The following is a 57,671-nucleotide window of genomic DNA, read 5'->3' on the forward strand; positions in this document are numbered from 1 at the left end:
CGGCCTTGGCCGCGTCGATGACCCGCTCGATGTCGCGGGCGGTCACTTCGCCGCCCTTGACGGCGATCACGCCATGGCTGTTGAAGCCCTTGATGTGGCTGCCCGCGATCCCTGCGTAAACGGCCCTGATCTCGCAACCGGCCATGAGCTCGGCTTCTTCGAGGGCTTTCTTGATGGACTGCACGGTCTGTTCGATGTTGACGACCACGCCCTTGCGCAAGCCGGTGGAAGGGCTGGTCCCGATGCCGATGATATCCACCAGCGAATCCGTACCCACCTCGCCCACGACGGTACATATCTTGGTCGTTCCGATGTCCAGACCGACGATCAATTCAGACTTGGCCATACTTCCCCTCATCTCCCGGCTCTGGCCGGCATGCGTTCCCTAGAGTGTTTGATCGGCATGTAGCCTGATCCATGCCCGACCGGGCATGACAAACATAAATTCGGTGCGATCCAGTTCGCCCCGGCGCCCCAAATCAGCCCAGACCTTGGTCAGGCTTGCCAGCGCGGAATTGAGATCCGCGCCATCCAACTGCACGAGCACCCGCGGCTTTTCCAAAAATATGCTGAACTGATCCGCGCTGTCCTGCCGCAGCCAGGCTATCTGGCTCATGCCGAAAGGCAGAGAGTTCCTTGCGACCTCGTCCAGCAGCGTCCTGATCCCGCTTCCGACCTGCACGCCCTCTTCCGTCTCCAGAATCGGGAGCGATATGAACTTGTCCACGCTCACGGGCGCTATGGTCTGCCCGTTGATGTCCGCGTAGTAGAGCTGCTCGTCACGGCGCGTCAGGAAGGCGGGTTCTCGTTCCTTCACCTCGATGATCAGGCCGTCGGGCAGAACCCTGGTCACGGCCACGCTTTCCACCCATTCGCTGGCGGCGATGCGGCGCTGCACCTCCGCGATGTTGATGCTCAAGACATTCGATCCCGTGCTAACCCCGCCCATCTCCGCGATCTCCTCTCGCCCGAGCCGCTGAGAGCCTTCGATCCGCAGACTGGTAAGGGCAAAAAACTCATGGGCCGTGACCCACCTGTAAGCGAACAGAATCCCGAAACTGACCACGACAACCGCGGCAACGCCCAGGGTCCAGCGTGTCAGAACGAAAACCGTGCGTCCCAGGCCAAGAAGGAGTCCGCCGAGCACCGCGCCCTTGTCCACGGACTGCTTTCGTTCCTTGCGCCGGGGTACGTTCCGGCGAATCTTCTTGCCCAGAACCGCCGTGCTCACGGATTCCCCGCCCCATCGTCCAGATATCCCTGCCCGACGGTCCAGATGCTGCCAGCGCCCAGCGTCAAAAACAGATCCCCTTCGTGCAGAATCTCGCCAAGAGCGGCCTGCATGGACCCGAAATCCTCGAAAAATCGCACCGGTGTGCTGGTCACCTGCCGGATGGCCTGAGCCAGACTCTGCCCGCTGACGCCGGGGATGGGGGATTCGCTGGCCGGATAGATCTCCGTCAGCAGCAACTGATCAACCCCCGCGAACACCTTTGAAAACTCGCCGAACAGGGCCTGCGTCCTGCTGAACCTGTGTGGCTGGAAGGCCACCACCAGGCGTTTGTGCGGATAGCACAGCCGTGCGGTTTCGAGGGTGGCGGCGATCTCCGTCGGATGGTGGCCATAATCGTCGACCACGAGCACTCCGTTCCGCTCGCCCTTGTGTTCAAAGCGGCGCCCGACTCCGGCAAAGGCTCCAAGACCGTGGATGATGTCCGCCCTCGGAACCTCGGCCTCCATGGCCACGCCGATGGCGGCCAAGGCATTCAGGACATTGTGCCGACCGGGATGGGTCAGCGACACCTCGCCCCAGAATTCCCCGTGGCGATAGACGTTGAATCGCGATCCCGCCTCGCAGCTTATGATCTCGGCGCGCAGATCGTTTCCTTCACCGAATCCGTAGGTCATGACCGGACGACGGACCCTGGGCAGAATGGACTGCACGCCCTTGTCGTCACCGCAGACCACGTTCAGTCCGTAAAACGGCACGCTGTTCATGAATTCGACAAAGCTGTCCCGGATTTCGTCCAGGTCCTTGTAGTAATCCAGATGATCCGCATCGACGTTGGTGACGATGGATATTCTCGGCAAAAGGCACAAAAACGACCCGTCAGACTCGTCGGCTTCGGCGATGAGATAGCGTCCCTGGCCAAGCATGGCGTTGGAACCGTAGGCGTTCAGGCGGCCACCGATGATGACCGTGGGATCAAGATGGGCTTCCATGAAGATCGTGGCCAGGAGCGACGTGGTCGTGGTTTTCCCGTGGGTCCCGGCCACCGCCACGCCGACCTTGAGACGCATCAGCTCGGCCAGCATTTCAGCGCGCGGGATGATGGGCACGCCATGGGCGCGAGCTTCCTCAAGCTCGGGATTGTCGTCGCGCACGGCAGTGGAGCGGACCACGACCTGGGCATCGCGGACGTTCTTCCTTTCGTGACCGGCATGAATCGTGGCCCCGAGAGACTCAAGGCGCAACGCCACCGGCCCCTTGACCAAGTCCGAACCCGACACTTCGTAGCCAAGGGTCAGCAGCACCTCGGCAATGCCGCTCATGCCTGCGCCGCCGATGCCTACCATGTGTATTTTTCTTATTTTCGACTTCATGTTCACCGTCTTACGCGCCGTGTTTTGCTCGACGCCAAATCCTGTAATTGCGCCACGACCCTGTCTCCGGCGTCGGGGATGCCCGCATCGCGGACCGCCCGTGCCATTCTGGCCAGATTCTCCGGCATTTGAAAAAGATCGCCCACCACAGAAGACAAATTCAACTCATCCAGCTGACGTTGCTGAATGACCAGCGCCGCTCCGACCTTTTCCAGCGAACGCGCGTTCCGTAGCTGGTGGTCGTGGGTTGCGTAGGGAAAGGGCACCAGAATGCTCGGCTTCCCTGCCACAGTAAGTTCCGCGATGGTCGTGGCCCCGGCCCGACAGATCACCAAATCGGCAAAACGGTAGGCCTCGTGCATATCGCTGATGAAAGGCTCCACGCGCGCGGCGGGATATTTTTGGGCGTAAACCTCGCGGATGGCCTCGAATTCGTCTTTTCCCGTCTGATGCCAGATGCCGAGCCCCAGGGCTTTGAGCCGGTCGAGTTCCCGCACCACGAAGCCGTTCAGGGCGGAGGCGCCCTGGCTGCCGCCCACAATCAAAATGTTGCGCCCCGGCATGCGCCGCTCCTCACGCAAGGCGCGGATTTCGGCGCGGACGGGATTGCCGGTGACGACCGCTTTTGGGCCGCCGAAGACCGGACCTTCCATGTCCGCGAAGCTGACCAGCACGCGGTCCACGCGCCGCGCCAGAACGCGGTTGGTCACCCCGGGCACGCTGTTCTGCTCGTGAATGGCCGAGGGGATGCCCATCAGGCTTGCCGCCAGGGGACAGGAAAATCCCGCGTAGCCGCCAAGGCCCAGCACCACGTCGGGCTTGAACTCACGCAGAAGCCGCCAGGACTTGAGCAGGCTGCGGCCCAGCCACAAGGCCGTGGCCGCGCTCTTGATGCCTCGTCCCAGAACGCCCTGGGCCGGCAGGGCCACAAAAGGCAATCCGGACTTGCGTGCCCATTCCCCTTCGGGGCCACGTTCCGAGCCCACGAACAGGATCTCGCAGTCAGGCACAGAGGCGCGCACGGACTCCGCCACGGCCAGTGCCGGGAAAATGTGGCCTCCGGTGCCGCCTGTGGTCAGAATCAAACGTTTCATGCCTTGACCTTGCGTGACAGGTTGAGCAGCACTCCGGTGCAGAAAAATCCGGACAGCAGATGGCTGCCGCCATAGCTCAAAAAGGGCATGGGCACGCCCTTTGGGGGAATTGCACCCAGAACCACGCCCATGTTCAGAATGCCGCCGACGATCACGATCGCTCCCATGCCGAAGGCGGTGATGCGGTCATGCATGGTTGCCTGGCGGATGCTGATCGCAAGGGTCCGCCACAAGACCACACCGAGCAGGATGATGATCAGCGACACCCCGACAAAACCCAGTTCTTCACCGAGCACGGACATGATGAAGTCGTTGTGCGCTTCGGGCAGAAAGAAAAGCTTCTGCTTTCCCTCGCCCAGTCCCTGGCCGAACCATCCGCCCGAACCCAGACCGTAAAGAGACTGCACCAGCTGGTATCCCGTGTTCTGGGCATCCTGGAACGGATCCAGGAACGAGAAGACCCGGCGAAAACGATATGGGGAATTGACCACCAGCAGCGCCGCCGAGACCAGGGCCAGAACAATGGCCGATCCCAGGAAAATGATCCGCGTTCCACCGACCAGGCACATCAGGAAAAGCAGGCCCGCCAGAAATACCGCGCCACCGAAATCAGGTTGCAGGAGCAGCAGGAAACACAGACTCCCTGTCACCATGATCGGTGGGAGAAAGCCCACGCTGAAGGTTTTGACCAGGTCCTGTTTGTTGGCGAAAAAGTAGGACAGGTAGAAAACCAACGCGATCTTGGCAGCCTCCAGCGGCTGGATGGAGAACGGCCCGATCCGCAACCAGCGACTTGCCCCGCCGGCAGTGGTGGCGAGCGGCGAAAAAACGGTCAGCAGCAGAAGTCCGGCCGCCAGCAAAATCCAGAGATAGGTGTGACGATAGAAAAATTCGATGTTCGAGCGGGCCGCCACCGTCAGCACGACGCCTCCGGCGACCATGAACAGCACCTGCTTCCAGAACAGGGCGTATTTGTCGCCATAAACCTTCTCGGCCATGATGCCGCTTGCGCTCAGAACCATGATAAGCCCGAGGGAAGCCAGACAGATGACCGCGCCCAGCAAGATGACGTCAAAGCTCATGAGCTGGCGGGCCGCTTCGCGCTGGGTGATCTTCATGATGCGCCCTCCACCCATTCCCTGACAGCGCGCTGGAAAGCCTTGCCCCGCTCCTTGTAGTTGGCGAAGAGGTCAAAACTGGCCGTGGCCGGCGACAGAAGCACGCATTCTCCGCTTCGGGCGTCGGCGGCGGCCCTGAACAAGGCCTCTTCCAGCGTTGCGTCCCAACTGATTTCCTTGCCGCAACCGCTCCAGGCCGCTTCGAAAATTTCCCGCGACTGCCCGAACAGATACACGCCGCGAACCTTCTCGCGCAGAATCGGCACCACCGCACAGAGATCACCGCCCTTGAACACGCCTCCGGCCAAAAGACGCACGGGGCGGTCCTGGCTTTTGAGTGCCGCGATCATGGAGTCAATGGTCGTGGACTTGGAATCATCGATAAAAACGATGCCCTTGTGCTCCGCGACCGCCTCAATGCGATGCGGCAGGGTGGCAAAACCGTCGATCCCGCGCTGCACATCCTCCTCGGAAAGCCCGAAATAGCGGCACGCCAGATAGGCCGCCTCCATGTTTTCCCGATTGTGCTCACCGGGCAGCCCCGGGCATTCAAAGCGTGGGCTGGCCACGAAATAGACCCTGCGACCCTGGGTGAAATTTCGTCTCTCAAGCTCATCCTTCATGGACAACGGCACCACGGCCAAATCCGATGCATCCATGTGCCCGAACATGGAGAGCTTTGCGCTCAAATACTCTTCCATGGTCTCGTGGTAATCGAGGTGGTTGGCCGAAAAATTGAGCAGCACGCCCACCCGGGGATGAAAGGACGGGGAGTTCTGCAACTGAAAGCTCGACACTTCGAGCACCAGGATGTCGGCCTGCTCGCCTCCCAGCAGATATTCACACAGGGGCGTGCCGATATTGCCGCCGGTGAAGACCTTCTTGCCGTTGGCTTCGAGAATGCGGCCGATGAGGGTCGTGGTGGTGGTTTTGCCGTTGGTTCCAGTCACCGCTATGATGGGTTCGGACACAAACCAGCTCGCCAGTTCCAGTTCGGAAACCACCTGCACGCCCGCAGGCAGAAGGTGCGCGACTTTCGAGCGGGCTATGCCCGGGCTGAGCACGATCAGGTTGGCGCCCGCGAAATGCTCTGGCTCGTGCTCGCCCGCGCAGACCGTGAAGCCCAGATCGGCGGGGACCTTGGCGGCACTGGCTTCGTTCTTCTCCAGCACGCGCACCGACGCGCCCATCTTCACCAGAAGACGCGCCGCCGCGATACCCGAGGCTCCCGCCCCCAGCACGATCGCGATGTGACCGCGAAGCTGATCTTCATGGATGAATTCGCGCATGCCCTTCCTACCTCAACTTCAGTGTTCCCAGAGCCATGACCGCCAAAAGAAGCGACAGAATCCAGAAACGGATGATGATTTTCGACTCGTGAATGCCTTTCTTCTCGAAATGATGATGCAGAGGGGCCATGCGAAAGATGCGCTTCCCGCCGCTGACCTTGAAATATCCGACCTGCAGGATCACCGACAGGGTCTCGACCACGAAGAGGCCGCCCACGATGACCAGCAGCAGTTCCTGTTTGCACAGGATGGCGATGAAACCCAGCGTGCCCCCGATGCTCAGGCTGCCTACGTCGCCCATGAAGACCTGGGCCGGAAAGGCGTTGAACCACAAAAACCCAAGGCCCGCCCCGACCATGGCCCCGCAGATCACCGTGACTTCGCCGACCCCCGCGATGTAGGAAACTTGCAGGTAGTTGGCGAGATTCACATGTCCGGCAACATAGACGAAGAGGGCGAAGCATCCGGCCGAAACCACGGCCGGGCCGATGGCCAGACCGTCAAGTCCGTCGGTCAGGTTCACTCCGTTGGAGGCCCCGATCATGACGAAAAGACCGAACGGAACGTAAAGCCAGGTCAGATCCGGGTTGAAATTCTTGAAGAACGGCACCATGAGCTTGGTCGAATACTCCGGAAACGAGACCAGCAAGGAGACCGCGCCGACACTGACGATCAGCTGCCCCAGGAGCTTGATCCTGGGGGAGAGCCCGTCGTTGTGCCTGCGCACGACTTTTATGTAGTCGTCGACAAATCCGACCGCCCCAAACCCAAGGAAAACCATCACGGTCAACCATATGTACTTGTTGCTCAGATCGCTCCACAAAAAGACACTGAACAGCATGCAGAATCCGAACAGCAGGCCGCCCATGGTCGGAGTTCCGCTCTTTGCCTGATGATCCGGACCGCACTCTTTTATATATTGGCCAAATTTAAGCTTGCGAAGCCATCTGATAAAAATCGGACCGATGATTATCGACAGGATAAGCGCTGTCAGCATGGCATATATGGACCTGAACGTGATGTAGCGAAATACATTCAGCATACTGACTTGATCGCTAAGGGGGTACAGCAGATGATAAATCATGCCCAGCTCCTTTCCAGCGCAGAATAATACTGCTCCATTTTACATCCCCGCGACCCCTTGAAGAGCATCACGCCCTGCTCGCAGCGCACTGCGTTCAAAGCTTGCAAAACATCTTCAGCCCCGGACACTTTCTTGAAAACACCTGTGAATCCGCCGAGCCCGGCCTCCACGTCCTGTGCGTGATTCCCCTGAAAAAAGCAGTGCGACGCGCCCATGCCCGCGATCAATTCGCCCAGTTCGCGATGAGCCCGGGAACTGTCCGCGCCCAGTTCGAGCATGTCGCCAAGAACCAGCACCAGCCGCTTGCCTTCGCCAAGACGCCCGGCCTCGCGGATGGAGCGCGCCATGGACACGGGATTGGCGTTGTAGGTGTCGTCGATGAAAAGCCATGTTCCGACACGGCTCTGCACGAATCGCTGGATCACCGGGCTGTATTCCGCCAGGGCGGATTCGATGGCCGCCATGCCCAGGCCCAGTTCCATGGCCATGGCCACCACCGCGGCCAGATTCTCGGCGATATGCACGTTGTGCGACACCTTGCAGCGCAGCTCTTTACCCTTGACGAGCAGGGTGTAGGAAATGGAGCCCTCGACGTTCTCCTGGCGCAGGCACGAATAGTCGGCCCGCGCTCCGGCTCCGGAAAAGGTCACCAGCTTCGGATCACGTCTGGCGCTCTGCTGCAAAAGCTCGGGATAGTCGGCGTTGACGCAGGCGAAACCGCCCTTGCGGACATGATCGAGCAAAATGGATTTCTGCTCCGCCACTCCGGACAGACTGCCGAGCCCTTCCAGATGGCAGGCGCCGATGTTGACCAGGAGCGCCGCGTCCGGGGCCAGGATATAGCCAAGCTCGTCCATGTCGCCGGGCTGGCTGATGCCAAGTTCCAGGACCCAGAAATCCTCGTCTCCGTCCATCTCCAGAATGGACAGGGGCAGACCGATCTGATTGTTCAGATTGCGAAAATTCTTGGCGGTGCGCCCTGCGGCTGACAGTACCTGTGCCAGCATCTCCTTGACCGTGGTCTTGCCCGCCGACCCGCTGACGCCGATGACCCTGGCGCGGGTCCCCTCGCGCCAGACCCGAGCCAGTCGGCCCAGCGCCGAAGTCGTGTCCCGCACCAGCAGCACCGGAACATCCAGATCAAGAGGCGCGCTGGCCACCACGGCGCAGGCGCCGTTCGCCACGGCCTGTCGCGCGAATTCATGTCCGTCGAGCTTCTGCCCGACGATACAGAAAAAGAGGTCACCCTTGCGCACGGCCCGGCTGTCGATGCTCACCCGGCTCACAGACTGGTCGTGACCCTGCTCGATGCTCGCGGCCATGGCGGAGGCGATCTGCTGCAAGGTCATGTTCATGACAGGCACTCCCGCACGACCTCGAAGTCCGAAAAATGACGCTTTTGCGTACCTATGATCTGATAGTCCTCATGGCCCTTGCCCGCGATGAGCAACGCGTCGCCCGGCTCCATGGCCTCCAGGGCCAGCGCTATGGCCTTGCGCCGGTCGGTCTCGCGCAGGACCAGGCGCGCGTTTGCAAGACCCGGCTCGATCTGGTCGATGATGGAATCCGGATCTTCGGTGCGAGGGTTGTCCGAAGTGACCACGGCCACATCGGCATGGCGGGCCACGGCCTCGCCCATGAGCGGCCGTTTGCTCGCGTCACGGTCCCCGCCGCAACCGAACACCGTGAGCAGGCGCTTGAAACCCATGGATTTGAGCGCCACCGAAACTTTTTCAAGCGCGTCGGGGGTGTGCGCGTAATCAATGAAAATATCCAGCCCTCGCTCATTGGGCACCCGTTCCAGGCGGCCGGGAGCGCCCGGAGCCTGGCTCAGGCAATCGCACTGCGCCGGAGTCAGGCCGAGCAACAGCCCCGTACCCACGGCCGAGAGCAGGTTATAGGCGTTGTGACGACCCACCAGACCCGTGCGCAGCTCCCAGGTATGCCCGTCATGACTCAGGCCAAGGGTCATGCCCCCAGGTCCGGCGACAAGAATCCGGCATCGCAGTTCGGCGTCCTCGGAGTCGAGTCCGAATCCGAGCAGATCGGGACGCATCGCTTTCAGACGCTGCCCATACTCGTCGTCGACATTGACGAGCCCCTTGGCGCAACGCGCCGGGCCATCCAGAAACAGGCGCGCCTTGGCTTCAAAGTAGCGCTGCATGTCTCCGTGGTAGTCCAGGTGATCCTGAGTCAAATTGCTGAACACGCCCACTTCCATGGGCAGTCCGGCGATGCGTTCCTGATCCAGGGCATGGGAGGAAACTTCCATGACAAGATTGTCGACACCGTCGCGAACCATGCGTCCGATGATCTCGTGCAGGCTCAAGCAATCCGGCGTGGTCATGGTCGCCGGGACCTGGACGCCGGGCCAGGAGCAATGCACGGTGCCGACGAGCCCTGTGGCCATGCCGTTGCGGCTCAGCAGAAAATGGATAAGATGCGCGGTGGTCGTCTTGCCGTTGGTTCCGGTCACGCCGATGATCCTCGGCAGGTTCGACTGTGTTCCGAACGCCGCGCGGGCCAGCACTCCGAGAGTCTGCGCGGGGCTCTGTACCGCCAGACAGGAGACGCCTTCATGGCGGGGAACATCGACGCCTTCGCCATGCACCACGACTCGCGCGCCGCGAGCCACCGCGTCGTCGATGAACCGCGCACCGTCGACCCGTGTTCCGGAAAGCGCCACGAAAACGTCACCAGGCGTCACCGCACCCGAGTGGGTGCGCAGCCCGGTTCCGCCACGAAGCATTTCCAGTACGGTCTCAAGGTTCATCTGGTTCATTCCTAACCCGGTTGCCCAGTCAGCCAGAGCTGACATTTATTGTCCGCCGGCCACTTCTCGCCGGGGAGCGGTTTTTGCTTTTCCACGATAATACCCTGGCCCTTGACCGAAGGCACGATCCCTCGCGCCACAAGTATCTCAAGCGCCTCGCGCACTGTCGCGCCCTGCAGGTCCGGCATGAATTCCCCATCAACGCTGATGAGTTCCGTTCGCTTCACCGGGGCCGAAAACCGGTCCGGCGAAACCTTCGCCATCTGCATCGCATCCACCGGTTCGGCCAGCATGCCCGAGGAGTTGAGCAGCTGGACCCCGATGTTGCGTACCTCGGGGGCAACCAACACGCCGCCGTAATGCCCCGCCTTTGGCTCATCGACCATCATGCAGACCAGATAGCGGGGCTTGTCGGCCGGAAAGATGGCCACGAATGACGCGACATAGTCCCCTCCGTAACCGCCGGTCGGACTCGCCTTCTGGGCCGTCCCGGTCTTGCCCGCGACCCGCACGCCTTCTATTCGCGCCTGGGTGCCGGTGCCGTCCTCCTGCACCACCTCTTCCATCATGGCCATGACCATTCCAGCCACATTCGAGTCAAAGACACGGGTGCCTTGCACTGGCGTGTCGGCCGCGTGCAAGAGGCGCAAAGGCAGCCGGACCCCGTCGTTGGCGATGCACAGATAGGCATCGGCCAGTTGCAGCATGGTCACGGCCAGGCCCTGCCCAAAAGAAATATTGGCCAGCTCGACATCCTTCCATTGGCTGACCGGATTGAGCAGGCCCGCCGATTCTCCGGGCAGGGGCAGGCCGGTCCGGCGTCCGAAGCCGAGTTCCTGCATATAGCGATTCAGCTTGGCGGCGCCGAGCTCAAGACCGATCTTGGCCGCGCCGATATTGCTCGAATAGCGGATGATCTTGCTTACGGTCAGGTTCTCGTACTTGTGCGTGTCCTTGACGCGGCGTCCCTTGACGCTCCACTTCCCGTTTTCGCAGTAATACTCCTTGCCCGGAGTGCAGACCTTCTCCTGCAATGCCGCCGCGACCATGATGGGCTTCATGGTCGAGCCCGGCTCGAAAATATCCACGGCCATGCGGTTCTTCCACTCCCCACGGATCTTCTTGACCGCGTTGGGATTGAAGAACGGATAATGCCCCCAGGCCAGAATATCGCCCGTGGGCACCTCGACCACCAGCGCCATCCCGGATTTGCCCTTGGCCCGGATCACGCTGCGCGCCAGCGCCTCTTCTGTGGCCAGCTGTACCTGGCTGTCGAGGGTCAGGCGCAGATCCTGGCCGTTGAAAGAACTCCTGTCGCCGCTTTCCAGCGATGACAGCCTTTTCCCGGCCGCATCCTTCTGCACGGTGTACTTGGTGGATGACGGCATGAGCAGGTCGTTGAAACTCTTCTCCAGGCCCTCGATGCCGTTTCCGTCCATGTTCACGAAGCCGAGCAACTGCCCGGCCATGTGCCCCTGCGGGTATTGGCGGGAGTTCTCGGTTTCCAGATAGACTCCGGGGAGCATCTCGGCCTTGATCGCCTCCGCCTGTGCGTCGCTGACCTTGCGTGCCACCCACACGAAACGCTTCTTGGGCCCCATGTTGGCGGCGATGCTCTTGGGGCTCATCCCGAGAATGGAGCCGAGACGCTGCGAAACGGTCCAGACGTCCTTGATCTCGTTAGGGCGGACGTAGACGGACGGAGTCGCGATCGACTTGGCCAGCAGCAGGCCGTTGCGATCAAAAATTTCTCCGCGTTTTCCGGACACGGTCTCCGAGGCCCAGTACTGGCGATTGGCCATCTTCGCGTACTCCGGCCCTTTGACCACCTGCACGAAATAGGCACGGGCCCAGAGTCCCATCAGCGCCAACGCGAAAAGAACCCCGGCAAATATTATCTTGCCGCGGCTTCTGTCCTTGGGTGGCTTGCTTCCGGTTTTTGTCACTTTTTATGCCCAGTTCTGCCTATTGCTGCATGGTACGTATCTGATCCCGCCTTGGAGGCTGCAACCCCGCTTTTGCAGCCCGATCGCGCAGAGTCGCCGGGGCGAGCAGATAATGCAGCTCCACTTGGAGTTTCGAATTCTGATCCTGCTTTTCCTGAAGCTCGCGTTCGAGTATTTTCAGTTCATAAGCCAGATCAACCCGTTCGATATTGACCCACACCAGTCCCAATCCGAGAATCATGGTCACCAGGAACATGACTCCCATGCTCAAATATCCCTTGCCGCCCTCGCTCACAGCGCCTCTCCGTCAACCCTCTCCGCCACGCGCAGCTTGGCGCTGCGACTGCGGCTGTTGGACCGCATCTCCTCTTCGGTGGGAATGAGCGGCTTGCGAAAAGGGAGCCTGAGCTTTTGCGTGTGTCCGCACTGACACACGGGATACTCCCGAGGACACAGACAAGCCGAACTTTCCTTGCGAAAAGCCCTCTTCACGATGCGATCTTCCAAAGAATGAAAGGAGATGACCGCGATGCGCGCGCCCGGCCGCAAATAATCGACGACGCGCTCCAGAAAAAATTCAATTTCCCGCAACTCCTGATTCACTTCCAGCCGCAGGGCCTGGAAGGTCTTGGTCGCGGGATGATTGCGCGACAATGCGCGCCGTTTGGCCGGATAGGCCGCAGCCACGATGCGGGCCAGTTCAAGAGTCGATTCGATCGGGGCAGTCTCCCGGATCTTGACGATGGCCCGTGCGATGCGCCCGGCCATGGGCTCTTCGCCGTAGTCCCACAGAAGCTGACGCAGCCGTTCGAAAGAGGCCCCGTTGACGATGGCCGATGCGGGCTCACCGCCTGAACCAGGATCCATGCGCATGTCAAGAGGGCCGTCCTGCAGGAAGGAAAAGCCCCGTTCGGGACTGTCCAGCTGCAAGGAAGACACGCCCAGATCGGCGATCACGCCATCAAGTCCGTCCCAGCCGACTTCCCGCAGGGCCTGGGGAAAATGCTGGAACGACGTATGGGCCAGCTGCACGTTTTCTCCGTACCTCGCCAGCCTCTCCCCGGCCTTGGCCAGGGCCTGTTCGTCCCGGTCCAGCCCCAAAAGCCGGGCCTGCCCATCGGTAATCTCCATCAACCGGGCAGCATGTCCGGCAAGGCCGAGGGTCGCGTCCATGTAGAATCCGCCGGGTTTCGGCGCGATCCAATGCATGACCTCTTCGAGCATGACCGGAATGTGATCGGAATATGCGTCCATGGCTCCTCCGATCAGAACCGTAGTTCAAATCCTTTTTCGGCCAGATCATCCATGACCTGATCGACATTCTCCTGCAGGGCGTTGCGTCCTGCCTCAAAACGCTCCTGGTCCCAAATTTCGAACTTTCGTCCCACTCCGGCCAGAACGATGTCCTTCTGCAAGCCCGCGTAATTGCGCAGATGTGGTGGAACGAGAATCCGTCCCTGCTTGTCGAGGGTCACCTCGGCTGCGCCGGAAATGAAAAAGCGGTGGAAATCCCGAACCTTGCGATCGGCCATGTTCAACTTGGAAAAACTCTGTTCAATGATTTCCCATTCTGGCAGGGGGTAGGCAGCCACACAATCGTCGAAATTGGTCAGCACCAGCTTGCCGTCCGGGGAATTGGCGAACACCTCGTCGCGAAATTCAGGGGGCAGCATGAGCCGTCCCTTGGGATCTTGCGTACGTTGTGAATGCCCTCTGAACATGCTGTCTCCTCAGTCCTTTCCACTTTTTACCACTTTTTACCACCCTTACCCATGCATCTCTTGGGGAGTCAAGCCATTCCTCCATTTTTTACGGATTTACCCCGTAAAAAAAACTTTGCGCACACGCCATTTCCGTAACTTCGAAAACCATCCTTTCGCCCCGGACAACGTCGCCCCAGGGGGGATTCAACCCGACCGCGCAACAGTCAAATGACAACTCCTTGAAACAACATGTCTTTGCCCTCATTCGCGATACCCGCCCCTGAAAACAGGCCTTTTGCGACCAAAAACACCCGCGCGTGCACAAACCTCATTTTAGCGACTTCATTTCCTTGACTCTCTATTTTGAGAGGCATATCCCCGGGAGTGGATACGATAACGTACAGGCTTCCAGATTAATTCACTGTAATTTTCAATATTACTCTGAAAATTTTATCTATCCAAAAAACGAAAAATCAATTCTCCGTGCAGTCACTTCTACATGAATTGACAATCATGATCTTTCTCAACGTATCATTCAAACAATATGAAAATAGAGAAGAAAAAGTGATTTTTTTCACTTTCCCAGAAAAATGGAACAAGATTTTTTACTAGCATGCGCATTGGGAGCAACGATTATTGGCTTGATCACGAGCCATGTATCTCCCCGTTGGTGGATCAGTTCCACCCTGACGGCATCGGCATGCGCATTTTGGGCTGCAACCAGGGCGCTATCAGGCGGCCCAGTCTGGGAGTGGCACAGCACCTGGCCACTTGGCGGTACGCACGTTTTCATGCGGCTGGATGAAATAAGCGCCTTTTTTTTACTGCTTTTGACCGTCGTTGGTGCCGCGGGGGCCCTGTACAGCCAGACGTACTGGGCACAAGAGGCCCACCCCCGTTCGGCCGGACAAAGCCGCCTGTGGTGGAGCGCCATGCTGGCCTCCATGGGTCTGGTGCTGACCCAGTCCAACGGGCTGCACTTTCTCTTCGCCTGGGAAGCCTTTGCGCTGAGCGCCTATTTTCTGGTCACTCTCGACCGCAAAAACATCCAGGTCCGGGCCGCCGGCCGGCTTTATCTCATTGCCTCCCACGCCGGGACACTGGCCCTTTTTGGATTTTTCGCGGCCCTGGCCGCAAAAACAGGCAGCTGGGAACTTGGCCCCATGACTTCGCAAACCGCCCTGGCCCCGCTCTTCTGGGTCGCCCTTGCGGGTTTTGGCATCAAGGCCGGCATCTTCCCGCTGCACATCTGGCTGCCTTCGGCGCACGCCAATGCGCCGAGCCACGTTTCGTCCATCATGTCCGGCGTGGCCATCAAAATGGGAATCTACGGGCTGGTCCGGTTCAGCTCCTGGCTTCCCTTGCCCGAAGGCGCAGGCTGGGTCGTGGCCGGATTGGGCTCCGCCAGCGCCGTCCTTGGCGTCGCCTTCGCCCTTGGCCAACATGATCTGAAGCGTCTGCTGGCCTATCACAGCGTGGAGAACATCGGCATCATCCTCCTCGGACTGGGTTTCGCCATGATCGCGCTGGACCATGGCCGCCCCGAGTGGGGACTGCTGGCCTTGACCGGCGGGCTGCTCCATGTCTGGAATCACGGGCTTTTCAAGGCGCTGCTTTTTCTTGGCGCGGGTTCTGTGTTGCACGCAACGGGGACCCGGGAGATGAGCCGCCTCGGAGGACTCTGGAAGGCCATGCCCTGGACGGCCTCGCTCTTCACCCTCGGGGCCATGGCCATCAGCGGACTGCCGCCGCTGAACGGATTCGTCAGCGAATGGCTGGTTTACCGCGGGCTGTTTGACGCCAGCCGTCTCAAGACTGCGGCGGCCCTCGGCGCGCTGCCCGCGACCATCCTGCTGGGCGTGACCGGCGCTCTGGCCCTGGCCTGCTTCGTGAAAGTCTGCGGCGTGGTCTTTCTTGGCGCGCCGCGCTCCGAAGCTGCGGCAAAAGCCCACGAATGCGGCGCAGGCATGCGCGCGGCCATGGCGCTTCTGGCTGCATGTTGCCTGATCATCGGCCTTGCCCCGGCGTTTTTCTGGCCGACACTGCTGCGGGTCGCGGGCATCTGGGGGCACACGGATCAGGACCTGGTCCTTTCCAATCATCTCGTCCCCCTGGGAACTGCCCACCTGCTTCTGGCTCTGGCGGCCCTGGCCGTGGCCGCAATCGCCGTCGTCCTGTCTCGCGGCCGCCAAAAACGTGCGCTGACCTGGGATTGCGGCTACCGTGCGCCGAGTTCGCGCATGCAGTACACTGCCGGATCCTTTGCCGGAATCATCACCGCATGGTTCGGCTGGATTTTAAGGCCCGCCGTGAAAGTCAGCCTGCCTGCCGAAATCTTTCCCGCCAGATCCAGTCTGGAAAGCCGCACTCCCGAGACGATCCTGGAGCAGGTGGTGATGCCGGTCGCCACGTACTTTCTTCGCCTTGCGGACTTCGTGCGCACTTTCCAGCACGGACGCGTGCAATCCTATCTCCTGTATCTGTGTGCGGCCATTCTCGTGTTATCCATCGCCGTGCTCCTTTGAACCGGGTAAACAGCCATGTCCTCAAACAAACGAACATCAAAAACTCCCATGTACATAAATCTCATCCAAATAGCCGAATCATTCGGTGTTTCCGAGCAGGTCATCACGGAATGGGTGCGCAAGGACGGCATGCCTCACGTCCATGACCGCGATCGCATCCTCTTTGAGCGCGACGCGGTCATGGACTGGGCGGCGAGCCACGGACTCGGCATCCAGGGCGGGTTTCTCTCGGAGCCCGCGCCCTCGCTGGCCACTTCCCGGGAACTGAGCACCTTGCTGCGCCGGGGAGGAATCTGGCGTGACGTGAACACGGCCGATCTCGGCCAACTGTTCGAACGTATCGTGCGCAGCCTGCCGGGCCTGTCCCCGGCAATATCGAACCTGATTGTGCAGCGCCTCCTGACCCCCGGCGGCATAACCGCGGCTCCTGTGGGCGAGGGATTCGCCCTGCCCCATCCGTCCATGCGGGTCGCCTTGGGCGAAGCCTGTGCCCTGGTGGCGCTGATCCAGCTGAACGCCCCCTGGGAAGCGGTCCAGCCACCCGACGGCAAGCCGATCACCCGCTTGCTCTTTTTCATCTCGCCGACGCCCCGCCTGCATGTGAACATGCTGGGCCTTTTGGCGCGCGGCATCGCTTCCGGCATGCTGAGCGAGGCGCTGGACAGTGGCGCAAGCGACGAGACCCTCCTGCAAATCCTTGCCGAATGCGCTGACAGACAGGCCCCGCATAGCGCCGGAGAGACCCGATGACCGCCGCGCTGCTGGGCATTTTCGGCCTGTCCCTGCTCCTGGCCATGATCCTGGGACGCACGCATGCGCGCATCTGGCTTGGGCTGAGCGCCGTTGCCTCCCTGAGCGGGCTGTATGCGGCCCTGCGCACCCTGGTCACTGCAGAAACCTGGATCTGGCGCGGCGGCTTCGCCCTGGGCGGGGAAACCCCGTTCCTGCGTCTAGACGGGATCAGCGCCCTTTTTCTGATCCTGGTCAGCCTGGTCGGCGGCCTGGGCGCGGTGTACGCCCATGAATACTGGTCCGGACACCATCACCCGCGCTCCGCGCCGGGAGGACGCTGCTGGTGGAGCGCCCTGATCCTTAGCATGGGACTGGTCCTGACCTGCGCCAACGGCCTGCACTTTCTCTTTGCCTGGGAAGCATTTGCCCTCAGCGCCTATTTTCTGATCACCCTGGATCACGACCGCAAGGAGGCACGCAAGGCGGGGTGGCTCTATCTGGCGGCTTCCCACGCCGGAACCATGGCCCTCTTCGCCTTCTTCTCGGCGCTGGCCGCGCGCACCGGGACCTGGGAGCTTGGCCCCGTGCATGCTCAGACCGGCCTCGCGCCGCTGTTCTGGCTCGCCCTGTTCGGTTTTGGGGTCAAGGCGGGCATGTTCCCCCTGCACATCTGGCTGCCATCAGCCCACGCAGGCGCCCCGAGCCACGTCTCGGCCATCATGTCCGCCGTGGCCATCAAGATGGGCGTCTACGGCATAGTGCGCTTCAGCGGATGGCTGCCCATGCCCGCCGGCTCCGGCTGGGTTCTGCTCGGCATTGGTTGCCTGAGCGCGCTTTTGGGCATTGCCTTCGCTCTGGCCCAGAACGACATCAAGCGTCTGCTGGCCTACTGCTCGGTGGAGAACGTCGGCATCATCCTGATCGGTCTCGGCCTCTCCGTGCTGGCCGTTCAGCACGGTCAGCCCATCTGGGGCAAGGCCGCCCTGGCCGGAACCTTCCTGCACGTCATCAATCATGGCCTCTTCAAATCCCTGCTGTTTTTCGGCGCCGGGTCGGTGCTGCACGCCACGGGCACCCGCGACATGAGCCGTCTTGGCGGATTGTGGAAAGTCATGCCCTGGACCGCGACCCTTTTCGCCGTGGGCGCCATGGCCGTGTCCGGGCTGCCGCCCCTGAACGGATTTGTCGGTGAATGGGCGATCTACCAGGGCCTCATGCGGGCCGTGGCCCAGAAAGGGCCCGCCGCCGGAGTCCTGCCCGCGGTCATCGTGCTTGCCGGGGCCGGAGCTCTCGCCCTGGCCGCCTTTGCCAAGGCGGTCGGCATCGTCTTTCTCGGAGCCCCGCGAAACAAGCCCGCCGCGCAAGCCGTCGAATGCGGCTGGTTCATGCGCGCGCCCATGGTCCTGCTGGCCATGATCATGATCGCCATCGGCCTGCTGCCCGGCCTTTTCTTCCGCCCGGTCATGGGCACCGTCGCCGTCTGGGCCCCGCAATGGGCCATGACGGACCCACTTCTTGCGACCCGGACCCTCGGGGGCACGCACACCCTCCTGATCTGCGCGCTGCTCGCGGGCGGTTTTCTGATTATGCGCAAAGCTCAAAGCGCCGGGACAAGGACGGGACCGACCTGGGACTGCGGCTATGCGGCCCCGACTGCGCACATGCAATACACCGGCGGCTCCTTTGCCGGAATCGCAAGAGGCTGGTTCGCCTGGCTGCTCAGGCCCGAAATCATGATCCGGCGGGTGCGCGGCCATTTTCCGGGCAAAGCCCTCGTCCTTGAGCGGGTGCCGGAAACTGTCCTCGAAAAAGCCGTCATGCCCGGCGCGGCGGCCGTGTCCTTCGTGGCCGACGGAGCCAGGAAGATGCAGCATGGCCGTCTGCACCTTTACATTCTGTACGTTTTTCTCGGAGTCACGGCTCTGGGATTCATGGTTCTTCTGGGAGGGATGTGATGCCCCTGTATATCGATGTTCCCCTGCGCCTCCTGGCCTGGCTGCTTCTGGCGCCGCTGCTTCCGGGCGTCATCAACAAGGTCAAGGCCTGGGTGGCCGGACGGCAGGGTCCGCCCGTGCTGCAATTGTATTACGATCTGGCGCGGCTGTGGCGCAAAGGCGTGGTCTTGAGCACCCTGGCTTCGCCCGGTTTCATCATCGCCCCGGCCGTGGCCTGGGCGGCCGTGGTCACGGCGGCCCTGATGCTGCCCCTGGGCGGTGCGGGCACGGCGTTCTCCTTTGACGGGGACGTTCTGCTGCTGGTCTACCTGCTGGCCCTGGCCCGCTTTTGCACGGCCTGGGGTGCCATGGAGACGGGCTCCGCCTTCGAGGGCATGGGCGCGGCCCGCGAGGTCAGCTTCGCCGTTCTGGCCGAGATAGGGATCATCACCGCGATCCTGACCCTGGTCGTGCAATCAGGCAGCATCGCCCTCTCGTCCATGTTCGAGCCGCTCTCCGGGCCGGGCGCGGCGCTCCTGGCCGTGGGACTTTTCATCATCCTGCTGGCCGAAAACTGCCGGGTTCCCTTTGACGACCCAAACACCCACCTCGAACTGACCATGATCCACGAAGTCATGGTCCTGGACCACAGCGGCCCGCCGCTGGCCATGATCCTGCACGGAGCCTCGGTCAAGCTGCTGCTCTTCGCCGTCTTCCTGGCGCAGGCCGTGCTGCCCCTCTCGGAACTGCCGCTTATGGTCTCCGTCGCGGCTCTGACGGCCAGTGTGCTGCTGATCACCGTGGCCGTGGGACTGGTCGAATCTCTGACCGCGCGCCTGGCCTTTCGCCGGGTCCCGCTGCTCCTGACCATCGGATTTCTGTTCTGCCTTTTCCCCCTGCTTCTGACCTGGATGGGTGACCTATGAACGACACGTTGAACCTTTTGATCGGCCTGGCCATGGGCCTGAACCTTCTGGCGCTGGGCACCAGTCGCCTGCCCGTCCTGATCCGGGCGGTGGCCATGCAGGGCGTGCTTCTGGGGCTTTTGCCCCTGGTGCTCGAAGCGCACGGACTGGACTGGCGACTGGTCCTCATCACCCTGGCCACCGTGGCCGGCAAGGGCGTGCTCATCCCCTTCATGCTCATCCGCGCCATGCGCACCGCCAACATCGCCCGGGAGCTCGAACCCTTCATCGGCTACATCCCGTCCCTGCTCCTCGGCGCGGCCGGGACCATCGCCGCCGTGGCCCTGACCCGCTATCTGCCGCTCCTGCCCGAACACGCCGGAAACCTGCATGTCCCGGGGGCCATGGCCCTGATCCTGACCGGGTTCATCCTGCTCATCGGGCGCACCAAGGCCATCTCCCAGGTCTGCGGCTACCTGATCCTTGAAAACGGAATCTATCTCGCGGGGCTGCTGCTCATAAGTTCCACCCCGATCCTGGTGGAATTCGGCATCCTGCTCGACGTCACCGTCGGCATCTTCGTCATCGGCATCATCGTTGACCGCATCCAAAGGGCCTTCGATTCTCTCGACACCCGCAAACTCACGGCGCTGCACGAATGAACGCATACCTGCTCATCATCATCCCCCTGATCGGAGCCGTGCTGGCCGCGCTGTGGCCACGCAGGAAGAGCCGCCCCCTTTTCCTGCCCGCAGTCGGACTGGCCCACACGATCCTGTGTTTTCTGCTCCTGGCCAAGCCCGAGGCCGTGGAACCGGCGGCCTGGCTGGCCTTTGACCCCCTGGCGCGGGCCATCCTGCCCGGCGTGTCCCTGCTTTTCCTGGTCTGCGCCTGCTATACGGTGGGCTATCTGCGACTCAAAGAGCAGGACAATCGGGTCTTTGTCCCGGCGCTGCTGCTGGTCCTCGGGCTTTTGAGCGCCGCCCATCAGGCCAGACACCTGGGCATCCTGTGGATCGCGACCGAGGCCGTGACCCTGGCCTGCGTGCCGCTGATCCACTTCAACGGCACCCCGAAATCCTTCGAGGCAACCTGGAAATACCTGCTCGTCGGCGGCACGGGCATCGCGCTGTCGCTTCTGGGCTCCATCTGCCTCGGATACGCCTCCCTGCACGGAGGCGGGAGCGGGGACATCACCTTCACGGCGCTGCTGGCGCACGGCCCGAACCTCTCCCGCGCCTGGGTCCTGACCGCCTGGGTGCTGCTGCTGGTCGGCTACGGCACCAAGATGGGTCTGGCGCCCATGCACACCTGGAAGCCCGACGCCTACGGGGAGAGCCCGGGCATCGTCGGCGCGCTGCTCGCGGGCGGGGTCACGTCCGTAGCCTTCATGGCCCTGCTGCGCATCAAGTCCGTGGTCGACGCCGCCGGAGAAGGCGCTGTCGCCAGCCGCACCCTGCTCGCCATCGGCCTGTTTTCGACGCTGGTCGCGGCCCTCTTCCTGCTGCGCACCCGCAACTTCAAGCGCATGCTCGCCTATTCGAGCATCGAACACATGGGCATCCTGTGCATCGCCACCTCCCTGGGCGGACCCGGGGTCTGGGCGGCGCTCTTCCATGTCTGGAGCAACGGCCTGACCAAGGGCGCCCTCTTTCTGAGCGCGGCCAACCTGCAACGGGTCGCGGACTCGTCATCCATCGATGACGTACGCGGCATGTCCAAGGTTCTGCCGCGCACCTCCATTCTGTTCGTCGTGGGCATGTTCGCCATCACCGCCTGCCCGCCCTTCGGCCCGTTCTTCAGCGAACTGCTCATCATTCGCACCGGGCTTGACGCGGGTCAGGGCTGGGCCATCGGCCTCTTCCTGGTCTGTCTGCTGCTGGCTTTTTTTGGAATCTCGCGCATCGTCTTCGCCGTTGTCGACGGCCGCCCGAGACTCAAAAAACCCAATCCCGCGCACCTCAAGGAATCGGCCGGGCTCATCCTGCCCCCGCTCTTCCTGCTGGCGGCTTCCCTCTGGCTTGGTCTTTTCACCCCGGACATCCTGAAGGGTGCCTGGTCCGCCGCGGTCCTTCAACTCTTCCCAATGCCATGAACACACTCACCCCATTTTTCCAATTCGCCAACGCGTCCAGAATCTCGTGGGCTTCGGTTCCGGTTTTCTCGGTGACCAAACTCGTCCGCCTGACCGACGAAATGCTTGAATCAGGAGCACGCCTGTGCTCATGGTTCGGCGTCCCGGACCATGACGGCACGATCCTGGTCGCCGTGCTGGCGCTGGATGCCGAAAGCACCCTGGCCGTTGCCCGCAGCGAACCCGTAGGCGGCTCGTATCCGTCCCTCACCCCAAAGCACCCCCAGGCCCACCTCTTCGAGCGCGAAGTCTGGGAACAGCACGGACTGGTTCCCGTTGGACACCCGTGGCTCAAACCCGTGCGCCACGCCTATGGCAACGCCCCGGCCAACGCCCCCTTCTACCGGGTGGACGGCGGGGAGATGCACGAGGTGGCTGTGGGTCCGGTACATGCGGGTGTCATCGAACCCGGGCATTTTCGCTTTCAGTGCGCGGGCGAGGAGGTCCTTCATCTCGAAATCGCGCTGGGATACCAGCATCGAGGCGTGGAGGAAGCCCTGGCAAACGGCCCGCACAGAGCGACCATGAGCCAGATGGAAGCCGTCGCCGGAGACACGACCATCGCCCACGCAACGGCCCATGCATCGGTCCTGGAAGCGCTCGGCGGCGTGGAGGCCCCCCTGCGTGCGCAGTGGCTGCGGGCCATCGCGCTGGAGCTTGAGCGACTGGCCAACCATACCGGCGACATGGGTGCCCTGGCTCTGGATGTGGCTTTCCTGCCGACCTCGGCGGCGTGCGGAAAAATCCGGGGAGACTTTTTGAACCTGACGGCGCTTTTGTGCGGCAACCGTTTCGGACGCGGACTGATCCGGCCCGGCGGATGCCGTCATGACCTTGAGGAGGACCGGCTGCAGACCCTGGTGCAACGGCTCAAAGTCCATATGGACGATGTCGAGCAAGCCATGACCTGGTTCTGGGACGCGGCCTCGGTGCGGGTGCGGTTTCGCAATGTCGGCGTCGTGCATCCGTCCCAGGCCGCAGACATCGGCCTGGTCGGCACGGCGGCGCGGGCCTGCGGGCTGGTCCGCGACGTGCGCTTCGACCATCCGGCAGGCTGGTACCGCTTTTCCCACTCCCCCGTGGCGGTCTGGCCCAGCGGAGACATCTTCGCCCGCGCCCGGGTACGATCCCTGGAAGTGCAGCGCTCCGGGCGATATCTCTTCGAACAGCTGGCCGCGCCCGTGGACGGGGATATCAAGGCCGCCCTGCCCGCCCCGCAACCGGAGTCCATGGCCGTAGCCCTGGTCGAAGGCTGGCGCGGCGAGGTCTGCCACGTGGCCCTGACCGACCACTTCGGCCGCTTCCGCCGCTACAAGATCACGGACCCGTCCTTCCACAACTGGACCGGCCTGGCCCTGTCCCTGCGAGGCACGGCGATCTCGGACTTTCCCATCTGCAACAAGAGCTTCAACCTGTCCTACTGCGGCTTTGACCTCTAACCGATTGGAAAAATTACAATTATCCAGGCTGTTCAAAAATGGTGAGATGCGAGGAACAAAGAAAATTCAGGGCCGAAGCGTATTTTTTCCATACGTGAGGGTCTGGATTTTCTGCAGTGACAAAGCAGATCGCCGTTTTAGGACAGCCTGTTAAGAGGAACGCGCATGTATATCTTCGATACCATCATGAACCGGATGCGGCGCGGCTGCCAGACCATGCCCTATCCCAAGGGCCCGGCCCCGGCCCTTCCGGACCGGCACGGCGGAGCCCTGCGCCTTGACGCCTCGGCCTGCCCGGCAGGCTGCGCGGAGTGCATCGCGGCCTGCCCCGTCTCGGCCATCACCCGCGAGCCGGACCAGGCTGCACGCCTCGACCTCGGCCGCTGCCTGTTCTGCGGAGACTGCGTGGAGGTCTGCCCCAGCGGGGCCATCACCCGGACGGACGACCATCGCCTGGCTGTGCGCCACCGCGAGGATCTGATCCTGGGCGAACCCGGCAAGGAGGAACTGCGGCTGGCGGCGGCCTTGGACGGAAAAATGAAAAGCCTGCTGGGCCGCTCCCTGCGCCTGAGGCAGGTCAGCGCGGGCGGATGCGGCGCCTGCGAGGCGGACATCAACGTGCTCGGCACCATCGGCTGGGACCTGGGACGTTTCGGCATCCAATACGTGGCCTCTCCGCGTCATGCCGACGGCGTGCTCATTACAGGTCCGGTGACCAAGGGCATGGAACTGGCCCTGCAAAAGACCTGGGAGGCCGTGCCCGAACCACGCATCGCCATCGCGCTCGGCGCCTGCGCCATTAGCGGCGGCCCCTTTGTCGGGCAAGCGCAGCACAACGGAGGGGCCGACCCTATCATCCCCATCGACCTCTACATCCCCGGCTGTCCGCCGCACCCACTGACCATCCTGGACGGATTCCTGCGCCTGCTGGACCGGCTGGAGGATAACAAACATAATGAAGCCGAACCTCTTAAGATACTCAAGGTCGACAACCCATGATACACTTTCCCAATTCAAGAAAATACGAGCCGCCTACGGAAAGATACCTACATAAAATAAGCTCGATTCTCCGAAATCCATGAGTAGCTTTCCTCATTGTTTGACATTTTTACTCGGGTCAGGCTTTAGTCTCTAGCCACGATGCATCTCTTTCCCATTTCGCCGATGGGACAACAGAAAGCTGGAGCGCCCCTTGATAACCAACTACAACGCCAAATACTTCGCTCACGACCTCACCATTCAAAAACCCACGGAGGGAGTCGAGAAGATCTCGCGCTCCCTTTTCGACGCCTGCGTCGATCTCAATCCGCACCAAGTGGATGCCGCTCTGTTTACCCTGCGCTCGCCTTTGTCCAAGGGGGTGATCCTGGCGGATGAAGTGGGACTCGGTAAAACCATTGAGGCGGGCCTGCTGCTCTGCCAGTTCTGGGCGGAACGAAAACGGGCGCTCATTGTCGTCTGCCCGGCTTCGCTTCGGAAACAGTGGAGCTTGGAACTGAGCGAAAAGTTCAATCTTCCGAACGTGGTCCTGGATGCTCGTCAGTATCGTCTTGAAAAACAGCACGGCAATCCCTCACCGTTCGAGCAACCCAACGTGATCATCGTTTCATTTCACTTCGCGGCCCGCATGCGCGAGGAAGTCCGGCTCAAAAATTGGGATCTCGTAGTGGTTGATGAAGCCCACAAACTCAGGAACGCTTACCGCGCCAGCAACAAGATCGGCCAAGGTTTGCGTTGGGCCTTTGACGGCTGCTTCAAAGTTCTCATGACCGCCACTCCCTTACAAAATTCGCTTCTTGAACTCTATGGCCTATCCACGTTTTTAGACGAATACATGTTCGGGGATGTGGGGTCCTTCAGGGCTCAATTCATGAATGCAAACGGAGACACCCAGGCTCTCCGGCAGCGTTTAGCGCCCATTTGTAAACGGACTCTGCGCAAAGAGGTCCTTGAATATATCCGCTATACCGAGCGCAAGCCTATCGCTTTTTCTTTCAGATCCACGGACGCGGAACAACGCCTTTATGACGCTGTTTCCGAATTTTTGAAGCGAGAAGAGACATATTCTTTTCCCAGCCAACAGCGCCAACTCATTACCCTGATTTTACGCAAACTTTTGGCGTCGTCCTCCCAAGCTCTGGTGGGGACCCTCCAGACCATGCGAAAACGCCTTGAAGACCTTCGGGTCGGCCTGGCTTCCGACAAAAGCCTCGCTCAGGAACTTATAGAGTCCGAAGAAATCGAAGAGGAACTGCTGGAAGACGACTTGCTGGAAGAAGACCAGCCGGAATCCGAGCCCCCGGCCATCGATCCCGCCAAGATCGAAGCGGAAATCGTCGAACTCGATGAGTACATTCGTTGGGCGAAACTCATCCATGTGGACGCCAAATCAAAGACTCTGCTCAAAGCCATAGAGACGGGCTTTTCCGAAATGGAAAAAATGGGAGCCTCTAAGCGGGCTCTCATTTTTACCGAATCGCGGAGAACCCAAGACTACCTCTACCAATTCCTGGAAGCCAACGGATACGCTAACCAAATGGTTGCGTTCAACGGCTCCAATGGTGGACAGGAAACCCGCACCATTTACGAATCCTGGCTGGAAAAGAACCGGGAAAGCGGACGCGTCAGCGGTTCCCGGTCCATCGATGTGCGCACGGCTCTGGTTGAACACTTCCGCGACAACGCAAAAATCATGATCGCCACTGAAGCCGCCGCCGAAGGCGTTAATCTTCAGTTTTGTTCCCTGGTCATCAATTACGACCTCCCCTGGAACCCTCAGCGCATCGAGCAACGGATTGGACGCTGCCACCGCTACGGACAAGCCCATGACGTGGTGGTCATCAATTTTCTCAATGAACGAAACGCGGCGGATCAGCGCGTCTACGAATTGTTGGAACACAAGTTCAAGTTGTTCACCGGCGTGTTCGGGTCCTCTGACGCCGTGCTCGGTTCCATCGAATCGGGAGTAGATTTTGAAAAGCGCATTCTGGCCATTTATCAAACCTGCCGAACGCGGGAAGAAATCTCCGTGGCCTTCGAGACGCTGCAAAAGGAACTGGAAGATCAGATTGACGAGCGCATGGACGCCACGAGAAAGCTTCTTCTCGACCATTTTGACGAGGATGTTCACGCCCGGCTGAAAGTTCAACTTGACGACGCCCAGTCGCAACTGGATCGTTTCGGGAAAAGGTTCTGGACTCTCACTCGCTTCATCCTGCGGGACCACGCGCGGTTTAACGAACAGGCATTGAGTTTCTACTTGCAGCCTTCGCCGATCCAGAAGGTGAGGCCGGGAACCTACCACCTCATTTCCAAGGACAAACCCAACGTTTCGGGCGATTTTCTGTACCGCCCATCCCACCCCTTGGGCGAGCATGTGCTGGATCAAGGCCGGGCATGCGCAACACCACCGGCCCGGCTGCGGTTCGATATCAGTGGGCACCCGGTTAAAATCGCGCTCATCGAACAGCTCAAGGGCAAGAGGGGCTGGTTGACGCTTCAATTGTTGACCATTGAGTCTTTTCAGCGCGAAGAGTACCTCCTTTTCTCCGGCATTGACACGGCAGGCGCTTCGCTTGACCAGGAAACGTGCGAAAAGCTCTTTCATTGTGAGACACTGGCGGACCAGTCCACCTTTCACCTGCCCGAAGATAAAGCGTCTCTTCTGGAAGGAAATGCTACGCGCCACGCCAAGGCCTCCGTCAGTCATTCCTTGGAGCGCAACAACGCTTATTTTCAAGAAGAACGGGAACGCCTGGAGCGCTGGGCCGAGGACATGATCCTGGCGTCGGAAAAGGAATTGTCCGATACCAAGGCCCAGATCAAGGCGCTGAGCAGGCAAGCGCGTCTAGCCGTCAATCTGGAAGAACAGCAAGGTATTCAGAAACGCATCGCAGAACTGGAAAAGACCAAGCGCAAGCAAAGAAACCGAATTTTCGACATCGAAGACGAAATCGAGGCCAAACGCGACCAGCTCATTCGTCGCCTCGAAAAGCGCATCAGCCGAAAGAGCACGCTTACGCCTTTGTTCACCATACAGTGGGAAGTCATCTAGGAGAGTTCATGACCGAGAATTTCAACCGCCTTGCCACGCTCCTTCGGGAGCTTTTTCAAATGGACCGTCCGGACCTGGATTTCGGCATTTACCGTATCATGAACCAGAAGCGCAAAGACGTGTCGGCATTTCTGGAAAATGATCTCTTGCCGCAGGTTCGAAAAGAATTGTCCACGATCAATTCAGGCGAAAGTGTGCAGGTAGAGCTGAATGCGACAATCAAACAGGCGCGGGAGCTTGGCGCAGACCCGGAGCAATTGTCCAAGGTGCAAAAACTGCGCGAGCAATTGGCCACCTATGGGGACTCGTCAGCAGCGGAAAATGAAATTTATTCTCACCTCTACAATTTCTTTCGTCGCTACTACAAAGACGGCGATTTTCTATCCCTGCGCCGCTACAAGAAGGACGTATACGCCATCCCTTATGAGGGAGAAGAGGTCAAACTGCACTGGGCCAACGCGGATCAATACTACATCAAAAGCGCCGAAAACTTCCGGGATTACGCATTTATGATCGGAGAGGCTCCGACTGAAGATCAGGAAGACACCCGCAAGCGAGTCCATTTCAAGCTGGTGGACGCCGATACGGAAGTCGCCAACAACAAGGCACAGGAAGGCAAGGAACGTCGTTTCATGCTGTGCGACGACACGCCCATGCTGGAGGAAAACGGCGAACTGGTCATCCGCTTCGAGTACAAGCCGACGGCCAAAAAGCAGAACCAAAAGAGTTTGAACGAAGCCGCCGTCAAGACCATCCTGGGCAATGCCGCCTTCGTGGAATGGGTGCGTTTGCTGGCCCAGGAGGACAACGGACGAAGCTGCCTGGAAAAGCACCTCAACATCTACACGACCCGCAACACCTTTGATTATTTCATCCACAAGGACCTGGGCGGATTCCTGCGCCGGGAACTGGATTTCTACATCAAAAATGAGGTTCTTTTCCTGGACGACATCGAAAACCAGGCATCCGCGCATGTGGAAGCCCAATTGACGCAAATCCGCGTCCTGCGACGCATCGCGCACAAGATCATCCGTTTCCTGGAACAGATCGAGAATTTTCAGAAAAAGCTGTGGCTGAAGAAAAAATTCGTTGTCGAGACGAACTACCTCATCACATTGGATCGAGTGCCGGAAGAACTGTATCCGGAAATTGCGGCGAATGATGCGCAGCGGGAAGAATGGGTGAGGTTATTCGCTATTGATGAAATCAAGAAGGAATTGATGACACCAGGTTATTCCACGCCGCTGTCCGTAGAGTTTTTGAAAGCTCATGACAAACTCGTACTGGATACTTGTTTCTTCGATCCAAAGTTCAGGACAAGGCTCCTTGGGAGTATCGATGCTCTCGATGACCAGAGTGATGGTCTCCTGATTCATTCAGAAAATTTCCAAGCACTAAACATACTACAAAAACGATACAAAGATAAAATCAAATGTGCATACATCGACCCGCCATACAACACAGGCGGTGATGGATTTGCCTACAAAGATTCATATAAACACTCAAGTTGGCTATCTTTAATTAAAGACAGAGCAATACTTGCATCCTATATGTTGTCACAAGATGGATTTTCTGTCGTATCTATTGATGACATCGAATTCTCTAACATAAATTCATTACTTGACATTGTTCATGGCGACAATAACCATATTGCAAATTTAGTATGGGACAGAAACAGGAAAAATGACGCAAAATTATTCTCTGTCGGACATGAATATATGACAATATACGCTAAAGATAGAACATATATTTCAGAATTGAATATTACGCTACGTGAAGTTAAACCAGGAATAGAAGATGCGAAAAAAAAATTCAACTCAATCATAAAGAAAAATCAAGATACTGAACACGTAAAATCCGAATGGAAAAAGTATATCCAGACAATTAAAGACCCTGAAACAAAATCTATTCTGTCAAAGTTTCAAAAAATATCTCAACGTGGGCCTTATCGAGACGATGGAAATATTAATTGGCCAGGAAAAGGTGGCCCAAAATACGAAATACTACATCCTCAAACAAGACGAACTGTTAAATCCCCTAAAAGTGGCTGGCGATATTCTACTTCAAAACGATTTTGGGAAGAATATCAAAAAGGGAAAATAGCATTTGGCCAAGACGAAAAAACAGTTCCAGGAATTATTTATTACTTATTTGAAAGTACTACACAAGTTATGGGTAGCGTTTTCTGGAGTTATGCACAGTCAACTTATGAGAATTTTTTAGCCGTTATTGGGGACAGATCATTTGAAAATCCCAAAGATGTAAAAGATATCCAAAGAATTGTTAGTTACCTATCATCGAGCAACACAATAATAATCGATTATTTTGCAGGATCTGGTACAACGGGACATGCTGTCATCAACATTAACCGTGAAAATGACGGGAAGCAAAAGTATATCCTTATTGAAATGGGCGAACATTTCGACACAGTTCTCAAACTCCGCATGGCTAAAGTTGTCTATTGTGATTCCTGGAAAGACGGCAAGCCTACAACTAGACACACCGGCGTATCCCACTGCTGCAAATACCTGCGACTTGAATCCTACGAGGACACTCTGAACAACCTTGTTCTCAAGCGCACCCCTGCGCAACTTTCTCTACTTGCGGACACCCCGTCCCTGAAAGAAGAGTACATGCTTTCGTACATGATGGATCTTGAGGCCGAAGGCAGCGCTTCCCTTCTCAATGTGGACACCTTTACCGATCCGTGGAACTACACGCTCAAAATCGCCACCGGAAGCGCAGGCGAAACCAGAACCCGCCCCGTGGACCTGGTGGAGACCTTCAACTATCTACTTGGTCTGAACGTCATCCGCCGCAACGTCATTCGGGGCATCGAAGTGATTGAAGGCATCAATCCGGAAGGTGAAAAAGTTCTAATTATTTGGCGCAACACGACCAAGGTCAACAACGTCCAGCTTGATGAATTTTTCCGCAAGCAGGAGTTTAATCCCCGCGACACGGAATTCCACCTCATCTACGTCAACGGCGACAACAATTTGGAAAACCTCAAACGTGCTGACGAAACTTGGAAAGTCCGTTTGACCGAGGAAGAATTCAAACGCCTCATGTTCGACGTGGAGGATGTATAATGGATAGCAAACTCGACAAAATTACCATCGAAGGTTTCAAGTCCATTCGGTCTCTCAAGGATTTCAAACTGAAAGATTTAAATATTCTAATCGGTGGGAATGGAGCTGGAAAGAGTAACTTCATTGACATGTTTCGCATGCTTCGAGCCATGATGGAAATGAGCTTGCCTGAGCCTAAATCTTCAAATTTGAGCACCTATTTTGAAATGGGCGGTGGCATTGATGATTTTTTATTCAATGGCCCCAAAGTCACCTCAGAGCTTAAGGTACAGCTCGAATTCGGAAGAAATAAATACAAATTTACCATTGCTCCAACAGCGGATGAGAATTTTCTAATTACTGAAGAAAAAAATTATTTTGCATCTTGGTGGGATATTTGTACTCATTCACACATACCGGGTCTTCTTGCGGACAAAGACAAGCTAGGCGCTGCTGGGGGAAAAAGTGTTTCCTGGCATGTGTATAATGCCATTGATTCCTGGCGCATTTATCATTTTCATGACACGAGCAAAAATGCTCCGGTCCGCAGGTCTGAAATTATTCAAGATAATGAGTATTTCCGTTTCGATGGAAGTAACATTGCGCCCTTTTTGTTAGGCCTTCGCGAAGAAGAAAAAGGCGCGTACACAGAAATTGTGGAGACGATTCGCACCGTCACTCCATTTTTTCAGGATTTTTTGCTCAAACCCCGCAAGCGTGGCGAAAAAGAAACCGTCAATTTGAGCTGGCGACAGAAAGGTTCCGATTATCCACTACAGCCCTACCATTTTTCCGACGGCACCCTCCGCTTCATCTGCTTGGCCACGGCTCTTTTGCAGCCGGACCCGCCTTCGACCCTGATTATTGATGAACCGGAACTCGGTCTGCACCCATACGCCATTACCGTGCTGGCAGAGCTTATGCACGCCGCGTCAAAGCGCACACAATTGATCGTATCTACCCAATCCCCGGCATTGGTTGATCATTTTGAACCGAACGATGTGGTCGTGGTAAACCGGAAACAAGGGGCCTCGACGTTTTCCCGGTTGAATCCAGAAGAATTTAAAGACTGGCTGGACGAATATTCCCTAGGTGATCTGTGGCGCAAAAATATCGTGGCGGGAGGGCCGGACCATGAATAGGCCCGTCACGGTAGCGGTCATCTGCGAGGGATCCACCGAACAAACATTTATTCGGGACGTGCTTGCCCCGACCCTCGCAACCAAGAATCTTTTTCTTGAAGCACAGCTGATCGGAAGGCCGAAGCACAAAGGTGGCCACGTTGTATTTCAACGCGCACTGACCGATATCGAACAACGCTTGAAGCAACGGCGGGACATTTACGTATCAACCATGTTCGATTTGTTCCGCATTGATACTGCTTGGCCTGGCGTCTGCGATATCCGCAAGGGCATGGCAGCTTCCCTGAAAGCTGAATTGATCGAGGCGCGCACCCTGAAGGCCGTCGAAGCAAAACTTCCAAACGCTGGTGTTGCCAAGCGCTTCATTCCGTTTTTTTGCCTTCATGAATTCGAGGCGCTTTTGTTCAGCTCCCCAGCAGAACTTGCGGGCCAGCTACAAGTCGAGGAAGACCTGATCGCAAACATTCTCAGAGAATGCGGTACACCTGAAGAAATCAACGACCACCCGCAAACAGCACCCAGCAAACGGATAGAATCCTTGTATCCTGGTTACCGTAAAATCGTCATGGGCAGGGCCATTGCCCAAAAAATCGGCGTCAGAACCATTCGCCAGCATTGCCCGCATTTCGATGCCTGGGTCAACCGGCTTGAAGCCCTCGTAAAGTAGGACCCGACACCATGCCCCTCCCTTTTTATCAACGACTCGTCCTTACCAAGTGGGCACTCAGCCTTTTCGAAGGTTCGGATTTAAGCAACCTCTCCAGACATCTGAAGGCTGACAGCTTGGAAGGTTTTGACGAGGATAACATCAGCAAATTCGTACAGATGCTGACGTGCCATTTGCCTGCGGATTCGAGCCTGACCAAGGAATTGCTCCTCGGATACGATGCGAACATCGTCCGTCATTGGCGCGCCATCGCCGAGCCCAGGTCCAGAGGCGGCAAAATCATCACGCCCAAATATTATCAGTATCTGTGCCTCCTGTTCGCTGAAATTTACCTGGACCGTTATTTCCAGGACAAGAATGCGTTGCTTGCGGAACTGAATCGATTTCTTCACTCATTCAACGCCGACTTGCCCAGAGCGGACAAGGTAGAAGAGTTCCGGTCGGAAGACCTGAACAAGCTCGCCTTTTGGAATGCTACGGGCTCCGGCAAGACCCTGCTCATGCATGTGAACATTCTGCAGTACCGGCACTATCTGGCGCTGCGGGGCAAGGCACGTGATCTCAATCGCATCATTCTGCTGACCCCGAATGAGGGTCTGTCTCGCCAGCATTTGGACGAATTCACGCAATCAAAAATGCAGGCGGTCCTGTTCAGCAAGGGCCAAAGCATCTCCCATAAACTGGGTCTGATCGAAATTATCGACATTCACAAGATCAGGGAAGAATCCGGTGACAAAACCGTGGCCGTTGATACTTTTGAAGGTAACAACTTGGTCCTAGTGGATGAGGGCCACAAAGGTTCCGGCGGTGTGGAATGGATGGACAAACGGAACAGACTCTGTGCCCAAGGTTTTTCCTTCGAGTACTCCGCCACCTTCGGACAGGCGCTCAAGGCCGCCAACAATGCCGGACTGACCCAACTCTACGCCAAGTGCATTCTTTTCGATTACTCCTATCGCTATTTCTACGGAGACGGGTACGGCAAGGACTATCGCATCCTCAACCTGTCCGACGACACGGACGAAGGCAGAAGAAATTTGTACCTTATCGCCTGCCTGCTCTGTTTCTACCAGCAAATGCGGCTTTACGAAGACAGGCGGCAGGAATTTCGACCGTTCAACATCCACTGCCCTCTTCTGGTCTTTGTCGGCGGGACGGTGAAGGCAGTCCGCACCGAAGGTGGACGAAAAGTTTCCGATGTCATTGCCATCCTGCAATTCATAAGTTCCTTTACCATGGACAGGACAGGAAGCATCGAAGGTTTGCGCCGGATTCTCAAGCACGAGGACGGACTGACCGATCCCAAGGGGCGCAATATTTTCGCGGCGGCATTTGGCCACCTGCATTATGAGGGACTGCACGCGGAAGATGTGTTCGACGACATCTTGAAGCGCGTCTTCCACACCGCCGCGCCCGGCAAGCTGCATGTGGAATTTCTCAAAGGAGGGGACGGGGAAATCGCCCTCAAGCTCGGCGAGGGCAACCAGCCCTTCGGCGTCATCAATGTCGGCGACGCCAAGGAATTGTGGAAGCTTTGCGAAGACATCCCCCAACTGGTCACGATGGAAAAAGATTTTTCCGAATCCCTGTTCAGGAAAATTAACGCTGATGATGGCGGCATCAACGTTCTTATTGGCTCCAAAAAATTCACGGAGGGCTGGAACAGCTGGCGAGTGAGTACCATGGGCCTTATGAATATCGGCCGCAGTGAAGGTTCCGAAATTATCCAACTCTTCGGGCGGGGTGTGCGGCTCAAGGGCTTCGAGTTTTGTCTGAAGCGTAGTTCCGAGGTCCGGGCACCAAAGACTCCGCAATTCATCAAGACCTGCGAGACGCTCAATATCTTCGGTATCCGAGCCGATTACATGCAGCAATTTCAGGAGTATCTTGCCGACGAGGGGCTTCCCACTGATGTGGAAGAATTCATGCTGCCCGTGGTCAACAACCTTGGGCGCATCAAGCTTAAAGTCCCGAAAGTCTCGGATGAGGCGAATTTCAAGGCAACGCAACGTCCGACCCTGGAATTTCCTCCCGAGCCGCTAACAAGCAGGCCCCTGATTCTGGATTGGTATCCTAAAATCCAGGCCATCATTGCCCAGGGACTACGTGGTGGATTGGCCGACGCCAAAAAAAACGAGATCCGACGTCTGACGGACAGGCATCTGGCCTTCATCAACTGGGACGACGTTTATTTCGAATTGATCCGGTTCAAAAACGAACGCTCGTGGTTCAACTTCAACCTTTCCAAGGATATTCTCCCGGAGTTAGTCAGCAAAGGTGGATGGTTTAAACTGCTGGTTCCGGAAGGCGATATCGAGCCCGTGAACTTTGCGAATATTCGCCGGTGCCAGGAAGTGGTCATCGCCCTGCTCAAAAAATACTGTGACCGCTATTACGGCTTTCGTAAGGATGAATACGAAAAGCCGTTCATCCAATACGCGGAACTTGGGCCTGACGACCCGAATTTCTTTGAGGCGTACAAGGTTGCCGTGGACCGGTCCGCCATCGAAATCATCGATGAAGTTAAAGCCATCCAAACTGCGATTGCCGAGAAGAAACTGGCGAACATGAGCTTCGGCAAAATACAGCCCATCATTTTTGAAAGGCACCTGTATTCACCACTGCTGCATATCAAAGACGGTTCGGAATTGGTCACGATATCCCCGGTGGAGTTGAACGAAGGGGAAAAAGATTTCGTCCTCGATCTTAAGGCCCATTATGAAAAGCACAAATCCTGGTTTGAGGGACGCGAACTCTATTTACTCAGGAATCGCAGCCGGGGAAAAGGCATCGGCTTTTTCGAGGCCGAAAATTTCTATCCGGACTTCATCCTGTGGCTACTGCAGGATGAAAAGCAACATATCGCCTTCATAGACCCCAAGGGCATCCTCCGCCTCCGTGGCCTCGAAGATCCCAAGATCATGTTTCACAAGACAATCAAAAATCTTGAAAACCGCTTGGGCGATCACAACGTGACCATGGACGCCTTCATTATTTCCAGCACGAGTATCGAGGATGTTAAATGGTGGTCTGAAGGGGGGAACATTCTAGAGTTCAACAAACGCAATGTACTCTTTCAGAAAGAACAGCGTGACGTGTATGTGAAGATGCTTCTAGAAAGAATCGAAGCATATTGATCTTTTCTACTGAAATAACGATCTTCCCCCATCATCCAGCATAAGACGCAAAAAAGGGCCGGAATCGCTTCCGGCCCTTTTGTCATTCTGGGATATGAACGGCTTAGTACATGCCGCCCATGCCGCCCATGCCGCCACCGGGCATGGCCGGAGCAGCCTCTTCCTTGGGCTTCTCTGCGATGGCGCACTCGGTGGTGAGCAGCAGGGAGGCTACGGAAGCGGCGTTCTGCAGGGCAATGCGGGTCACCTTCTTGGGATCGATGACGCCGGACTTGAGCAGATCTTCGTATTCGCCGGAAGCGGCGTTGTAACCGAAGTCTTCCTTGCCGTTGCGGACCTTGTCGATAACCACGGCACCTTCAACACCTGCGTTGCCGCAGATCTGACGGATGGGCTCTTCGATGGCGCGACGGATAACCTGTACGCCGGCGGCTTCGTCGTCATCGGCGGGCTTGACGGAATCCAGGACGGACTGGCAGCGCACCAGGGCGACGCCGCCGCCAGGCACGATGCCTTCTTCAACGGCAGCGCGGGTGGCGTTCAGGGCGTCTTCCACGCGAGCCTTCTTTTCCTTCATTTCGGTCTCGGTGGCTGCGCCAACATTGATCACGGCAACGCCGCCAACGATCTTGGCCAGACGCTCCTGCAGCTTTTCGCGATCGTAATCGGAGGAGGTCTCCTCGATTTCGTTGCGGATCTGCTTCACACGGGCCTTGATGGCCTCGGCTTCGCCGGAACCGTCAACGATGGTGGTGTTTTCCTTGTCGATGACAACGCGCTTGGCGGAACCGAGCTGGTTCAGGGCGATGCTCTCGAGCTTGACGCCCAGGTCATCGGAAACAACTTCGCCACCGGTCAGGATGGCGATATCCTGCAGCATGGCCTTGCGGCGCTCACCGAAGCCGGGAGCCTTGACGGCCACGACCTGCAGGGTGCCACGCAGCTTGTTGACAACCAGGGTAGCCAGGGCTTCGCCTTCGATGTCTTCGGCGATGATGACCAGGGGCTTGCCCATCTTGGCGGCCTGCTCCAGAACGGGGAGCAGTTCCTTCATGTTGGAGATCTTCTTTTCGTTGATCAGAATCAGCGGAGAATCCATCCCGCAGACCATCTTGTCAGGGTTGGTCACGAAGTAGGGGGACAGGTAGCCGCGGTCGAACTGCATGCCTTCGACGACGTCCAGGTTGGTCTCCAGACCCTTGGCTTCTTCAACGGTGATGACGCCTTCTTTGCCGACCTTGCCCATGGCTTCGGCAATGATGTTGCCGATGGTGGCGTCGTTATTGGCGGAAATGGTGCCTACCTGGGCAATTTCCTTCTGATCGCGGGTGGGCTTGGCCAGCTTGTCCAGGCTCGTGATGACGGCTTCAACAGCCTTGTCGATGCCGCGCTTGATGGACATGGGGTTACGACCGGCGGCAACCAGCTTGATGCCTTCGGTAAAGATGGCCTGGGCCAGGATGGTGGCGGTGGTGGTGCCGTCGCCTGCGATGTCGGAAGTCTTGGAGGCGACTTCCTTGACCATCTGGGCGCCCATGTTCTCGAACTTGTCTTCCAGTTCGATTTCCTTGGCTACGGTCACGCCGTCCTTGGTGATGATGGGGGAACCGAAGGACTTCTCGATGACAACGTTGCGTCCCTTGGGTCCGAGGGTGACCTTGACGGCATTGGCCAGGGTGTCCACACCGATTTTCAGTTTTTCACGGGCCTTGGCATCAAACTTGATAATTTTAGCAGCCATGTGTGCGTCTCCTTGAATTCTTAAAAATTAGGCTTCGATAACAGCGAGGATGTCGTCTTCACGCATGATGAGGAGTTCCTCACCTTCGATCTTGATCTCGGTGCCGGCGTACTTGTTGAAGATCACCTTGTCGCCAGTCTTGACGCCCATGGGGATCTGCTTTCCGTCTTCGGCGACCTTGCCCGGACCGGCGGCAACCACTTCACCCTTGATGGGCTTTTCCTTTGCGGAATCAGGGATGATGATGCCGCCTTTGGTTACCTGCTCCTCTTCGAGACGCTTGACCAGAATACGGTCGTGCAGTGGTCTGAGTTTCATGTTTTTCCTCCAAGATGTTTAAGAATTTCTTCCGTGTAGATATTTTTTTTGGCACTCGGCAAGGCGGAGCGCCAAAACGCGGAACTGAAAATGCAACTCAAGTTCCGCGCGAGACAGAGGCCCAAATAATCCCTGCGACAGTGAAGTCAAGGGACGAAGTCAAAAAAAAATTCATTCCTCGCCAAGCCGGGCGGCTTGTGATTCGGATCAAGGCAGGCTATGCATTTCGCCTCACAACCGCCACCACCGCCCGCTTAAGGGCTGACCGCAAGACCGCTACAAGGACATCCCCATGCTCGACATTAAATTTATCAGATCAAATCCGGACGAGGTCAAAGACGGACTGCGCAAACGCCGCAGCAAGCTGGACCTTGAACCTTTTCTGGCCATCGACCAGAAAAGGCGCGAACTGCTCCTTGAAGCCGAAGACTTGAAAGCCCGCCGCAACCAGGCCTCCGGCGAGATGGCCCGGATGAAGAAGGCCGGCGAAAACGCCGAAGCCCTTCTGGCCGAGCTTGGCGGCATGTCCACGCGCATCAAGGCCCTGGACGAGGAACTCAAGGACATCGAGCAGCAGACCTCGGACTGGGTCATGTCCATCCCCAACGTGCCGCACGCCTCCGTGCCCGAGGGCGTGGACGAGGCGGACAACACGGAGGTGCGCAGCTGGGGCGAGAAACCCGTCATGCCTTTCGCCCCGAAGGAGCATTGGGAGCTGGGAACGGCCCTTGGCGGCCTCGATTTCGAGACCGCAGCCAAGATCACGGGCAGCCGCTTCGTGATCCTCAAAGGCTGGGCCGCCAAGCTTGAGCGCGCGCTGATCAGCTTCATGCTCGACGTGCAGACCCTTGAGAACGGCTACGACGAGGTCATGCCCCCGGTCATCGTCAACCGCGAGAGCCTCATGGGCACGGGGCAGTTGCCCAAATTCGAAGAGGACCTTTTCCACCTCGAAAACACGAGCTACTACCTCATCCCCACGGCCGAGGTCCCGGTGACCAACATCTACCGCGACACGACCCTGGCCGAATCCGCGCTGCCCATCGCCCACTGCGCGTACACCGCGTGCTTTCGCTCCGAGGCGGGCTCCTACGGGAAGGACACCAAGGGCATGATCCGCCAGCACCAGTTCGACAAGGTCGAGCTGGTCCGCTTCGTCCACCCCGACTTTTCATATAATGAACTGGAAAAACTCCTCGGGCACGCCGAGAGTATCCTGCAGAAGCTCGGGCTGCCCTACCGCGTGGTCACGCTGTGCGCAGGGGATCTGGGCTTCTCTTCGGCCAAGACCTACGACATCGAGGTCTGGCTGCCCGGCCAGGACAAATACCGCGAAATCTCTTCCTGCTCCAACTTCGAGGATTTTCAGGCCCGCCGGGCGGGAATCCGCTTCAAGCCCGCAGACGCCAAGAAGAGCAGGCTGGTTCATACCCTGAACGGATCGGGCCTGGCCGTGGGCCGGACCATGGTCGCCATCCTGGAAAACTACCAGCAGGCCGACGGGTCGGTACTCGTGCCTGAAGTCCTGCGACCTTACATGAACGGACTGGAAAAAATTGAATTGAAAAAAGACTGACTTTCCGGCTTGACAAGGTGGGTACCCCCCTATAGAAGCGTCTTCTCTTTACGGGCCGTTAACTCAGACGGTAGAGTATCTGCCTTTTAAGCAGAGAGTCGAAGGTTCGATCCCTTCACGGCCCACCAAAATGCGTCCCCATCGTCTAGTGGCCTAGGACGGCGGCCTCTCACGCCGCTAACAGGGGTTCAAACCCCCTTGGGGACGCCACTTTTTTTCTTCGACGCAAAACTTGCGTCCCCATCGTCTAGCTAGGTCCAGGACACCGGCCTTTCACGCCGATAACAGGGGTTCAAATCCCCTTGGGGACGCCACTTTTTTTTCTGTTTTTGTTTTTTGTTGGGTGATCGTTCAACGGTAGGACAGCGGACTCTGACTCCGTCAATCTTAGTTCGAATCTAAGTCACCCAGCCACCTGTCCCCATCGTCTAGCTAGGTCCAGGACACCGGCCTTTCACGCCGATAACAGGGGTTCAAATCCCCTTGGGGACGCCAAAGGAAGCAAGGCCTTACATCGCAAGATGTAAGGCCTTTTTCTTTTTCCGCACGCGGACCGCTTTTCTTGTCAAATCAAATCGTTTCCACTGAATTGGCGCCCTTCCTCGGCCAAGCCTCTCTCAATTATCCCCAATCGCCAAACCGCAGCGTATTCAATGGCTACCCTTCCCCGATCATTTGCAGATGCATGAAAAATGAGAACTTGCGACTGGCTCCAACACACGCCTTCAATGTGAAAAGCTAATACCATCCTCCTTGATTTTCAGCACATTAGATTTTGATTCTCCAGTGAACAAATCGGCAACCAGGGCAGCGCAGACTCGTCGATAAAGACGAGGCCCGGAATCTGAAGCCCAAGGAGTTCCCCTTTAAGGGAACAATATCTTGACAGAAAAAATGGGAACTTTTAGATGGCAGGCATGAACGTACTCAGTCGAAAAACTCTAAATTGCTACTGCGAGAAATATGCAGAAGCGAGAGGAAATCTTCTGGCTTGGTATGATCTGGTTTCTAAGAAACGGTACGCGAATCACGCGGAGTTGAAAAAAGATTTCCCCAGCGCCGACCACATCGGTGGAACCAGGTATGTCTTCAATATTAAAGGAAACAATTTCAGACTGATAGTTTGGATTCGCTTTGAGGTCGGCCAAATGTATGTAAAATGGTTTGGAACCCACGCCGAATACGACAAAATTAAAGCAGCAGAGGTGCCGTATGATGATCCGTGCCATTAAGACAGATGCCGACTACGAAGCGGCGCTGGCTCGGGTCGAAGAAATTTTCGACTCGGAGCAAGGCAGCCCTGAGCTTGATGAACTGGAGGTTTGGGGGACTCTCATAGGTGCATATGAAGATGAGAATCATCCTGTCCCGCCGCCTACTCCGCTTGAAGCTATCGAATTTGTCATGGACCAGAAAGGGCTTAAGCAAAAAGACCTTATCCCCTTTATAGGCTCGAAGAGCAAAGTATCCGAGGTACTTGCCGGCAAAAGAAAGCTGACTCTAAAAATGATCCGCGCTCTTCATGAAGGCCTGGGCATCCCGGCAGACACCCTCCTGAAGGAGCCGGGCAAAAAGTTACCCGAGGGTCTGGCAGATGTTGACTGGACACAGTTTCCTATCAAGGAAATGGCCAATCGCGGTTGGATTGAAGATACGAGAGACTTCATGGATAGAGCCGAGGAAGTTGTCCGCAAACTCATGGCACAGGTTGGTCAGCCTGATTGCCTGCCTACGGCGTGTTACCGATGCGGGATTTCCAGGACCGCGACTGATATTGACATGTACGCTGTTCAGGCCTGGCTATTGGGTGTCCAACTCAAGGCGCAGCGCATCGAAACAACGGGTACTTACGATCGAAATCTTGATGAGACGTTTCTAAGTCGCTTGGCAAGGCTGAGCATGTTTAGCGATGGACCTATAAAGGCTGTTGAATACCTCAGTTCAAAAGGAATTAAACTGGTTATTGAGCCACACTTCTCCCATACAAAACTGGACGGCGCGGCAATTCTTCAATCCGGCACACCTATTGTCGCGCTGACATTGCGGTACGACAGAATTGACTATTATTGGTTCACGTTGCTCCATGAATGTGCCCACGTCATCAAGCATCTCTCAGAAGACAATAGTCTCATTCTTGATGACTTTGAGTCACAAACATCTGATACAAGAGAGCACAAAGCTAATATTCTTGCAAGAAATGCTGTCGTTCCAATAGAAATATGGAAAAGTTCCAAAATCGCAAATGTACAACATCCCAACAAAGAACACGTCACTGACTTGGCAAGCAAAATGGAAGTTCATCCTGCGTTGATCGCAGGGCGTGTTCGATATGAAAGAAATCGATACGATATCCTTTCAGGACTTGTTGGACACCGAGAGGTGCGGAAATTTTTTCTCGAAAAATGAATTAATTGGGGCTTGTTACAAACGGGAACGGATGTCTTTTTGAAAAATCGCCGCAGCCTTAAACAATCCACAAAAAAAACCGCCCCCCCCCAGTCTCTGAAAGGCACGCGAGAATAACCTCGATGTCCTGTGAACCAACAAGGATCGCCCGCTCCCCTAAGCCCCCTGCCTTGCCATCGCTTCGGTCATCCCTTGCAGGAGGGAATCGATATTGACAGGCTTGGCCACATGTCCGTTCATCCCGGCGGCCAGGAACTTCTCCTTGTCTCCCTCCATGGCGTAGGCCGTCAGGGCGATGATGGGGATGTCCTTCTTTGGGCCAAGGGTAGCGGATTCCCGGATTATGCGGGTCGCTTCGATTCCATCCATCACGGGCATCTGGATATCCATGAGGATACAGTCGAAGTCGTTATCGACCAGCAGTTCAAAGGTCTGCCTGCCGTTTTCGGCCAGGGTGACCTCGTGTCCGGCCTTTTCCAGCAGCTTTTGGGTTGGAATCCGGTTGGATGGATCGTCCTCGACCAGAAGCACGCGGAATCCCGCGCCGGTTTTGATGGCGGCGGGTTCAACGGTTTTTGACGAATTTTCGCGGTCCATCTTGAAAGGCAGGACGACATGCACGCTCGTGCCTTCGCCAGGGGCACTCTCAATGCTGATCTCCCCTTCCATGAGCCCGACTAGCCGCTGCACGATGGACAGGCCAAGCCCCGCGCCCTGATAATTGCGGGTAAAGGAGTTTTCGACCTGCCGGAAGGGTTCGAAGATGTCGCCAAGCCTGTCCTGGGCGATGCCGATGCCTGTATCCCTGACGCAAAAACGCACGCTGTAGGTGCCGTCATCCTTTGCGGGTAAAGCCTCGATGTCCACCACGACCCTGCCGCGCTCCGTGAACTTGAGGGCGTTGCCCACCAGATTGAAGAGCACTTGGCGCACTCGCATCTCGTCCCCGACCAAAGCGGCCGGCATGCCCGGGGCAAGGTTGCAGTCCAGGGCCACGCCCTTGTTTCTGGCCGTGACAGCGAAAAGTCCGGACACGGAATCAATGATATCCTGGATCAAAAAAGGTGCCTTTCGGATTTCCATCTTGCCCGCCTCGACCCGGGAAAGATCCAAAATGTCCGAGAGGAGTCTGGTCAGGCGGTTGGCGGCACCTGTGGCCATTTGGACATAGGTGAGCTGTTCGGCATCAAGAGGCGTGGTTTCCATGAGTTGGAGCATACCCATGACCCCGTTGATCGGGGTGCGAATCTCATGACTCATGTTGGCCAGGAATTCGCTTTTGGCCTGGTTGGCGGTTTCTGCGGCGTTTTTGAGTTTGCGCAGGGCCTCTTCGGCCTCTTTTCTGCTGGTCAGGTCGATGTCCACGCAAAAGAGTTCAGCCTCGCCTCCCGCCTTCTCGACGATGGCATGGCTGGAAAAGACCAGCACCCGGGAGCCGTCCTTGCGCATGAGAGTCAGTTCGCTGGCGGGAGTGGGGACTTTTGTTACCGCCATGGAACGCATGGCTGCTTCGACGTCCTTGCGTACTTCAGGCGGGATGATCAGGTCGGTCAGTTTTGCCCCTATCGCTTCGTCCGCGCTGTATCCATAAAGATTTTCCGAGGCCTGGTTCCAGTAGCGCGCGATGCCGTCCATCCCGTAACCTTGAACGGCGATTGCAGGGACCTGTTCAAAGAGTTTGCGAAACCGGGATTCGCTCTCCCGGAGTTCCCGTGTCCTCATTTTCACCTGCCTACGCAACGTCCACGACCAAAGAAAAAATCCGAGCAGAAGGATAAGCAGCGGCACAAGGACCATGGCGAGAATGCGCAGGATGGCGCCGAATGAAGGGGCTTGTTCTTCGTACACGCCCATCCATTTTTCGTGGAGGCGACGGTATTCGCCGGAGTCCTTCAGAACCCGCAGCCCCTCGCTGAACTGCGCCAGAAGCGCCGCATGGCCATTAGGCGCGGCATAGCAATAATCCAAGGCAAAAAAGGAATTTTGACTCAGCGCCAGATTTGTCAACCCAAGTGCCTTGATGATGTGCAGTGCGATGATGCGGGGGCCCAGTGCGCAGTCATATTTCCCCTCGGACAACTCCCGCAGCATGTCTTCCTGGGTCTCCACCGTGGCTATCCGAGACTCCAGGCCTTTTTCCAGAAGATACTCGTGGCTGACGTCTCCTTTCTGGACAGCGATGCGCTTGTCTTTGAGATCACTGAGCGAAACCGGCGCATCAATTTCCCCACGTCGCGTCACGACTACATAGTTATTCACCGAGTGAGGCGAGGTGAAATCGAATTTACGATCTCGTTCCACAGAATAGAACATGCCTTGAACAGCGTCGATTTCCCCTCGTTCCAGATCGTGCAGCACATCAGTCCAAGGCCCGAGTCGAATTTCGATATCAAGCCCCATCTCCCTGGCAATCATCCGGGTAAGCTCGACATTGAAACCGGCTGGATTTCCCTTTTCGTCCAGGTACTCGAACGGAGGATACTGATGATCACCGCCCACGATGATACGGCGGTCCTTCGGCAATTCAAGGGCGGCGAACCAGCGTGAATGAAGACGACGGTAGGTCCCGTCGGCGATGACTATGGCGAGCCCTTCGTTCAGCAGGGCCAGCATGCGGCTGTCGCCTTTCTTGACGGCGAAACAGAAATCCTGCCTGAAATCCTCGATGGAATTATCGACAATCTCCAGATTCCCAAGTCCGGTTTGAGGGATGAGGCGCAAGGCCACGAGTCGTTGCACGACCACGGCGTCGTGATGCCCCCGTGACAGTTCGTGCAGGGCTTGTTCAAAGGATGGCGTGGTTTGAATCTTTATCCCGCGCTCTTCTCGCCGCAGGAATTCCTCGGCGTTGTCGCCCTGCATGACAGCCACGCGCCGCCCCTTCAGATCGGCCAAATTCCGGATATCTTCCGTCCCGGAACGCACCACGATGGCCCCGTGCAACGACATGTAGGGCACGGTGAAATCAAAGTCTTCCTCACGCTCGGGCGTGCGGCCAACCAACGGCAGGACCTGCACATCCCCCTTGTCCAACCAGCCTTTGACTTCATTCCAGGGACCCGTACGGAAGGTGACATCGCGCCCCATGACCGCAAGGGCGGCCCGCATAAGTTCCACGGAAAAACCGTCTGCACGGCCCACGTCGTCAACAATGGAAAAAGGCGGATAATCGATCTCGGCGGCCGAGACGACCGGTGGCATCGGCTTGGATGCCTCGACGGTTCGCGGGACTTGCAGGACGAAGATGAACAGCATGAACGCGATCAGTGCAGCGATGTGCCGCCCCGGTCCGGTCGCATGCATGACCGAATATTTCCAGTCGTCGGATGCAAAAAGGATTTGTGCGCTCATGTTTTTTCGGAACACCTTGGGATATCAGTCTTCATGACCAGACGCCCTTTTGGACTACATCCATGAAAATCTCAAGGCATACGGAAAAAATTGGCTTGAGTTTGACTATATTTGATTCAAAATTTCTGGGTAGATCTTGAATCATACATTTTGCACGATTGAAAATACGCGCTCATCTCCATCGCCAATCGTTCCTTCGGGCGACCCAGTTTCAAATTTCCCCTTTCGCGAGCGCAGAAGGTAGGTTACATGTTTCAACATGCCACAGAGCCGCCATGACGACCGGTTCAAGACAAGGCCCTTGATGCGGGGACCCGCTATTTCAGACGGCACGCATCACAAACCCCGTCATGCGTCGCCGCACGTATCCGGAGGCCCCATGTTCGCTCGCCTGTTGCATGGTTCGATCAAAAAAAAGCTCGCCATCCTCTTTCTGATGGCGGCGCTCCCTGCCATCCTCATCATCGTCATTGCCGGACTGGACAACCATCGGCGGGCGGTGTCCGACGCCGAACGGCAGTTGCAGACTTTTTCCCGCCACATGGCGGAAACGCAGACACAAATCACCCTTGCCACCAAGGCGCTCCTTGAAGGCCTGGCCATGTTGCCCGAAGTGCGCCAGGGCGACGTCGAGGCATGCAACCGTCTCTTCGCCAACCTGCTCAAAATAAATCCGGATTACGCGGCCCTCCATCTGGTGAATCCACACGGAAATCTTGTCGCGTCCGGCAGCGCTCGAAAACCAGCGAACTTCGCCCACACGAGGCATTTCAGGGAAGCCGTCGCCACAAAGGCCTTCGCCACCGGCGAATATCTCCTGGGCGTGACCCTGCACGTTCCCGTCTTCACCTTCGGGTATCCCGTCCTGAACGACCGGAATGAAATTGCGGGCGTCCTGCTGACCAGTATCCGGCTTGACAGCTATGGAGAATTGTTCAGGCATACCCCTTTTCCGGACAGTTCCTTCGTCGGCGTCTGCGACAGGAACGGACTGCGCCTCTTCCGCTACCCCGAAAACTCCGCCATGATTCTCGGGGACCCGATCAAGCAAAAGGTCTTCGAACATGCCATGTCCGGGCCTTCCGAAGGGCTGCTCCAGGAAGAAAGCACGGACGGGGTCGAGCGCATCGTCGCATTCCAAAAACTGAGCCTGACCGCAGACAGCCCCCCCTACATGTACTTCTTTGTCGGCGCGCCCAGCACCATGTTCTACGCCGACGCAAAGAGCGGAATGCTGCGCGATTTCGTGATCCTCTTTTTGACCATCGGACTGACCATGCTGAGCGGCTGGTTTCTTGGAGGCAGAACGGTTGGCATGCGGCTTGAGGAGTTGGCCGGGGCGGCGAAACGGATCGGCGAGGGAGATCTCTCGGTCAGGGTGACCCCCGCGCCCGAAATCACCGAGGTGGACGTCCTGGCCCAGGCGTTCAACAACATGGCCGAATCACTGACGCAGGATATCGCCAGGCGCACGCGGGCCGAAAAGGCCCTGGCTGAAAGCGAGTTCCGGTTTCGCAAACTCTTTGAACAGATCCCCTCCATCGCCGTGCAAGGTTACGGGATGGACGGCCGGACGCGCTACTGGAACCAGGCCTCGCAAAATCTTTACGGATACAGCGCAAGCGAAGCGATCGGCGTAAAACTGACCGACCTGATCATCCCGCCCGAAATACGCGGGTACGTCGAGGCCGACATGCGGTCCATGGCTGAAACAAAAATCCCCATTCCCGCCAGTGAACTGACTCTCATGCGCAAGGACGGCTCACGGGTGCTGGTCTTTTCAAGCCACGCCATCGTTACCAACGCGGGAGGCGAGGCCGAACTCTTTTGCGTGGACGTCGACCTGACCAGCAGAAAAGAAGCTGAAGAGGCCCTACTCAGGCTCAAGGAGGCCGCAGAGGCCGCCAACCAGGCCAAAAGCGAATTTCTGGCCAACATGAGTCACGAAATCCGAACCCCCATAAACGGCGTCATGGGCATGCTCCAACTCCTCGAAACGACCACGCTCGATGCCGAGCAAACCCGCTACGTGCACATGGCCGCCGAAGCCGCGAACCGGCTGACCAGACTTCTCACGGACATCCTCGATCTCTCCAGGGTGGAGGCAGGCAAGATGGAGGTTCGAAAGGCCGCGTTCCAGATCCGGGACATCATCGATTCCGTGGCCGGTCTTTTCGCCGTCACGGCCAGGAACAAAGGAGTGGCGCTGGAATGCAGTCTGGACCCGACCATGCCCGCCACTCTGATCGGGGACGAGATGCGGGTGCGCCAGGTGCTTTTCAACCTGGTGGGCAACGCCCTCAAATTTACCGACAGAGGCACGGTAGGCATGGAGATCACGACCCTGCCGCCACGCACGGATGACGACATCCGCGTCCGTTTCCAAGTCACGGATACGGGCATCGGCATCCCCGAAGACAGGCTTTCCGCCATCTTCGAGCCGTTCAGGCAGGTCGAGAACTCCTACACCCGCAATTATCAGGGGGCAGGCCTTGGCCTGTCCATCGTGCATCGACTGGTCGGCCTCATGGACGGAGAGATCAGCATCGAGAGCACCCCGGGCACGGGTACGACGGTGCATGTCGTCCTGCCCTTCAAGATGGACCGCGAAAACTCAGCACAAATAGTTGAGCCCGCCGCCATCAAAACCGGCGCGGGATTCCGCGTGCTTCTGGTCGAGGACGATCCATCCAACCGGATTCCCACCCAAAAGCTGCTGGAAAAGGCCGGACACGAGGTGACCCTGGCCGAAAACGGCAGGCAGGCCCTTGAACTGCTGGCTGAAAACGACTTCGACTGCATCCTCATGGACATCCAGATGCCCGTCATGAGTGGCGTGGAGGCGACGCGCATCATTCGCGGCTCGGACACCCTCGGCCCGAAAAAGGACATCCCCATCATCGCCCTGACCGCCTATGCCATGGACAAGGAAAGGGACGCGTTCCTGGCCGCCGGAATGAACGCATATGTCGCCAAGCCGGCGACCCTCGAAGATATGACCAGGGCCATGCGGGATGCCCTGGGCGTGGGGACCTCCGACGACAAGGCGTTCGTACAAGATCCGCGCACCACTTTTGATTTGCCCTGAGCGGGCTTCAATCCTATGAAGCGCCCCATGTCGAAAAAAATCTTCACCACCCTGCGTTCACGGGCCGTCGTCGCGCTCACCGCGATCTTTCTGGCCATGGGCCTTGGCTGCGTACTCATCGTGGGACTGATCATCACCGACCGGCTGGATTCCTTTGAACGCGACCTGGCCGCGGCCAATGTGCGCCGTGCGCGCAACTCGCTGCAACAGGACATGCAACGCATCGACAACCTGCTCAAAGACTGGGCGTGGTGGGATGACACCTACGAATTCATGTTCACGGTCTCGGACGACTATGCGCAAAGCAACATCACCCAGGACGTGTTCATCAATCAAAATCTGAGCGCCATAGTGTTCGTGACCGACAAAGGGGAGATCCTGAGCGCCTCGCGAATGTCCGACGATGAAAAGACGCTCGGCGTGCCCAGCGAAGCGCTGCTCAATTATGTCAGAAGAACGGGGCTGGCCTATCCCCCCGAAGACCTCTTCAGCGGCAGCCCCGCTCTGGTGAACATCGACGGATCGTTGTGGATCGCGGCAAGCCGCGCGGTGCTGACATCCCTGCAGACCGGACCGGCGCGCGGGCGGCTGTGGATGATCCAGCAGATCGACGAGGCCTACGTCGAGAGACTCACCGAGCGCACGGAACTGGCACTGCAGATTCACGTCGCCGAACAGGAAAAGCTGCCTCGAGCCATGCTTGCGCTGCACACCGCTCCCCCGGCCACGGGCGAGCCCCTCGTCGTTCCCGAGCGCGACCTCATCTGGAGTGCCCTGCTTCTTTCCGACGCGGCGGGCGGCACGCCCATAGCCATCATTGCCAACGCTCCCCGGGAACTCTCGGCCCTGGCTCGCGCGACAATGAAAACCAGCCTCGCGGTAGTCATCGTGTTCGGCTTCGTCGGTTTCTTCAGCGGCTTCGCCTTTCTCGAAAAGAGCATCCTGTCCAGACTGTCGCTCCTTAGCGCGCGCGTCAGAAAGGATGCCCCGGACGCACAGTTTTGCAAGCTGGATCAGCACTGCGACGAAATCGACCAGCTCTCCAGCCTGGTGGACACGGCCTTTGAATCCATCCTTGAGAACGAGCGCTTTCTCAAGGAAATCCTGGGCGCGATCAAGGTCGGCGTCATGCTCATCCGCAAGGAAGACAGGCTCATCGTCAGCGCCAACCCATACGCGAGCGCCCTGGCCGGACGGCCCGAAAAAGACATCGTGGGCAAGGTCTGCCACCAGTTCACCTGCGGCGCTGAAGTCGGAAAATGCCCGGTCTGCGATCTCGGGCAAAACCTCGACAACTACAAATGCGAATTTCTCGGCAAAGACGGCGAGCGGATTGATATCCTCAAATCCGTGACCATCATCATGCGAAATGACCAGGAATATCTGCTCGAAACATTCTGGGACATCCGCGAAATCGAACGCACACGGCGTCTCCTGGAAGAATCCGAGGAACGTTACCGGGCGATGTTCATGAACACCGGCACGCCGGGAATCCTCATCAACGAGGACACGTCCATCGCCGTCGCCAACACGGAATTCCTCCATCTTGCAGGGCTCACACAGGATGACATGCGCCAAAGCCCGCCCTGGACACGCTTCTTCCATCCGGATGATACGCAAAGGATGCTCCGCTACCACACGCTGCGGCGCCAGGACGACAATACCGCCCCGCGCACCTACGAGTCGCGCCTGGTGGACTCCTCGGGAGGCCTGCGCCATGTCCAGCTCACCGTGGCCATGATCCCCCGCTCCCAGCAGTCCATCGCCTTCCTGCTCGACATTACCGACATCAAGAGAGCCGAAGGAAAACTGCATGAGCTCGCCTACACCGATGCCCTGACCGGCCTGCCCAACCGCCTCTCCGCCCTGGACAGGCTGACCCGGACCCTGACGCACCTCGACTCGAAAAACTCCAGCTTGGGCGTTTTCCTGCTCGATCTCGATGATTTCAAGATCATCAACGACTCCTGGGGCCACGCCGCCGGGGATGTCGTCCTCATGGAGGTAGGGCAACGCCTGCTCTCCGTTCTTGATTCCTCGGAAATGCTGGCCCGCCTCGGCGGTGACGAATTTATCGTCGTGTCCGGCATCGGGGCCGACGAAAGTGAGTATTCGGGACTGGCGCAAAAGCTCATCGACACCTTCAGCAGCCCCTTTGAACTGGAAGGCTCCGAAACCTTTCTCGGAGTCAGCGTGGGCGTGGCCGTCTTTCCCAGGGACGGCGACACGGCAGGACAGCTGGTGCGCTGCGCGGACTTGGCCATGTATCAGTCCAAATCCTTCGGCAAGAACATGTTCCACTTCCATTCCCCGGAATTGACCCTGAAGGCCCAGCGTCGCGTGGAGATCGAACGGGAGCTGCGTCTGGCCCTCGACGCGGGAGAGATCGAGGCCTTCTTCCAGCCGGTCATCGACCTCGACACCCAAAAAATCGTCGGAGCCGAAGCCCTGGCGCGTTGGCGCAAATCGGACGGCACTCTCGTCTCCCCGGTGGATTTCATACCCGTGGCGGAACAGACAAACCTCATCACCGACATCGACTTCAGCATTCTCTCCCAGGCCTGTCATCAGGCCAAAAGCTGGGACGAGGATGGGTGGGGCAGGTTGCGCATCTCCTGCAACATCTCCGCACGGCATTTCCAGCGCGGCAACCTGCCAAGGGAAGTGCAGCGGGTCCTTGAAGCAAGCAAGCTGCCCCCGGAACAACTGACCCTTGAAGTCACCGAAACCGTGTACATGGAAAACATGGACCAGGTGCGCGACATCCTTGAAACCATTGACAAAATGGGCGTAATGAGCGCTCTTGACGACTTCGGAACCGGCTATTCGTCCCTGTCGTACGTGCGTTCACTCTCCTTTGACGTTCTCAAGATCGACAAGTCCTTCGTGAAAAACCTGCCCGAAGCATCGGCGCTGGCGCTCATTCGCGCCATGCTCGGCATCGCCATCAGCCTGGAGATAACCCCCCTGGCCGAAGGCATCGAAACCCCTGAACAGCTCTTGCTGCTCAGATCACTTGGATGCAGGCTTGGACAGGGATATCTGTTTTCGCCTCCGGTGACCGCCGCGCAGTTCGAAGAGTTGCTCAAAAAACAGAATATAGAGTGATCGCGGCAATGCGTGGAAATATTTTTCAAGGATCGGGCTGAAATAATGCGTGCATTTTTTGACGCCAAGGGCTGAATTGGATAGATAAAATTTTAGCGAAAACACGTTTTCCGGCAAGCAGCACACCCAAAAAACGGAGAAATTCATGGACCCCACCAATTTCATCCCCCAAGCCCTGCCCATTCCGGTGGAATGGGGCTGGTTCTATCTCTTTCAGATGCTCACGTTCATCCTGCACATCCTGGTCATGAACGTCATGCTCGGGGCGTCCATCATCGCCCTGGTCCATCATCTGCGCGGCAAGGCCGAAACCGAGCCCCTGACCAAGTCCATTTCCGTCAAGCTGCCCTTCACCATCGCCTTCGCCGTCAATTTCGGCGTGGCGCCCCTGCTCTTCATACAGATCCTCTACGGGCAGTTCATCTACACCAGCAGTGTGCTCATAGCCGTGTACTGGCTCTCGGTCGTGGGGCTGGTCATCATCGCTTACGCAAGCGCCTACATCTACGATTTCAGCTACGTATCGCTCGGAAGTCTGCGCACGATCTTCATCGCCGTGACCACTGCGTGCCTGCTGGCCACGGCCTTCATCTACACCAACAACATGACCCTCATGCTCAGCCCCGCCCTCTGGGAGACATACTTCGACAATCCGTGGGGCACCCTGCTCAACACCCTCGATCCGAGCGTGCTCCCGCGCTACCTGCACTTCGTCGCTTCATCCGTCGCGGTGGCGGGTCTGGCGCTGGCGCTTTTCTACAGGTTCAAGGTCAAGAACGATCCCGGAGCCCAGCGCTGGGTGCGGCACGGCATGAACTGGTATGCCTACACGACCATGGTGCAGATGGCGCTGGGGCTGTGGTTCCTCTCCGCCCTGCCCGAACACGTCACGGATCTCCTGCTGGGCGGTTCCCTGGCGCACACCCTGATTTTCGTCACGGGCGCGACCATCGGCATCTTCAGCATCAGCAACGCCTTGAGCTACAACGTCGGCACGTCGGCGATCCTGTCGCTCACCACCATCATTCTCATGATCTTCCTGCGGGACTTGGTCAGGGATGCCTATCTGGCCCCGTATTTTCAGGTCAGCGACCGCGTCGTCACCGGTGAATATCTCCCGCTTGTCCTTTTCATCCTGACCTTGGCGGCCGGGCTGTGCGTCGTTGCCTGGATGCTCCGCACCGCCGCCACGGACTCGGAGGTGCGCTCATGAATTTTCCAATCTGGGAACTCCACTGGGCCGGCGGCGGATTGCTCATTGCGCTGATCGCCGTCTTTCATGTCTATATCGCCCATTTCGCCGTGGGCGGCGGGCTCTTTCTGGTTCTGACCGAGCACCTGGGCTATCGCCGAAACTCCCCGGCAATCCTTGATTACACCAAGCGCCACACCAAGTTCTTCCTGCTCGTGACCATGGTCCTGGGCGGAATCACGGGGGTTGGCATCTGGTTCATCATCTCCCTGGTCGCCCCTGCGGCCACGAGTCAGCTCATCCACACCTTCGTCTTTGCCTGGGCCATCGAATGGGTCTTTTTCCTGGGCGAGATCGTGGCTCTCTTCATCTATTTCTACACCTTCGGAAAAATGGGGGCGCGCAACCATCTCACTATCGGCTGGATCTATTTCTTCTTCGGATGGATGTCGCTCTTCATGATCAACGGCATCATCGGCTTCATGCTCACCCCCGGAGACTGGCTGACCACACGGGATTTCTGGGACGGATTCTTCAATCCCACGTTCTGGCCGTCCCTGGCATTTCGAACGTTCATCGCCCTCATCCTGGCCGGACTCTACGGCTTCGTCACCGCCACCTGGGAAAAGGATCCCCAGACCCGAGAGAGTCTGGTCCGCTACTGCGCGACCTGGCTGCTGGCGCCCTTCGCCTTTCTGCTCCTGTCCGGATGGTGGTACGTAAGCGTGCTGCCTGAAAACGCACAGGCCATGGTGCTCGGCGCGAACCCGGAAATCGCCCCGTACCTGCAGGGCTTCCTGTGGATCTCGGCGGTCCTTTTCGCCGGAGGGCTGCTCATGGCCGTGCGCATGCCGGCCGCGATCAAGCGGCCCATGGCCCTGGTCCTGCTCGTCATCGGCCTTCTGTACATGGGCTGCTTTGAAACCGTCCGCGAAGCCGGACGCAGACCCTACCTGATCCACGGCTACATGTATTCCAACGCCATCCTGGCCGGCACCGAAGACGCCATCAGCGCCGAGGGCTACCTGCAAACCTCAGGCTGGCACCGCAACCGGGAGATCACGCCCGAAAACGCCAGGGACGCGGGCCGGGAGATCTTTCGTGGCCAATGCGCCGCCTGCCACTCCATCGGCGGCCCCCTGCATGACATAAAGCGCCTGAGCGCGCATTACGGAACCGTCGGTCTGGAAGCCCAGATCGCGGGCATGGGCAAGATATACTCCTACATGCCGCGTTTTGCCGGCACGGCGCAGGAGCGCAAGGCCCTGGCCGCATACATCGTGCATGACCTCGTCGGCGATCCCGAGGTGACGCAGCAGACCCGCCCGCGCCCCGAACTCGACCTTGAAATCCCGGCCTTCGATGCCCAGGACGACGAATACGTGCTCCTGGCCTGGTGCACGCTGGGTGAAAAATGCATCTCCGACAGCGACAGCCGCTTCTCCATGTTGCCCCCGGGCAGCACGCTCATGGCGCAGCTCATCCGGCGCGGACCGCTGCCCGAGCTCGTGACCGAGGACGTGGAAGTCACCTTCACGGCCCCGGCGGGTTTTGAAAACCCATCCAACCATGTGGAATTCTGGAAATACGCGCCCTCCCTGGTGGGCAAGGAGCTGGCACCGAACGTCAGCGCCAAAGGCCTGGGCATGTCGGGAGTGATGACGCCAAACGACCAGAACCTGACCTTCCTGGCGGACGGCATCCCCGTGCTGCCCTACATGGACGACGGCACGGTCAACCCCTATCCCGTCTTCACCATCGAAGCCAAGGACAAGGCCAGCGGAGAGATTCTGGCCACCACCAAGGTCGTAGCCCCGATCTCCACGGAAATCGGCTGCAAGAACTGTCATGGCGGCACCTGGCGGCACGAGGGAGCCATGGGCATCTCGGTGACCACGGCCTCGGACGTGCTGGCCAGGCATGACCGGCGTCACAAGACCGAGCTGCTGCCCCAGGCCGAAGCGGGCAAGCCGGTACTCTGCCAGAGCTGCCACCCCGATCCGCTGCTGAAAGCTGAAGGCGATCCGGCGCTCCTTAACCTCCCGGCCGCCATCCACGGCTTCCACGCCAACTACCTGTCCGGGGCTCCCGACGCCGAGCCCTGCCACACTTGCCATCCCACCGGCCCGGACAGCTACACCTATTGCGCCCGCGGCACGCACGCGAGCAAGGGACTGACCTGCGTCAACTGCCATGGCACCCTGGAAGACCACGCCTTGAGCCTGCTCAAGGCCGAAAAAGATGCGGGCAAGCCCAAGGCCGACCTGCTCATGCGCCACCTCAAGCCCAGGCTGGTCGCATCCGTTGAAGAAATCGAGCCGCGCAAACCGTGGAACGATCAGCCCGACTGCCTGAGCTGCCACGTGGACTTCGAACCGCCGCAGGACGCGGAACCTTCGGCCTTCAACCAGTGGGTGCGCGGACCGGAAGGGCTTTATCGCATGCGCACCGATGACGCGGGGCTCATGTGCGAATCCTGCCACGGGTCGACCCACGCCGAATATCCGGCCGTCAACGCGTTTCATCCCGATCTCGACGCCATCCAGCCCTTGCAGTACCAGGGCCATCCGGGCCCCATCGGGAGCAGGGACAACTGCGCGGTGTGCCATACCGAGGACATGTTCTACGAATTCCATCATCTCAACATTCTCGGCGAACGCTGATTCCAATCAACCGGGCCGGGGCCAAAATGCCCCGGCCCCTTTCGTTTCACGGGCATTGACTTCGGATTCCCAGGCACGCAATTTCCAGCCATAACCATGGGACGCTCCCCGCAAACGTTTTGTGCAACCAAGACGTGACAGAAGCTCCCAATTCCCAGAATTCACTTTACCATCACATGCCCTTGAGCTAGCCTTCACAAAAGGTTTGTATTACAGGCCTCATGTTCCGACACTGTCCCCCAACACTCGGAGAATCGCATGTCGTATCTGCCCTGTGTAGGATGTGGATGGTGCTGTCTGCATGACCAGTGCACCGATTCCATGCGGCGCCACGGCTACCGGCCCCGCTGCCCCGAACTTTTCTGGAGCGATGAAGCCGGGCGCTACCTGTGTCTGACCATGCTCGAAGGCGAATCCGGGGACGGAATCCGCCGTAATCAACACACCGGCGGGGGCTGCTGCGCACCCCTCAACTCCTGGCGACAGGACATTCGAAACCGGGACAAGTGACCCGCATCTTTCGGACGGACCATGACCCAACCCTCTCCAGCAAAAGACAACACACCCCGGACAGACAAAGACAAAACGTCTCCCCGCCTCATGAGCGGGCAGTTGACCGTCCTCTCCATCCTGGTGGCCGTGGTGCCGCTCCTGTGCGTTGCGACCCTGGGCTATGTTTTTTACGATGCGGCGTACCGGGAAAAAACCCACGCGCTCCTGGCTGAAAAAGCGATGAATTCGGTCCAGAGCCTGGACAGTTTTCTCGAAGAGAAGATCGCCAATCTGAGGCAGGAAACAGGCTCGGCAACCATTGCGGAACTATCGGATCCCGGCCATCTACGCGTCCGTCTGCATTCCCTGCAAAACGCCTATCAAGGCGTCTTCCTCGGCCTTGACCTTGTCGATACAAGCGGCACGATCATCGCCGGCACCGGCGACGAAAATCTGCTGCCCACACCGGCCCAAGAGTCCTGGTTCGCGCAGGCCATAAGCCGCCCCCAGTTTGTCAGCAATCTGGCGCTGTGCGACACGTACTGCTTCCTTGCCGTGCGTATCACCACCGAACAGAGCGCCTGGCTGCTTCGAGCCCACCTCGATCCGGATCTGATTCAGGAAAAGATCCGCCTCTTCCACCCCGGAGGAACCGGGGGCGCGTTCTTTCTGGACCGTCAGGGCGCCCACAGCGCCGCCAGCGGCACCGAACCGGACAGCCCGGAGACCGCGTTGCTGCTGGCCCAGCAGTTCTTTCCCGAAGGCAGACCCGTGGTGCTCACGGCCAAGGACGCCAAAGGCCAGACCAATCTTTACGGCTGCGCTCCGCTGCGCTCCACGGGCAACATCCTGGCCATCCACCAGCCCAAGGCCCAACTGCTGCGGCCACTGCTCAAGGCCCGCCTTGTGGCCCTGGTCATCATCCTCGCCGGTTGCGGAGGCATCATCATCACCGCACTGGCCCTGGCCAAGCGAACGGAACAGCGGCTGTTCAAGGCCGAGCTGGAATTGCAGCACATGCAAAAACACGTCATGGACGCAGGCAAACTTGCCGCCATCGGCGAACTTGCGGCCGGGGTCGCCCACGAGATCAACAACCCTCTGGCCATCATGATGGAGAACGCAGGCTGGATTCAGGATCTGCTCAAATCCGACGACCCCTACAGCGAGGAGAACACCGAGGAGATCTTCTCGTCCCTGCAGACCATCACCACCCAGGGCCATCGCTGCCGGGAGATCACGCACAAGCTGCTCAGTTTCGCGCGCAAGGCCGACACCACGACAAACGTGGTGCACATCAACTCGCTGCTGGAGGACATTGCCGGATTCGCGCGGCAAAAAGCCAAATACCGGGGCGTGGAAATCAGGCTGGCCCTTGATCCCAAGGCGGGGGAAATCGAAATCTCGCCCGCAGAAATTCAGCAGATCATCCTGAACCTCGTCAACAACGCCATCGACGCCATCGAGAAAGACAACGGGCTGGTGCAATTGCGCTCCATCCGCGAGGATGGCTTCGTGCGCATCGATGTCGAGGACAATGGCCAGGGCATCCCCGAAAACATCCTGCCCAGCATTTTCGAGCCGTTTTTCACCACCAAGGCCGCCGGCAAGGGCACCGGTCTTGGCCTGTCCATTTGCAGGGACCTGCTGTCAAAAATGGGCGGTTCCATCAGCGTGAAGTCCACTCCGGGCCAAGGTTGCATTTTTCATGTTCGCCTGCCTGCAAGCGCCCCGAAATGATGCCCGCGTCTGACAACGAGGAGCCATCCGCTCAATTTGACTCCATAATTTTCTCTCTGTAAGACCTTGCCGCTACTGATCAACTCTCACCGTGGAGCCCCAATGCCGAAGGATACCCCCAAGACCAGCGAACCAACCACCCACGGCGAACTCATCGAAATCCTGATCAAGGAAGGGCTCCTCTCTGAAAAACAGGCGCTCCACGCCTCCCGGCTGCGCACAAAACTCGTCCGTCCCAAGCCCCTGCTCGAAATCGTCAAGGAACTCGGCTACGTAACCGCCGACCAGGTCACCGCCGCCATCCGCAAGAACAAACTGTCCATGCGCATCGGCAGCCTGCTTCTGGAACTCGGGCTGATCAGCGAAGCCGATCTTGAGGCCGCCTTTCAGATCCAGCGCACCAGCAAGACCCCGCAAAAACTGGGCGAAGTCCTGGTCAACAACAATTTCATCAAGGAATTCAAGCTCTTGGAAGCACTGTCCATGCAGCTTGGATACCCTTTTGTCGATCCCAGGTTCACCAACCTCGACGTCTCCCTGCTGCATCAGATTCCGATAACATACCGAAACAAGGCGAACTACGTACCCATTGAACGACAGGAACACCAGGTCGTCGTGGCTTTTGCCAATGTCCTGGACCTGGAC

Annotated in this window: 39 protein-coding genes and 5 tRNA genes (2 of these 44 cut by a window edge); 28 read left to right on the top strand and 16 right to left on the bottom strand. The window is 58.1% G+C overall.

Translation table 11 applies throughout. The annotated features are described in order from the left end of the window. The 13 genes in view from ftsA to mraZ are tightly spaced (at most 39 nt apart) and all read right to left on the bottom strand, a layout consistent with a single transcriptional unit that may run on beyond the window. Positions 1-346 carry the beginning of a cell division protein FtsA gene (gene ftsA / locus BMZ40_RS10165; protein ID WP_015774769.1) on the bottom strand. 884 nt of this gene lie to the left of the window's left edge, so the window shows 346 of its 1,230 coding nt (coding positions 1-346); it begins with the start codon at positions 344-346; its stop codon lies off the left edge, out of view. A 39-nt stretch (positions 347-385) separates the two neighbouring features. Then, on the bottom strand, positions 386-1,231 hold the full coding sequence (locus BMZ40_RS10170; RefSeq protein ID WP_177193106.1) for a cell division protein FtsQ/DivIB: 846 nt from the start codon (positions 1,229-1,231) through the stop codon (positions 386-388). Then, entirely contained in the window at positions 1,228-2,604 is a 1,377-nt protein-coding gene (murC, locus tag BMZ40_RS10175; protein WP_092374937.1) for a UDP-N-acetylmuramate--L-alanine ligase, read from the bottom strand. The genes BMZ40_RS10170 and murC overlap by 4 nt, the downstream gene beginning before the upstream one ends. Before the next feature lie 2 nt (positions 2,605-2,606). After that, a complete protein-coding gene (gene murG, locus BMZ40_RS10180; RefSeq protein WP_092374939.1) occupies positions 2,607-3,698 on the bottom strand; it encodes an undecaprenyldiphospho-muramoylpentapeptide beta-N-acetylglucosaminyltransferase in 1,092 nt (363 codons plus the stop codon). Continuing rightward, complete coding sequence (gene ftsW / locus BMZ40_RS10185) at positions 3,695-4,816, bottom strand: putative lipid II flippase FtsW (protein WP_092374941.1); 1,122 nt, start codon at positions 4,814-4,816, stop codon at positions 3,695-3,697. The genes murG and ftsW overlap by 4 nt, the downstream gene beginning before the upstream one ends. Further along, entirely contained in the window at positions 4,813-6,105 is a 1,293-nt protein-coding gene (gene murD / locus BMZ40_RS10190) for a UDP-N-acetylmuramoyl-L-alanine--D-glutamate ligase (protein WP_092374943.1), read from the bottom strand. Before murD ends, ftsW begins: the two co-directional genes overlap by 4 nt. Positions 6,106-6,112: 7 nt before the next feature. Continuing rightward, complete coding sequence (gene mraY, locus BMZ40_RS10195; protein WP_092374945.1) at positions 6,113-7,189, bottom strand: phospho-N-acetylmuramoyl-pentapeptide-transferase; 1,077 nt, start codon at positions 7,187-7,189, stop codon at positions 6,113-6,115. Then, complete coding sequence (locus BMZ40_RS10200; RefSeq protein ID WP_092374947.1) at positions 7,186-8,544, bottom strand: UDP-N-acetylmuramoyl-tripeptide--D-alanyl-D-alanine ligase; 1,359 nt, start codon at positions 8,542-8,544, stop codon at positions 7,186-7,188. Before BMZ40_RS10200 ends, mraY begins: the two co-directional genes overlap by 4 nt. Continuing rightward, positions 8,541-9,971, bottom strand: a complete 1,431-nt coding sequence (locus tag BMZ40_RS10205; RefSeq protein WP_092374950.1) for a UDP-N-acetylmuramoyl-L-alanyl-D-glutamate--2,6-diaminopimelate ligase — start codon at positions 9,969-9,971, stop codon at positions 8,541-8,543. The genes BMZ40_RS10200 and BMZ40_RS10205 overlap by 4 nt, the downstream gene beginning before the upstream one ends. Positions 9,972-9,973: 2 nt before the next feature. Beyond that, complete coding sequence (locus BMZ40_RS10210) at positions 9,974-11,908, bottom strand: penicillin-binding transpeptidase domain-containing protein (protein ID WP_245751081.1); 1,935 nt, start codon at positions 11,906-11,908, stop codon at positions 9,974-9,976. 19 nt (positions 11,909-11,927) lie between these two features. Beyond that, the gene (locus tag BMZ40_RS10215; RefSeq protein WP_245751082.1) at positions 11,928-12,203 is read right to left on the bottom strand and encodes a hypothetical protein; all 276 of its coding nucleotides are present in this window, start codon (positions 12,201-12,203) and stop codon (positions 11,928-11,930) included. Next, positions 12,200-13,162 carry a 16S rRNA (cytosine(1402)-N(4))-methyltransferase RsmH gene (gene rsmH, locus BMZ40_RS10220; protein WP_092374953.1) on the bottom strand — a complete coding sequence of 321 codons (963 nt, stop codon included), beginning with the start codon at positions 13,160-13,162 and terminating at the stop codon, positions 12,200-12,202. The genes BMZ40_RS10215 and rsmH overlap by 4 nt, the downstream gene beginning before the upstream one ends. Before the next feature lie 11 nt (positions 13,163-13,173). Beyond that, entirely contained in the window at positions 13,174-13,629 is a 456-nt protein-coding gene (mraZ, locus tag BMZ40_RS10225; protein WP_092374956.1) for a division/cell wall cluster transcriptional repressor MraZ, read from the bottom strand. Positions 13,630-14,402: 773 nt separating this feature from the next. Here mraZ and BMZ40_RS10230 point away from each other — a divergent pair. The 13 genes from BMZ40_RS10230 to BMZ40_RS10290 all read left to right on the top strand — a co-directional run bounded on the left by BMZ40_RS10230 (position 14,403) and on the right by BMZ40_RS10290 (position 35,351). Beyond that, on the top strand, positions 14,403-16,136 hold the full coding sequence (locus BMZ40_RS10230) for a proton-conducting transporter transmembrane domain-containing protein (protein WP_092374959.1): 1,734 nt from the start codon (positions 14,403-14,405) through the stop codon (positions 16,134-16,136). A 48-nt stretch (positions 16,137-16,184) separates the two neighbouring features. Next, the gene (locus tag BMZ40_RS10235) at positions 16,185-16,886 is read left to right on the top strand and encodes a PTS sugar transporter subunit IIA (RefSeq protein WP_177193107.1); all 702 of its coding nucleotides are present in this window, start codon (positions 16,185-16,187) and stop codon (positions 16,884-16,886) included. Continuing rightward, entirely contained in the window at positions 16,883-18,823 is a 1,941-nt protein-coding gene (locus tag BMZ40_RS10240; RefSeq protein WP_092374965.1) for a proton-conducting transporter transmembrane domain-containing protein, read from the top strand. Before BMZ40_RS10235 ends, BMZ40_RS10240 begins: the two co-directional genes overlap by 4 nt. Beyond that, positions 18,823-19,728: a respiratory chain complex I subunit 1 family protein gene (locus tag BMZ40_RS10245; RefSeq protein ID WP_092374968.1), complete on the top strand. Its 906-nt coding sequence runs from the start codon at positions 18,823-18,825 to the stop codon at positions 19,726-19,728. Before BMZ40_RS10240 ends, BMZ40_RS10245 begins: the two co-directional genes overlap by 1 nt. After that, positions 19,725-20,369: a hydrogenase gene (locus tag BMZ40_RS10250; RefSeq protein ID WP_092374970.1), complete on the top strand. Its 645-nt coding sequence runs from the start codon at positions 19,725-19,727 to the stop codon at positions 20,367-20,369. The genes BMZ40_RS10245 and BMZ40_RS10250 overlap by 4 nt, the downstream gene beginning before the upstream one ends. Further along, positions 20,366-21,802: a proton-conducting transporter transmembrane domain-containing protein gene (locus BMZ40_RS10255; protein WP_092374973.1), complete on the top strand. Its 1,437-nt coding sequence runs from the start codon at positions 20,366-20,368 to the stop codon at positions 21,800-21,802. Before BMZ40_RS10250 ends, BMZ40_RS10255 begins: the two co-directional genes overlap by 4 nt. Positions 21,803-21,873: 71 nt before the next feature. Next, complete coding sequence (locus BMZ40_RS10260) at positions 21,874-23,280, top strand: hydrogenase large subunit (RefSeq protein ID WP_245751083.1); 1,407 nt, start codon at positions 21,874-21,876, stop codon at positions 23,278-23,280. A gap of 165 nt (positions 23,281-23,445) precedes the next feature. Beyond that, on the top strand, positions 23,446-24,279 hold the full coding sequence (locus BMZ40_RS10265) for an NADH-quinone oxidoreductase subunit B family protein (protein ID WP_092374979.1): 834 nt from the start codon (positions 23,446-23,448) through the stop codon (positions 24,277-24,279). A 193-nt stretch (positions 24,280-24,472) separates the two neighbouring features. Beyond that, on the top strand, positions 24,473-27,334 hold the full coding sequence (locus BMZ40_RS10270; RefSeq protein ID WP_092374982.1) for an SNF2-related protein: 2,862 nt from the start codon (positions 24,473-24,475) through the stop codon (positions 27,332-27,334). Between the two features lie 8 nt (positions 27,335-27,342). Continuing rightward, positions 27,343-30,426, top strand: coding sequence for a site-specific DNA-methyltransferase (locus tag BMZ40_RS10275; protein WP_143075595.1), 3,084 nt, complete (start codon positions 27,343-27,345; stop codon positions 30,424-30,426). Continuing rightward, a complete protein-coding gene (locus tag BMZ40_RS10280) occupies positions 30,426-31,547 on the top strand; it encodes an AAA family ATPase (RefSeq protein WP_092374985.1) in 1,122 nt (373 codons plus the stop codon). Before BMZ40_RS10275 ends, BMZ40_RS10280 begins: the two co-directional genes overlap by 1 nt. Next, positions 31,540-32,214 carry a DUF4276 family protein gene (locus BMZ40_RS10285; RefSeq protein WP_092374988.1) on the top strand — a complete coding sequence of 225 codons (675 nt, stop codon included), beginning with the start codon at positions 31,540-31,542 and terminating at the stop codon, positions 32,212-32,214. Before BMZ40_RS10280 ends, BMZ40_RS10285 begins: the two co-directional genes overlap by 8 nt. An 11-nt stretch (positions 32,215-32,225) precedes the next feature. After that, on the top strand, positions 32,226-35,351 hold the full coding sequence (locus tag BMZ40_RS10290) for a DEAD/DEAH box helicase family protein (protein WP_092374990.1): 3,126 nt from the start codon (positions 32,226-32,228) through the stop codon (positions 35,349-35,351). Between the two features lie 103 nt (positions 35,352-35,454). On the opposite strand, the gene groL is transcribed toward BMZ40_RS10290, so the two are convergent. Then, positions 35,455-37,092 carry a chaperonin GroEL gene (gene groL, locus BMZ40_RS10295; RefSeq protein WP_092374992.1) on the bottom strand — a complete coding sequence of 546 codons (1,638 nt, stop codon included), beginning with the start codon at positions 37,090-37,092 and terminating at the stop codon, positions 35,455-35,457. Between the two features lie 27 nt (positions 37,093-37,119). After that, complete coding sequence (gene groES, locus BMZ40_RS10300; protein WP_092193716.1) at positions 37,120-37,410, bottom strand: co-chaperone GroES; 291 nt, start codon at positions 37,408-37,410, stop codon at positions 37,120-37,122. A 292-nt stretch (positions 37,411-37,702) separates the two neighbouring features. Here groES and serS point away from each other — a divergent pair, with 292 nt between their 5' ends. From serS to BMZ40_RS10340, 8 genes are all read left to right on the top strand, one after another. Then, positions 37,703-38,986: a serine--tRNA ligase gene (serS, locus tag BMZ40_RS10305; RefSeq protein ID WP_092374995.1), complete on the top strand. Its 1,284-nt coding sequence runs from the start codon at positions 37,703-37,705 to the stop codon at positions 38,984-38,986. Positions 38,987-39,038: 52 nt separating this feature from the next. Next, positions 39,039-39,114, top strand: a tRNA-Lys gene (locus BMZ40_RS10310). A 6-nt stretch (positions 39,115-39,120) separates the two neighbouring features. Then, positions 39,121-39,196, top strand: a tRNA-Glu gene (locus tag BMZ40_RS10315). A 26-nt stretch (positions 39,197-39,222) separates the two neighbouring features. After that, positions 39,223-39,300 (top strand) — tRNA-Glu (locus BMZ40_RS10320). Positions 39,301-39,326: 26 nt separating this feature from the next. Next, a tRNA-Gln gene (locus BMZ40_RS10325) sits at positions 39,327-39,400 on the top strand. A gap of 3 nt (positions 39,401-39,403) precedes the next feature. Next, positions 39,404-39,481 (top strand) — tRNA-Glu (locus tag BMZ40_RS10330). Between the two features lie 413 nt (positions 39,482-39,894). Further along, on the top strand, positions 39,895-40,218 hold the full coding sequence (locus tag BMZ40_RS10335; protein ID WP_218143763.1) for a type II toxin-antitoxin system HigB family toxin: 324 nt from the start codon (positions 39,895-39,897) through the stop codon (positions 40,216-40,218). Beyond that, entirely contained in the window at positions 40,202-41,392 is a 1,191-nt protein-coding gene (locus BMZ40_RS10340) for an ImmA/IrrE family metallo-endopeptidase (RefSeq protein ID WP_177193108.1), read from the top strand. Before BMZ40_RS10335 ends, BMZ40_RS10340 begins: the two co-directional genes overlap by 17 nt. 156 nt (positions 41,393-41,548) lie before the next feature. Here BMZ40_RS10340 and BMZ40_RS10345 read toward each other — a convergent pair whose 3' ends face one another. Further along, the gene (locus tag BMZ40_RS10345) at positions 41,549-44,743 is read right to left on the bottom strand and encodes a transporter substrate-binding domain-containing protein (protein WP_092375002.1); all 3,195 of its coding nucleotides are present in this window, start codon (positions 44,741-44,743) and stop codon (positions 41,549-41,551) included. 379 nt (positions 44,744-45,122) lie between these two features. Between BMZ40_RS10345 and BMZ40_RS10350 the strand changes: the two genes are divergently transcribed. From BMZ40_RS10350 to BMZ40_RS10380, 7 genes are all read left to right on the top strand, one after another. Beyond that, positions 45,123-47,831 carry an ATP-binding protein gene (locus BMZ40_RS10350; protein ID WP_177193109.1) on the top strand — a complete coding sequence of 903 codons (2,709 nt, stop codon included), beginning with the start codon at positions 45,123-45,125 and terminating at the stop codon, positions 47,829-47,831. Positions 47,832-47,858: 27 nt separating this feature from the next. Then, positions 47,859-50,939 (top strand): EAL domain-containing protein, encoded by a 3,081-nt coding sequence (locus tag BMZ40_RS10355; RefSeq protein ID WP_245751084.1) that lies wholly within the window; start codon positions 47,859-47,861, stop codon positions 50,937-50,939. Positions 50,940-51,084: 145 nt separating this feature from the next. Further along, positions 51,085-52,152: a hypothetical protein gene (locus BMZ40_RS10360; protein ID WP_092375013.1), complete on the top strand. Its 1,068-nt coding sequence runs from the start codon at positions 51,085-51,087 to the stop codon at positions 52,150-52,152. Further along, complete coding sequence (locus tag BMZ40_RS10365; RefSeq protein WP_092375016.1) at positions 52,149-54,794, top strand: cytochrome ubiquinol oxidase subunit I; 2,646 nt, start codon at positions 52,149-52,151, stop codon at positions 54,792-54,794. The genes BMZ40_RS10360 and BMZ40_RS10365 overlap by 4 nt, the downstream gene beginning before the upstream one ends. 258 nt (positions 54,795-55,052) lie before the next feature. Continuing rightward, positions 55,053-55,304 (top strand): hypothetical protein, encoded by a 252-nt coding sequence (locus BMZ40_RS10370; protein WP_092375020.1) that lies wholly within the window; start codon positions 55,053-55,055, stop codon positions 55,302-55,304. Positions 55,305-55,325: 21 nt separating this feature from the next. Then, entirely contained in the window at positions 55,326-57,026 is a 1,701-nt protein-coding gene (locus BMZ40_RS10375; RefSeq protein WP_177193110.1) for an ATP-binding protein, read from the top strand. A gap of 102 nt (positions 57,027-57,128) precedes the next feature. Continuing rightward, positions 57,129-57,671 carry the start of a GspE/PulE family protein gene (locus BMZ40_RS10380; protein ID WP_092375025.1) on the top strand. 1,338 nt of this gene lie beyond the right edge of the window, so only the first 543 of its 1,881 coding nucleotides appear in the window; it begins with the start codon at positions 57,129-57,131; its stop codon lies off the right edge, out of view.

It is taken from the genome of Desulfomicrobium apsheronum, assembly GCF_900114115.1.
Classification (GTDB): domain Bacteria; phylum Desulfobacterota; class Desulfovibrionia; order Desulfovibrionales; family Desulfomicrobiaceae; genus Desulfomicrobium; species Desulfomicrobium apsheronum.

Coding starts and splice junctions, on each gene's coding strand:
- murC (WP_092374937.1), bottom strand. CDS start 2,604: ATGAAGTCGAAAATAAGAAAAATACACATGGTAGGCATCGGCGGCGCA.
- murG (WP_092374939.1), bottom strand. CDS start 3,698: ATGAAACGTTTGATTCTGACCACAGGCGGCACCGGAGGCCACATTTTC.
- ftsW (WP_092374941.1), bottom strand. CDS start 4,816: ATGAAGATCACCCAGCGCGAAGCGGCCCGCCAGCTCATGAGCTTTGAC.
- murD (WP_092374943.1), bottom strand. CDS start 6,105: ATGCGCGAATTCATCCATGAAGATCAGCTTCGCGGTCACATCGCGATC.
- mraY (WP_092374945.1), bottom strand. CDS start 7,189: ATGATTTATCATCTGCTGTACCCCCTTAGCGATCAAGTCAGTATGCTG.
- BMZ40_RS10200 (WP_092374947.1), bottom strand. CDS start 8,544: ATGAACATGACCTTGCAGCAGATCGCCTCCGCCATGGCCGCGAGCATC.
- BMZ40_RS10205 (WP_092374950.1), bottom strand. CDS start 9,971: ATGAACCAGATGAACCTTGAGACCGTACTGGAAATGCTTCGTGGCGGA.
- rsmH (WP_092374953.1), bottom strand. CDS start 13,162: ATGGACGCATATTCCGATCACATTCCGGTCATGCTCGAAGAGGTCATG.
- mraZ (WP_092374956.1), bottom strand. CDS start 13,629: ATGTTCAGAGGGCATTCACAACGTACGCAAGATCCCAAGGGACGGCTC.
- BMZ40_RS10230 (WP_092374959.1), top strand. CDS start 14,403: ATGCGGCTGGATGAAATAAGCGCCTTTTTTTTACTGCTTTTGACCGTC.
- BMZ40_RS10235 (WP_177193107.1), top strand. CDS start 16,185: ATGTACATAAATCTCATCCAAATAGCCGAATCATTCGGTGTTTCCGAG.
- BMZ40_RS10240 (WP_092374965.1), top strand. CDS start 16,883: ATGACCGCCGCGCTGCTGGGCATTTTCGGCCTGTCCCTGCTCCTGGCC.
- BMZ40_RS10245 (WP_092374968.1), top strand. CDS start 18,823: ATGCCCCTGTATATCGATGTTCCCCTGCGCCTCCTGGCCTGGCTGCTT.
- BMZ40_RS10250 (WP_092374970.1), top strand. CDS start 19,725: ATGAACGACACGTTGAACCTTTTGATCGGCCTGGCCATGGGCCTGAAC.
- BMZ40_RS10255 (WP_092374973.1), top strand. CDS start 20,366: ATGAACGCATACCTGCTCATCATCATCCCCCTGATCGGAGCCGTGCTG.
- BMZ40_RS10265 (WP_092374979.1), top strand. CDS start 23,446: ATGTATATCTTCGATACCATCATGAACCGGATGCGGCGCGGCTGCCAG.
- BMZ40_RS10275 (WP_143075595.1), top strand. CDS start 27,343: ATGACCGAGAATTTCAACCGCCTTGCCACGCTCCTTCGGGAGCTTTTT.
- BMZ40_RS10280 (WP_092374985.1), top strand. CDS start 30,426: ATGGATAGCAAACTCGACAAAATTACCATCGAAGGTTTCAAGTCCATT.
- BMZ40_RS10285 (WP_092374988.1), top strand. CDS start 31,540: ATGAATAGGCCCGTCACGGTAGCGGTCATCTGCGAGGGATCCACCGAA.
- BMZ40_RS10290 (WP_092374990.1), top strand. CDS start 32,226: ATGCCCCTCCCTTTTTATCAACGACTCGTCCTTACCAAGTGGGCACTC.
- groL (WP_092374992.1), bottom strand. CDS start 37,092: ATGGCTGCTAAAATTATCAAGTTTGATGCCAAGGCCCGTGAAAAACTG.
- groES (WP_092193716.1), bottom strand. CDS start 37,410: ATGAAACTCAGACCACTGCACGACCGTATTCTGGTCAAGCGTCTCGAA.
- serS (WP_092374995.1), top strand. CDS start 37,703: ATGCTCGACATTAAATTTATCAGATCAAATCCGGACGAGGTCAAAGAC.
- BMZ40_RS10335 (WP_218143763.1), top strand. CDS start 39,895: ATGGCAGGCATGAACGTACTCAGTCGAAAAACTCTAAATTGCTACTGC.
- BMZ40_RS10340 (WP_177193108.1), top strand. CDS start 40,202: ATGATCCGTGCCATTAAGACAGATGCCGACTACGAAGCGGCGCTGGCT.
- BMZ40_RS10345 (WP_092375002.1), bottom strand. CDS start 44,743: ATGAGCGCACAAATCCTTTTTGCATCCGACGACTGGAAATATTCGGTC.
- BMZ40_RS10350 (WP_177193109.1), top strand. CDS start 45,123: ATGTTCGCTCGCCTGTTGCATGGTTCGATCAAAAAAAAGCTCGCCATC.
- BMZ40_RS10355 (WP_245751084.1), top strand. CDS start 47,859: ATGTCGAAAAAAATCTTCACCACCCTGCGTTCACGGGCCGTCGTCGCG.
- BMZ40_RS10360 (WP_092375013.1), top strand. CDS start 51,085: ATGGACCCCACCAATTTCATCCCCCAAGCCCTGCCCATTCCGGTGGAA.
- BMZ40_RS10365 (WP_092375016.1), top strand. CDS start 52,149: ATGAATTTTCCAATCTGGGAACTCCACTGGGCCGGCGGCGGATTGCTC.
- BMZ40_RS10370 (WP_092375020.1), top strand. CDS start 55,053: ATGTCGTATCTGCCCTGTGTAGGATGTGGATGGTGCTGTCTGCATGAC.
- BMZ40_RS10375 (WP_177193110.1), top strand. CDS start 55,326: ATGACCCAACCCTCTCCAGCAAAAGACAACACACCCCGGACAGACAAA.